Origin of the sequence: Chlorogloeopsis sp. ULAP02 (assembly GCF_038404745.2) — a bacterium.
In the GTDB taxonomy this organism is placed as follows: Bacteria; Cyanobacteriota; Cyanobacteriia; order Cyanobacteriales; family Nostocaceae; genus Chlorogloeopsis.
Genome location: NZ_JAYKTT020000009.1, coordinates 1 through 57,671 on the forward strand (window position 1 = coordinate 1; position 57,671 = coordinate 57,671).

A 57,671-nucleotide genomic window follows, 5' to 3' on the forward strand; every position below is an offset into this window, starting at 1 on the left:
AATCAAGTAATTAGATGGCACCAAAGGTAACACCCTGTTGCTTGAGCCACTTACGGTACGCAAGTGAATAGCGATCGCTTGGTAAATGTACTTCTGCTTGTAAGTCTAGAGGTAAGCGTCGGGGTTGCTGAGACTCGACAATAGCTATATCTTGACTAGCAACTTTATTTTGAACATCTAGATAAACTTCCACTGGAATTTCACGGGCGCTATTGATTGCTAACCAATACTGCGCTACACACTCCTCTTCATCAATTGGCGTGATCGTATAGAAGACATTCAAACGATGTTCTCCAGGCCCTAGTTTAAAATATGCAACTAGCGGACGTAAAATGCGGTAATCGTAAGTATTGAAAATTAATGGTGCTTCAAGAGGATTACCCGAATTAAAATCTAGTTCCCACAAACCACATTTGAAACTAATCCCATCTGAGAAAGACTCTAATTCATAATGCGTCAATTCAGGACGACTGGCATGAGCAAATAATCCTGAATGCATAATTGGGAAGTGTGCCGGATCGATAAAATTTTCTAGCGCCCGTAAAGGGCTAGAGTGGTAGTGATAGGGGCCACAAAAAATCTTACGATAGATCGGATCATCCCACTCAGAAAACAGAGCTATGTCTTTGTGCGGTGTTCCCAGACAAACCCAGAGCAGATCGTAACGTTCTTGAACTTGGTAAGTTTGAACACAAGCTCGTGTAGGTGGTGGTTGATCTGGATTAGCCGGAACTAAAACACATTTACCCTCGCTATTAAAGACTAAACCGTGGTAAGGACAGACTAAAGTATCTTTATTTACCCATCCCAGGGAAAGACGAGCGCCTCGATGAGGACAAAAGTCTTGCCAAGCTAGGACTTGATTACCATTGTGCCACAGCACTAAATCCTTGCCTAATAAGCGTTTACGTAAGACTGTTCCAGGTTGGAAGTCTTGTGATCGCCCTATTACATGCCAATCATTCAGCAATATTTGGTCTTGCATCATGAGTATTGACACCCATCAAGCCAAATACTCATATCATAAGTATTTTGTGGAAAAGCTATCAAGGCACTCTTAAGGTTTGTTAAGAGACTTTCAGCCTGAAGTTCCTGGCAAAGCACAGCGATCGCCTCATACTTCTGGTGAAAGCCCATGCGTAAAATTTGTTAGTAAATCCTTCTCAAGTAGCTAACTAAATAACTCTCAAGAAGGGGGTCAAGGAGCTGATATTTAAGAGAATATTGACCTACAAACAAAAAATCTTGCGTTCTTTCTATATAAAAACTGAAATTTCTAAACAACCATGAAACCTCAACATAACCTAGAGCAGCTAACGCTTTATTTAACTCAAACTTTAAGTGAATATGAGGTAATTCCAGCTAACTGGGGTTGGCATATTCATAAAGGAGATAAGTACTGCGGACATTTAGAATATCAAAAAGCAAAGGGATGGCAAGGTCGTGCTTTTCATTGCCTTCCAAATAAACTTAAACAACAACTCAAAAACTTTGCACAATCAAGTTATTCAATTCGTTCTGCTACAATTTAGTCTGCTTTTAGTTTTAGTAATTAAAGGCAAATTTTGTCAAAGGAGGAACGCTAATTGAACAAACTTCGTACCAAAACTAGTAAAATATATAAAATATATTTAGCAATTTAAATTCGGGGTAATAGCCCTCATCCATTCTATAGGAAGAGGGCTTTATAATTTTGATAATAATAAACTTGAATAATGAAAAAACAAATTTTTTTATTAGCGCTTACTTTCTCAACTTTAATTATGGTTGTACTTGCATCTCATACACAGGGCTTGAATTACTCTGATAAAATTAATGAACTTTATATATTTGGTGATAGTCTCTCTGATATTGGAAATAAATTTAAGAATACTGGACGAGTTTCTCCTCCTAGCCCTCCCTACTTTCAAGGACGCTATTCTAATGGCCCTATTTGGGTAGAATATCTTAGCTCTAATTTAGGACTAAATCATCAGCAAATTAATAACTTTGCCTATGGTGGCGCAACTACACTAAACAGCACTGTTAATGAGATTCCAGGTGTATTAGCGCAAGTTTATAGTTTGACGAACGCTCATCAAAAGGTCAATCCTAATGCTCTTTATATTTTATGGGCAGGTGCAAATGATTACCTTTCAGGTGCTACCGATTCTCATGCTTCAATTTCCAATTTATCAAATGCAATTCAGTCTCTGGTTACAGCAGGAGCTAAAAATATATTGATAGCGAATTTACCAGATTTAGGCAAGCTTCCAGCCACAAGAAATAGCCCCTATTCTAGTAGTCTTAGTTCTGTGACGAGCGTTCATAATCGTGAGTTGGCTAAATCTCTGAATTTTCTGAGCCAAAAGTTAGACAATGATACTCACTTGATTGAACTGGATGTTAGTTTATTGTATCGAGAAGCGATCGCAAATCCAGCCAAATTTGGTTTTACAAATGTGACAAGTCCTTGTGTGAACAATTTTGCTGTTTGTGACAACCCGGACAAATTCCTGTTCTGGGATGATATTCATCCGACTACTGTTGCTCATCGCATATTAGCAGAAGCAGCTCTAAAAGAACTGAAGATTACATATTAACTTTTATACTCAGAACTTCCCCATAATTAAAGAAAAACTTAGATACAGAATTCCTATGCTGTGCAAACACAAAATTTTGAGCCTGCCTCCACGGGCTCTAGCTTGAAGGCTATTGGGATGTGAAAACACACCCTACCTCCCTTAAATTGTGCGATCGCACTATAATTCTGGGAGTATAAGAGTAGTATTGCTACTATGACTTTACCTGTAACGTAATCACACAACCGAGACTCTGTACTGGAATCAAATTTTAGCAGGCTGTAGTTAAAAATGTGATGGTTAATTTGGATGCAGATAGTTACCCTGATGCACCTTTAGGTGTTAGAAGCCAAAATTCATATTATGTATCCAATTAATTTTGAGAGATGTAATTTTATGAAATGCTTGCTCCTAAATTTGTTCGCTATGATTACACTGTTTGGTGTCAACGCAACTGCTTACGCCAACCCAGCGAATATTCCTACTGTTAGAAGTTCAAGCGATCGCGCCGCTTCTTTAGTAACTCAACCTGTCACAATTAACAGTAGCTGGGGTAATGTCATCTATCGAAACAATAATCTACAACAATCCGGACGCTCAATATCGGTAATCCGCCAGCAGGAATGTCAAAATATTATTGAGTTAATTACAGATCCAGCTCGGATCTTAAAGGAATGCGAAAATAAAAAAAATAACCAAACCCCTCAAAACACCCAACAAATTGATTATTTCAAGCCCCCCAAACAACTGGATTCTGGTGTTAACGTGACAGTTACGCAATTTTAATTAGGCTAAAAGTGTACTAGGTACTAGTGATTGGGGACTGGTATCGGGAATTGGGCATTGTCCCTGTGCTCTTCTGCCCTTCTGCCTACCTGCGCTCTTGCGCAAAGCGACTTGGTGCAAGTAGCCACTACGCGTCTACTGCCTTCTACTTAACGGGAAAATTTTTTCAATAGACAGATACTAATTGCTACTATTAGCTCTAATCTAGTACAAGCGAACTAAAAATAAAATTTAATGTCTGACTTAATTCTGTTTTGGCATCGGCGCGATTTACGCATTTCTGACAATACAGGGCTTGCTGCTGCGCAGCGGCGGAGTGCAAAAGTTGTGGGTGTGTTTTGCCTCGATCCGAATATTTTGGAACGAGATGATGTGGCTCCAGTGCGAGTGACTTACATGATAGGTTGCTTGCAGGCACTTCAGGAGCGATATACTCAAGCTGGTAGCCAGTTATTAATACTTCACGCCAACCCTACGCAAGCCATTCCAGCATTGGCTGCGGCATTAGATGCAAAGGCTGTGTTTTGGAATTGGGATGTAGAACCCTATTCTCAAAAACGCGATCGCGCTGTAATAGAGGCGTTGAAAGAAAAAGATATCGAGTTTCTAGAGAAAAACTGGGATCAACTGCTGCATTCACCCGAAGAAATCCGCACTGGTTCCAATCAACCCTACACTGTTTACACTCCCTTTTGGAAAAATTGGAGTAACAAAGCGAAAGCAAATCCAGTCGAAACCTTAGAGAATGTGGAGGGATTAACAGAAACAGAAAAGGAAAAAGCAAAGGTTGCTGGAGTGATTGAATTACCTTCAGCTCAAGAATTAGGATTTATTTGGGATGGGGAATTAGTGATTGCAGCAGGAGAAGCGGCAGCACAAGAACGTTTAGAGGAATTTTGCGCCCACGCGATTGATGAATATCAACAGCAGCGGAACTTTCCAGGAACTGACGGTACATCCAGATTGAGTGCAGCTTTAAAATTTGGTGCGATCGGCATTCGTACTGTTTGGCAAGCTACACAACAAGCCCTAGAAAATAGCCGCAGTGAAGAAACAGAAGCTAGCATCCGCACTTGGCAACAAGAATTAGCATGGCGCGAGTTTTATCAACACGCCATGTATCATTTTCCAGAACTAGCAGAAGGTGCTTATCGCGACACCTTCAAAAACTTTCCTTGGCAAAGCAATGTAGAACACTTTCAAGCTTGGTGCGAAGGTAGAACTGGCTATCCTATTGTTGATGCAGCCATGCGTCAGCTCAATGAACTTGGTTGGATGCATAACCGTTGTCGAATGATTGTCGCTAGCTTTTTAACTAAAGACTTGCTGATTAATCCCCAATTAGGAGAAAAATATTTCATGCAGAAACTAATTGATGGTGATTTATCTGCAAATAATGGTGGTTGGCAGTGGAGTGCTTCTAGTGGCATGGATCCTAAACCTTTACGTATTTTCAATCCTGCCAGTCAAGCACAAAAATTCGATCCAGATGCGGAATATATTCGCCAGTGGCTTCCCGAATTGCGTTCTATAGATACAGAATATTTAGTAACTGGTAATATTACACCTTTAGAACGTCAGGCTGTTGATTATCCTGCCCCCATTGTGGAGCACAAAAAACAACAAAAGCAGTTTAAAGAGTTTTATCAACAGCAAAAAATTCAGCCCTTGGGTTAATTATTTAACAGTAGAAATTTTTAAATTTCTTGTGATGTTTGTTTTCTGCCGTCTGCTCGATAAAAATTGGATGTCTACTTTGAAAAGAGATGTCAACAAAAATTAACAGCAGTCGGCGGAATAAGTGGCACAAATAGAGTATAAAGACGCTTAAAGAAACTGATGATTTAAGTAACAAGCTTTAGGGCTGCTATTTTATGTCTTCTCCACTTGAGCGCTCTATCAAAATTGAAGTCAGGTTACCATCGCACCATCCACAGTTATTACAAGGACTCGATATCTGGCTAAGTTTGGGGTTAATATCCGATGCTCAAGTGAGGCAACTATGCCGAGAGTTTCTTGTTTGTAGCGTCAGATTAGAACCTCGTGTTGAATCTGTAGACGTGCTAGGAGTTTCCCAGAGGATAGCAGAAAAATCAACTGTCATTTCCAACTCTGGACAACCATCTGTTGTTCCTGGAAAACAAAAGCCGTCACCACAGTTGGCTAAACCCAATCTTTTCACAGAAATATTGCAGTCATTGCTATCAGAATTGAGCGTGCGTTGGCTGCTGTTTTTGGGTGTATTTCTAGTAGTGCTGTCTTCTGGAGTACTCGCTGCTAGCCAGTGGGAGAAGTTTCCGGCAGCGGGACAGTATAGCGTTTTGTTCGCTTATACTCTCAGTTTCTGGGGGTTGAGTTTTTGGACAGGTAAACAGAGTAATCTCAGACTAACGACACAGACATTGCTAACAGTCACACTTTTGTTAGTACCAGTGAACTTTTGGGCAATAGATAGCTTTGGGCTGTGGCAAAATCCTGTGAACTGGATTGTAGTAGCGATCGCTTCTTTTTGCCTCACCGCGATTACAGTTTTAATTAGCAAAAGTCGATTTTTTGCTGCTCATTTGCCTCATGAAAATTTCCGTCTGGTAAATATTCTCGGATTAAGTTATCTGCATTGGGGTTGGAAATTATCAGGTTTTCCCTTAATTGCTCTTTATTTGGCGGTAGTGGGAACTAGTCTTATTATCGTTTATCAAACTCGTTTGGCACGTCAAAGAAACAGGCAGAGTGGATTAGGCATGAGCTTACCTGCCTCTATAGTGATTTATGCCTTACTAGTGTTGTTAGTTAGGGGGATTTTTGTTGCCCGCGTAGATATTACGCAATTAGGGTTAGCTATTGGCATTTGCGGTTGGTTGGTGGCTTGGTTGGCAGTATCAAGAACAGAAGGTGTAGAGACGCGCCATGACGCGTCTCTACAAAACGCTTCTTTACGTCTTTCTGTGCCTTGGCAATTACTCGGTGGTATTCTTTTATTCCTTGGTTGGTTGGTTTCGGTAATAACTCATCCTTGGCAAGCGATAGCTGTTAGTGGTTTGAGTTTATGGTTTTTTAGCAGTCGCTTGCAGCGATACAATCTCCAACCTGATTTTGCTGCCATTTTTGTTATTGGCTTAGAGACGATTTGGTTGGGTTGGCGGTTAGTACCTTATGAGTTACAAAAATGGGCGATCGCCATTGCTACTCAACTCACCAATTCTCAAAATCAAGCTTGGGCATTACTAAGTATTGCTTTATTTCCCTACCTCATTTTGATGGTTGCGCTGACAGAATTGCTGCATCATGTTGGTAGAAGGGAAGTAGCTAAGTTTGGCGAACTACTAACTCTATTTTTTGCTTGTGTATTAACTACAATCGCTCTGGTAAATCCTGTACTGCGATCGCTAAACTTACTTTTTTCTACAGTAACTCTGGCAATCGTCACTCAGCGGCGTAGAGAAGAAGACGCGGAGAGCCAAAGACGCAAAGACGCGGGGAGGTTGTCTGTCCCTTCGTCAACAAACCTTCCCACCTTAATATATCTCACTCACATTACGGGAGTACTAACGTTTTGCTCGATAGTTGATTGGTTCTTCCCCAGCTTGCGTAATGAACACTGGGCAATGATTTTGTTAGCCCTAATGGTAGGAGAGTGGCTATTTAGCATTGGCGATCGCTGGTGGCGGCGTAGTGCCTGGCATATTGGTTTAGGGCTAGCTATAATTAGTTTCCTTTTACTTTGGGTAAATGCTGATTTAGCTTGGAGAAATTATGGTGCGACTAATGCTAATTGGGGACTAATTTGGTTAATTACCCCTATAACTCTAACAGGAATTGCAAGTCGCAGTTCTGGAGAAAAACGCACCACTAATAGTATCTTGAGTGTTGTGGCATTAGGGTTTTCCCAATTGCTCACTTTACCGCTACTCCATTTCAGATTAATCAGTTTAGCTGTTGCTGCTGCTTTAATGTTCGTGAACACTAACTATTTACGACATAAAGCATATGCAGTAATTACATTAGGATTTGTTCTCAGTACTATTGGTACCCTGCTGTGGGAGGGTGTACCTGGCTTTCCAAAGCTAGCAATACAGGGGTGGTTTGTAGTAGGAGCGATCGCTATCCTGGGTTTATGGCTAACTCGGAAACTACTGCGACAAACAAGGAACGAATTAGCAAGTATCTATGCAGATGCAACAGATAAGTGGGCGATCGCATTATGCGGCGTAGAGTTATTGAGTTTAACGTTGCATTCTGTGTTGGTTTATATGCAGCTTGCCACCCCAGGATTATTATATTTAGCTGCTGGTGCCATTACATTGGGGGCAATTGTTTATCGCAGTTGGGGAGAGGCAACAAATTTTGCCTTTTATGGCATTGGTTGGTGTTTGGAATTACTAACCGCTGAGGTACTTGGCTTTAGCAAACCTTCAATTATCCAAATAGCGATCGCAAACATTGGTTTAGGTTTAATAACTCAGCTTTTTGGCGAGTGGTGGCAAAGGCGACACCGCTTAGAAAGGTTACCGAGCAGCTTTCACATCCTCCCACTCATGTATGGTGGCTTCAGTTTAGTACTGCGTTTAAACACCTTTACCAAATGGACAGGTTTGGCTTCTTTGGGCGTAGCTTTAATAGCGATCGGAGTCGGGCGGCGTCGCCAGGAATTTAAACCTCTTGTTTACCTGGGGCTTGTTGGCATATCGATTTCTGCCTATGAACTATTGTTCTATCAAATGTTACAAGCCTCAGGCGGAGCATGGGGTGATGGTTTAATTGCCATGTCTGCTTTGGGTACAAGCATGATGTATGCCTATCGCATCCTCTCACCTTGGTTAAGTAACTATTTGCGCTTAAGTACCAAAGAACTAAAAATAGTAGCTCATCTGCACTGGGCTTGGAGTAGCTTTTTATTAATAGCAGCGATCGCAGCACCGATTCAAGTTAACCGCCTTCTAGGTTTAGGAGCAGGTATATTTTTGATTCGTTATGCCATCTTTCAAGGAAGAGACACGGAGACAACCAGACGCGGTGACGCAAAGAGAGAAGACACGGGGACGCGGGGACGCGGGGACGCGGGGAGGGGAGAATTCTTTGCATCAATTTTGACACCCGACGAAATCTGGGTTTATCTTGGCTTGCTCGAAGTAGCTGCAATGAGGATTTATTGGCGCGAGACGGCTGTAGGACAGTTATTTGCGGGTGCGCTTGTACCTTGGAATGCTGCGATCGCCTGTGTAGTTGCCTATTTTCTTTACATTTTACCGTGGGAAAGTTGGGGTTGGTCGAAACGCCCTTGGCAAACAGCCGCATACATCTTACCGTTGGTACTTTTGTGGGAAACCAGACTGCAAATTTACTCAATTACTTTGCTATTAACCGCTGCGTTTTATGTGTTCTTAGCAAAGATGAGCAATCAATTCCGCGTCACATACATGAGTGTGGCATTAATTAATTGGGCAGTTTTTCGCTGGTTTGATGACTTGGGTTTAACAGATGCTTTATGGTACGTGAGTGCGATCAGCTTATCGTTATTATATATTGCCCAATTCGATCCCCAATTGAAACTACCAGACATGAAAGCATACCGTCATTACTGGCGTTTACTTGCTAGTGGTTTGATTTGTGGTTGGGCGATTTTATTCCATCAAGACATAGCCCTGATACCAGGAATTTTTAGTTTGATTGCGATTTTTGCCGGATTAGGTTTGCGAGTACGGGCTTTTCTTTACGTTGGTACAGCCACCTTTTTCATCACAGCCTTTTACCAATTAATCATTTTTAGCTTGCGCTACCCATTCTTCAAATGGCTGGTTGGCTTAGTAGTGGGTATTATCCTCATTTCTATTGCCGCTAACTTTGAAACCCGTCGCGCCCAACTCAGTTCTATACTTCGTAGTACTAGCGATAAGTTTCAAGATTGGCAGTGAAAACATCAACTACCAAGTAAAATCAAAAGCTATGGCACAAACCCCATATCGAGCAATGTGAAAACAGATACGATGAACCGATTGACGAACCACCTGAAACAGCGATCGCTTACCAATTCTCATCGGTTGAAGTCAAACAACTCGCTTTCCGCATTGATGGCGTTTTTCTCCCTAAAAGTAATGTCTCATCCCCATATACTTCGTAGAAGTCCAATTTCAACCAGATAAAAACTTCTATTCTCGCTTATTTACAGAAATATTTCTTTACCTTGACAAAACCGAACTTACCAACAATTGGTTTGGGGTTGTAGTTTATCCAACTCGTAGTATTGATGTGGCAGAAACAGAACGCTACATTGAATTACTAACATCAGGAAGAATCAGACGTATCTACCTGGATGAATTAGATTCATCGGCACAACAGTCTATAGGTGTTAGTACAGTTAAATTAGTTATAGAGCCAGAATCGGGTGCAGCTGAAAAAGCTAGAGAGTTAATTAATTTTGCCAAACAGCAAATCACAGACGCAATTACCCAAACCGTTAAACCTACGTAGACGCAGCCTGTTAATCTTCACATTCAGAACAGGCTTATGAACTTGGTGTGAAAAATTTTTAGTCATAGATGATAGTTCTGGGATAAGAGTGGGTACTTTTATAACAGGAGGATTGCTGATACTTAAGTATTTATCCGCAGCAAACATTCAAATATGGCTGGTTCTGGGGAAGAATACATGATTGCCCGTCGCAAACAGCTAGAGCGGCGAAAAAAGATAGTAACCTGGATATCCTTTGTGTCTTTCTTTGGTTCTACAGGCTTTGCAGCAATTTCTGCACTAGTACAGGCTATTCAGAATCCACCACAAGCTCAAGTTGCGTCTGCTGCGCCATCATTACAGCAGCAAGCACAGGGATTTGAATCGGTGTTACAAAGAGAACCTGAAAACCGAGTAGCTTTGGAGGGGTTAGTAAAAATACGGTTACAGTTGCAGGATGGCAAGGGTGCGATCGCTCCTTTGGAAAAGTTGGTGAAATTGAGTCCTGAAAGGCAGGATTACAAAATGCATTTGGAGCAGTTGAAGAAAGAATTAGGGAAAGGCGATCGCTGATTCAAAATTAGTCAAAAAAATTTAGTTATGAAAAACAGTGAATACACAAGATTTTTAAATCTTTCCTTTGATGATTTTAGAAAAATGGCAAATGATCCTTCGCTTAGTTGCTATGAAAAAATAGGTTTTCCCAATTCTTATCGAGAGGGTAAAGAACAATTTATTTTTGAGGATATTATCGCAAAAACAACTTTATTGAACTCAGAGAATAAAGTTGTTTTAGACATCGGGCCAGGATGTAGTGAATTGCCAATTATACTGGTTGATATTTGCGAAAAAAATAATCACAAATTAATCTGGGTAGACTCCCCAGAAATGCTATCAATTCTACCAGATAAAAACTTTATTCAAAAAATCCCTGGTTATTATCCTTATTGTCAAGAGTTATTCAATGAGTACCGTAAAAGTGTTGATGTAATCATAGCCTACAGTGTATTTCATTACATCTTTGTAGAGTCTAATATCTGGAATTTCCTCGATAAGTCCCTTGAACTAATGACTCACGGTGGAGAAATGTTGATTGGGGATATTCCAAATATATCTAAGAGAAAACGTTTCTTCAGTAGCCCAGCAGGCATAAAATTCCATCAAGAATTTACTAGCACTCAGGAGATTCCAGAAGTAACCTTTAATAAAATTGAGCATCATCAGATTGATGATGCAGTAATTTTATCTTTAATTCACCGAGCAAGAAACCAAGGATTTGATGCTTATATTCTCCCTCAAAGAAATGATTTACCTATGGCGAATAGGCGCGAAGATATCCTAATTAAGAAACCTTAAAATGACTTTACTAAACAGCAAAAAATTGATTATTGTTGGCGATAGTGCTTTCGCTGAAATTGCCTACGAGTACTTTACCTATGATTCCGACTATGAAGTCGTAGCTTTTAGCGTAGAACAAGAATTTCTTAATAGAGATAAATTATTTGGTTTACCCGTTACTCCCTTTGAATCTTTAGAAAAAGTTTACAATCCTAACGAACACCAAATATTTGTAGCAACTGTCTATACGCAGGTTAATAGATTGAGGTCGAGATTATGCTTTGAAGCCAAGCAAAAAGGGTTTGAGCTTGCCAGTTACATCAGTAGCAGAGCTTTTGTTTGGCAAAATGTACAAATTGGGGAGCATTGTTTTATTTTTGAAGGCAATGTAGTTCAGCCGTTTGTTCAGTTAGAAGATAATGTAATTTTGTGGAGCGGAAATCATATAGGTCACCATTCTTTCATTCACAAGAATTGTTTTATTTCTTCTCATGTAGTAATTTCTGGATTTGTAGAGATAGGTGAAAATTGCTTCTTGGGCGTTAATTCTACTATTAGTAATAATGTAAAAATTGGTAAAGATTGCTGGATAGGCCCCGGTATTGTTATCACCAAAGATGTGCCAGAAGGATTGGTATACCGTCCGGCAAAGATTGATCCTACAAAGGTCAGTACTCTAGAGTTCTTCAAAATCAAGGATTAAACAGTGATCTGGCAAAAACTTGGCTTAGTATACGTGGCAAATGGCAAGCAGGATTGGGCTTTTTCTCATGCTTTCATTCCAACTGCCATGATGCTCAATGATGAACTAATCAGAGTATATGTTGCCTTTCTAGATCAAAGCAAAGTTGGAAGAGTTGGATTTGTGGATGTTGCTGCAAGTAATCCGCTTCAGGTATTAAGGGTTTCAGAGAAGCCTGTACTAGATATTGGCGAGCCTGGAACTTTTGATGATAACGGAGTCACACCAATTAGCATTATTAAATACGCTAATAAATTGTACCTTTACTATGTGGGCTGGCAGCTTGGAGTTAAGGTTCGTTATTTTCTGCTGATTGGTCTTGCAGTCAGCGAGGACAATGGAAACAGCTTCAAAAGATATTCCAGAGTTCCTATCTTGGAACGAAGCGATAAAGAACTCTTTGTAAGAACAGCAGCTCATGTCCAACGGGATCATAACAAGTGGAGAATGTGGTATGTAGCTGGTGACAAGTGGCTCCATGTTGACGATAAGCAAGTCCCTACCTATAATTTGCGCTACTTAGAGTCAAACGATGGGATTAACTGGGGAAAGGAGGGAAGAATCTGCTTAGATATTGCTAGTAACGAAGAGTACGGATTCGGCAGACCCTTTGTGATCAAAGAAAGCGGTCTCTACAAAATGTGGTATTCCATCCGCACATTCAGCAAGGGTTATCGACTAGGTTATGCTGAATCGACGGATGGACTGAATTGGATAAGGAAAGACGAGGGGGTAGGAATTGATGTATCCGAGGATGGTTGGGACTCGCAAATGATTTGCTTTGGCTGTCTTCAAAAGACGAGATACGGAACTTATCTGTTTTATAACGGTAACAATTACGGTGAGACTGGCTTTGGGGTTGCAGTACTACAAGATTGATAGTGAAATGATCGCGGAGATAGCTGGACAGTGCGTGGCAGATAAAAAATATCTAAAAGTTTTCCCTTATACTGAAAGTGATGCTGCACTGTGGGACAGGTTTATTGTTGAGATTCCAATGGCTAACTTTCTTCATAGCCGCCGCTACCTGTCTTACCATGCCGAGCGATTCCAGGATATCTCGCTATTGATTAAGGATGAAAAGAACCGATTGGTGGGTTTGTTTCTAGCAGCAGTTGATCAAGTTAATCGGAATTGCGTTGCGAGTCATCCAGGAATAACTTACGGCGGAATGTTGCACGCGGGTAGCCTTTACGGGGAAAAAATGCTTGAGGCATTTGAAGTCACAAAACGTTACTACGCTACTCAAGGATTTGAAAGACTCCGCTATAAGGCAGTTCCGTACATTTACCATCAATCCCCTGCTAGTGATGATATCTATGCCCTTTTTCGATTGGGTGCGGTGCGCTATCGTTGTGACCTCTCTTGTGTCATCGATCTCACTAACCGACCTCAGACAAGCCAACGGCGTAAAAGGGGATTGAAGAAGGCTCTAAAACAAGGTGTAGAAGTCAAAGAAGGAGCTAATTTTGCTAAACACTTCTGGCTCGTACTGGAAGAAAATCTTGCTCGAAAACACGGTACCCGACCAGTTCATTCTGTCGAGGAAATTCTTTATCTTCATTCTTTGTTTCCCCAGAATATTAAATTTACTGTTGGGTTGCTGGACTCTCAAGTTATTGCCGGTGTAGTCCTATTTGTCAGTCCCTTAGTCGTCCACGCTCAGTACATTGCTTCAAGTATGGTCGGCTACAAAGTAGATGCTTTAGATGCAGTTTTTGAGCATTGCATTGAGAAAGCTAGGGCTGAGAAAGCGCGTTATTTCAGTTTTGGCATTAGTACTGAAAGTGAAGGGCAATATCTCAATCAAGGTCTTTATCAATTTAAAACAGAATTTGGAGGTGGTGGAGTAGTACATGATTTTTATGAAGTTCAGTTGAAAGCGTGATTATTACTAGCTCCTCTTTTTTTGATTCTAGAGGTTATAAAGTGAGTATTGAAAAGTGCCGTATTATTCATTTACCAAAGGTAGAAGACCCGCGAGGAAATCTGACATTTATAGAAGGTAATAAGCATGTCCCCTTCGATGTCAAAAGAGTTTATTATCTCTATGATGTTCCTGGAGGAGCGGAAAGAGGTGGACACGCTCATAAAACATTGCAACAACTAATTATTGCCATGTCTGGCAGTTTTGATGTGGTTTTGGATGATGGGCATGGCGAATGGCGTTTTCATTTGAATCGCTCTTACTATGGCCTTTATATTAGCTCTATGGTTTGGCGGGAATTGGACAATTTCTCATCAGGTTCAGTTTGTATGGTTTTAGCGTCCACTTACTATGAGGAATATGACTACTATCGCAATTATGATGAATTTATAAAGGCTGTAAGGAGCATAGACAATGGAAATTCCATTTCTTGATTTAAAAGCTCCTTATTTGGAATTAAAAGAAGAATTCGATGCAGCCTATCAGCGTGTTATGGAGTCTGGCTGGTATATTCTCGGACGGGAAGTAAAAGCTTTTGAAGAAGAGTTTGCAGATTACTGTGAGGTGAAGTATTGTGTTGGCGTCGGTAATGGATTAGAAAGTTTACATCTAATTTTGCGAGCAATGGAAATTGGTACAGGTAATGAGGTAATTGTTCCATCTCACACCTATATAGCAACTTGGTTAGCAGTTTCATACGCGGGAGCAACCCCAGTACCAGTAGAACCAGATATCAATACTTATAATATCGATCCCTCAAACATAGAAGCAGCTATTACCTCCAAAACAAAGGCAATCATAGTAGTGCATCTTTACGGTCAGCCAGCAGATATGCGCTCTATCAATGAAATTGCTAAAAAATATGGAATTAAAGTTATTGAAGATGCAGCTCAAGCTCATGGCGCACGTTATCAAGGGCGGCGAGTTGGTAGTTTAGGAGATGCAGCAGGGTTTAGTTTTTATCCTGGTAAGAATTTAGGGGCTTTTGGCGATGGGGGAGCAGTCACTACCAATGATGCTAACCTAGCTGATAGAATTCACCTGCTGCGTAACTATGGCTCTCGCATTAAATATAAAAACGAAATCCAAGGATTTAATTCACGCTTAGATGAGTTACAAGCTGCTTTTCTGAGAGTGAAGCTGACTAAGCTAGATGAATGGAATGAGCGACGCAGACTGGTTGCTAAATACTATTTGGAAGCATTGCAGGGAATTAAAGATTTGAAGCTACCTTATGTTTCCGAATGGGCTGAACCAGTGTGGCATTTATTTGTCGTTAGTCATCCGAGAAGATATTATCTAGAACAACATTTAACTGCTGCTGGTATTGGTACTTTAATTCATTATCCTATTCCTCCCCACTTATCGAATGCTTATCCAGAAATAAGAGGAAAACCTAGTAAAGTGGGAAGTTTTTCCATTACAGAAAAGATATCAGCAGAAATTTTAAGTATACCTATCGGAAATCAGATATCTGAAGTAGAAGCTAAAAGAGTAGTAGAAATTTTACTGGAGGATAGTTGGCAGTGAAAGAGTATGAACCTTTAATCAGCGTTAACATGATTACTTATAATCATGAAAAATATATAGGTGAAGCAATACAAAGCGTTCTAGAACAAACATTCACAGATTTTGAATTAGTCATTGTCAACGATGGTTCGACTGATAGAACTGATGAAGTTATCAGATCATTTAGTGATTCTCGCATTCGTTATATCTGTCAAGAAAATCAAGGGCCTAGTATTGCAGCTAATAATGCCGCTTTAGTAGCGAGAGGAAAGTATATTGCTCTAATGTCTGGAGATGATGTCTGTTATCCTCATAGACTAGAAAGGCAATATGATTGTCTGTCAAAATCTGACAAAAAAGTTGTTTTTTCTTGGGTAGATTTTATCGATGAAAACAGCCATATTTTTTCGGGTGAACCCTATATTAAAGAGGGCTGGTTTAATCGTTTTAATCAAAGCCGATCAGAAATGCTAAGGCATTTCTTTGAGCAAGGTAATTATTTAAACGGTATCACACCTTTTCTAGAGAAAAAAGTTTTAATAGAGAGTGGTTTATACCACTTAACTTCTATTCAAGCTCAAGATTTTTATATGTGGATAAAGCTGCTTGGTAGAGGATATGAATTATTTGTTTTACCGGAAAAGTTGATAAAGTATAGAGTTACAGGTAAGACCTTAAGTCAATCTGAAAATAATAAAGTACGTGATTTTTTTGAATATCGTCAATTGAGCAAAGATTTTTTCAATGACATTCCAGTAGATTTATTCAAAGAAGCATTCGCCAATAATATTATAAGACCTAATTTCAATAGTAAGATTGAGTATGAATTAGAGAAAGCATTTCTCTATCTTAATTATAATTCAGTTTTATTTCGTAACATTGGTGCAGAAAAACTTTTTGGATTATTACAAAATAGAGATGTATTGGCAGTTTGCAAAGATAAATACAGTTTTGGTTTACCTGAATTATATCAACTAATAACTAATCTTGATAAATCGATAGAGATTAGCTCTCAACCTTTAGTTTCCATAATTATTCCTTGCTATAACCACGCCATTTTCTTGAAAGAAGCTATTGAGAGTGTTGTCAATCAAACATATAAAAATTGGGAATGTATTATTGTAAATGATGGTAGCCCTGACAATACTAGTGAAGTAGCAAGGTCTTTAATAGAACTTTATAAAAATCGCAAAATTTCACTTGTAGAAAAACAAAATGGTGGTCTATCTGATGCTAGAAATGCAGGTATCCGACAATCTTCAGGTCAATATATATTGTGCTTAGATGCTGATGATAAGATTGGTACTAATTTCCTTGAAGATTCTGTAGTAATTTTACAAGCTAACCCTGACGTTGGTTTTGTTTATACAGATGTTCAGTACTTTGGAGCTAAAAACGATCAAATTAGCTACGGAGATTTTAATTCCAATATATTTTTAAGGAATAATCAAGCGACTGCCACCTCTATGTTTCGCAGAGAAATCTTCAATCAGGTTGGTGGATTCAAAACAATCATGGATGGGGGACTGGAGGACTGGGAATTTTGGATTTCAGCCTACGAAAATGGTTGGCAAGGGTATCGTTTAGCAAAAGCCTGCTTTTACTATAGACAACATACCACAGGTTCTATGCTACAAAAACTTGTTAATCAAAAATCAAAGCTGCAAACTCTATTTGCCAGAATTATTAGCCTTCATTCCAAACTGTATACTGAGCAAGAAGTATTGTGGGCAAAGCAGACACTCGACAAAAATAAAAATTTCTCTTCTATCGGTATACCTGTATCTAAAACTCTGCAAAATTCTGAACTTTTATTGACTCAATTATCCAGACAAATTGAAGAATATCAGCAAGGAAAAACTAAACAATCTGAATTAGCTAATGTTTATCAAATTCGACAACAAATTGCCCAATTATGGCTTGGTTTAGAAACAGAGCAATTGGCAACTGAATATTTTGGTGCTTTAGGTACAGTACATCGTAGTCTTCAAAATAGTGGAATTAAAGAAGAACCACTGACCCCAGACGAACAGACTTTTATAGATGAAATTGAAGCATATTTGACTCAAGATTTAGATCTGCCAAAGATTATCCAGTATCTCCTTGCTGCTTGGGTTTATCACCGTGCTGACCAGTTACCATTGCAGCATATCCTTTCTTACATACCCAATTGGTTGCTTCAGGACTATCTGCACTTCCTATTTTCTTCTCCAATCCATTTCCACGAATTGGGAGAAGCAGATAATTACTACAAATATATGCAGGGGTGGCTTGATTATTTATACGCATCCATATTCAGTCATTCCGATTCTTCATTCTGGCGTGAAGTAGTTGATAATTTTGCTCAAATTGCTAATTTTATTCCTGCATATTTTAATGAAGTGAATCTCAAAGATATCTATGTGAAACGTGCGGAAATACTAGAATTATTCCTAAAAATTAATGGGTGTGAAGTCAATTATGAATTTGCAGATCGGGCTGTAAATAGAAAAAAAATCCGGCTTGGTATTCTAGCAGCACATTTCACACCAGGTTCTGAAACATTCGCCTATCTCCCTGTTTATGAATATATCAGTAGAGACTTTGAAGTCATTTTGTATTCTCTTCAAGCAACTAGTCATCCACTAGAGCAATATTGTCGAAGTTGTGCAAACTTTTTCAAGCTGCTACCACAAAATTTATCAGAACAAGTAAATACAATTCGTGCTGATGACCTCGATATATTATTTATTGCAACAAATGTGACGGCAGTAACCAATAAAATTTGCCTTTTAGCAATGCATAGGTTAGCCAGAATACAAGTTACCAGTGGAGGTTCTGTAGTAACAACCGGAATGAGACATATGGATTACTACATCTCCGGTATGCTTACCGATCCATCACCAACAGCACCAGAACAGTATCGAGAAAAGTTGGTGAAACTAAAAGGAAGTGCTCATTGCTTTAGTTATGGTACTGAACAAGGAAAGGAAACTATCAAAGTTGAGCGAGAAAGTCTAGGAATTTCTGAAGATACTGTTGTTTTTATCTCTGGCGCTAATTTCTTCAAAATCATTCCTGAACTGATGGAGACGTGGGCAAAAATCATTGCTGAAGTACCCAATTCGGTTCTGGTGCTTCTGCCATTTGGGCCGAATTGGTCTAATTCTTACCCCAAACAAGCTTTTATTAATCACCTTAACTCAATATTTTCAAGGCATGGACTAGAAGCCGATCACTTGCTGATTTTAGATCCTCAACCAGTACCAGATAGAGAAGATGTTAAGGAATACTTCAAAATTGCTGATGTCTATCTCGATTCTTACCCATTCGCGGGAACAACTTCGCTGGTAGAGCCGCTACAGGTTAATCTGCCAGTAATAGCTAGAAAAGGAAATAGTTTCCGTTCTGCAATGGGAGCAGCAATGGTGCAATCACTAGATATTCCTGATTTAGTTGCAGATAGTGAAGAGTCTTATATACGTTTAGCGATCGCACTCGGTACTAATCCAGAATTACGCCAGCAAAAGAGGGAACAAATTCAGGAGAAAATGCAAGATAACCCCAGTTTTTTGGATAGTCGTTCTTATTCAGCTAAGATAGGCGCTGTCTTTCAAGAGTTATTCAGCAATTATGTTACTGAAACTCTATGCCAAAACTTGCGTTTAAGAGATACTAACCTAATTCTTTTCCCAGATTGGTCGCAGCCCGAAGAGTCTTTAGGTGAAGAATTGCAGCAAGTAATTGCAGCGATCGCAAACCATTTAGATACCGAACACACCACTTTACTCATTGATACTAGTAAAATTACTACTGAAGATGCCGAAATGTTTTTGTCTAGTGTAGCGATGAATATTTTAATGAATGAAGATTTAGATATAACTGAAGGATTAGAAATTTCTTTGGTAGGTAAACTGGCAGATAATCAGTGGAAAGCTTTACTACCTCGCCTGACAGCTAGACTTGTTTTGAAACATGAGAATAAACAAGCATTGACACCAATACTCATACAACAACTTTCTGTTTGGGGATTGGATAACTTAATCACTTCTAGCTTGGTAGTTACAGCTATGTAGTTATAAAAGTCTAATATTGATTCCACCGAAGTGAACTTGAGCTATCAGCCAGAGATTTAAATCTCTGGTATTTTTTTGTTTATGCAAAAGAAAAAAGCCCGCAAACAACCCGCCTACGCGGGTTTTGTCTGTATAGCCGCGACTTCCAGTCGCCAGGGCTAGTTTTTTGTCTTAAAGTCTTATCTTTACCGATTTGTACACCACAATATACTATAGCGTACAATGAGGTGAAGTACACCACAAATTTATATCATTCGCAATTTATGAAAACCATATCTATTCAATTACCGGAAACAGTATTTTCTTCACTTCGCAAAAACCCTCAAGAATTTGTTCAAGAAATGAGGATTGCCGCCGCAGTTAAATGGTATGGAATAGGTAATATATCGCAAAATAAAGCTGCAGAGATTGCTGGGTTAACTCGTGTAGAATTTATCAATGCTTTATCTCGTTATCGAGTTGATTTTATGCAATATACTACAGAAGAATTGGCTGAGGAACTGGCGAATGCCGATTAATCGCATTATCATTAATTCTTCTCCTCTGATTGTTCTATTTAAAAGTCAACAAGCACAATTGCTACCACAATTATTTACAGAAATTGTAGTACCGGAAGGTGTGTTTCAAGAAGTTACCAAAGGAGGAGAAGATGATACTGCGTCAAGACAATTACCAACCGTTTCTTGGATACAACGAGTAGAAATTGATAGCATAGCACCTGAAGTAGCAGCTTGGGATTTAGGAACAGGAGAATCACAAGTATTAAGTTTAGCTTTGAAAAACTTAGATTGTGCCGCTATTGTCGATGATAGAGCGGCACGACGTTGCGCTCTATCATTAAGTATTATTACTATAGGTACAGGAGGTTTACTAATATTAGCAAAAAGACGCGAACTGATTTCTAGTATATCTCCAGGAATTCAGGCTTTACGCAATGCTGGTTTATGGTTATCAGATAATATAGTAAATATACTTAAACATCAAGCTGGTAAGTAACAATCTATTTCAGCATTGCAGGTTGAGGTAGTTTATCCATCAAGATACCTTTGCCACATCTGTTCGTAAGCTTTCTCCATCTCACGAGTAAATTGCTTCCCATTCCACAACGGTGCCGTTTGCCTTGACTGTCGCAGTTTCCAAGTAACTTGCTCTCTTAAAGCTGCATCTTGACCTAAACGCACACCCCACTCTACATACTCTTCATCTGTCCAAGCAATGCCTTCTGTAATACCTGCATTCACCATCATTGTGTAGCTGTTACGTGCTGCAAATTGTTCACCAACTCGTGTTACTAAGGGGATGCCCATCCACAATGTTTCTAGGGTTGTTGTAGCTCCATTGTAGGGAAATGTGTCTAATACAACGTCAGCAATACCCAAGTTGGCACGATGAACAGACTCTAGAGGAACTTGGGGTAAAAACCGTAACCGAGAACAATCCACACCTTCTTCTTCGGCTATTTGATAAAAAAAGCGTTTAATTGCTTCTTCTTCAGCAAGCCCCTTAATTAAAAAGTAGCTATTAGGAACTTGTTTAATAATTTGCATTTGCCATCTCGTTGTTTCTGGATGGCGCTTATATCCTCTTTGAGCGCTGAGATACACAACAGCGTCTCCAGGAATATTCAAGTCCTCTCGACGGAGAGTTGGTACACCCACCTCAAAACCATCTACTGCGATGTAAGTTTGCGGTAGCCTCCAGATTTTCTCTGTGTAATATTCTTGTGCATCATCTGGCAACACATAAGGATCTACAATAAAGTAATCAATTGCAGGTATGCCTGAGGCATCCCAACCAAGCCAAGTAACTTGAATAGGTGCTGGCTTGAGCGCCATCACTTCGCTAGTAATATCTAAAGTAATGCTATCAAGGTCAATTAAAATATCAATTTCATCCTGATATATTTGTTCAGCAATTTCTAAACCGTTCATGCCTAGTTTGTGGGCTTTTCCTGCCTTTTGTACATACCAATCTTGAAGAAAATCATTTATTAACTTATAGTTTACAAAATAGGTATAAATATCAAAATTATCTCGATTATGATGCTGAAATATCCAACGAGCTAACCAACCAACAGAATGATTCCTGAGAGCGTATGATATATAGCCAATTTTTAATTTTTTATTGGAAGTCCTTAAGACTTGTTTATTAGTAATATTCCAACAATAATTTTTTCCTTCTGATTGAGCTAAATCTTTAATATCATTATTAAAAATCTCAGCTATTTTATTATGAATTAATCGAAAATCAGTGGGAGTATCTTTAATGTGAGGTATAGCAAAAGATGGTGTCAGTAACCGCAGGATTCTTCCCTCTTCTAAAGCAATTGGTTGTGCTTGTATAAACTGTTGAAATACAGTTTCTAGCTCTTGGCAAGTTTCACATATCTCTTTCCAATATCCTCCTGCTGACATTAAACCCCTTAATAGTAAATGAAGTGCAAAAATTTTATCGGCTAAACCTTCTGATAGCGAATAACATAACTTAGCTGTTTCTATACCCTGAGAATAATTGCGAGCATCTTGATAAAAAATTGCTAAATGTCGCAAAATTTCGACATTTTCTGGCTCTAAGCGCAAATGTAACTTCAGAAGAGATGATGCTAGTATAGGTTGCTGTAGAGTATGACCAATTTTCAAAGCAGCTGTAAGCAGTATATCGAAGCATTGATAAGTATCAGAAAAATAAGGTAAACAAGCTTCTACTAAACTCAAACTTGTTGGATGTAAAGGAATAGTATTTAAAAGTTCCTCTAAAAATTGTCTTAATAAATTAGCATCAATATTTACACTTTCTTTTTCATTTAAAATTTCAATTAATCTCCAGTCATGCAATTCATTCATTACTTCAAACTTTTCTAGTTTGAGAGAACTTAGAAGAATATGGAGTAAATTATTAATATCACGAGGATTAATTTCCCTCATATGCTGGCGAATTAACCAGGCTACAGAGTATTCCGTCAGATTTTCTCGCCTTTCAGCTTCTGCTTGTAAAAATTGAAATAGTTCATTTGTCCAAATTTGTAAATGCTCTTCATCTGCCTCTGTTATTGGCAGCATCCAAGTCATTTGAGCTTCTGCTTCTTGTCCTTGTAATAGCAATAATAAGCCTAAATGCCAGTAATAGGAGACAGTATTTGGTTCTATTGCTATTGCTTGTTCATATAACTGTGCTGCTTGGAGATAGTTTTCTTGCAGAAAGTATTGTTCAGCCTGAAATTGCCAATTATATATATCAGTAACCATTGTATTTTTCATGAGAAAATTTAGGGATAATATTTGTCAATGACTCACATAATGGAAACAAAGTGGATAGAAAAATCTACCCACTTTAAAAAATATCTAATTTAGTTCAATACAAACTACATGAAAAATTCACTTTGCCATGAAACTGCTTACTTAGACAAACTGTATTCTTCCGTAGTAACTAATTCCTTTACTTATTTCAAAGAGATGAAGTTGGTGGGGCAACTAGGTCCGTTTGCGCCAGCAGTAGCTGCTCCTACATCAGCACCACCGTTAACTCTGGCTTGTACAGCTTCACACAAAACGGCTATGGTAGTAGCTTCACTAGTAGCAGATTGTGTTGCTACACTTACACCACCAACATAACTTTTGAGAGGTGCATTATTAACTACTGTACTTGCTTGGTTAGTTACTAAGCTAGAGTTAGTACCACCACCATCAATTTGGTATACATAATTTGTGGTTTGTGTTGCAATACCAAGACCTAAACTACCAAACTTATTTTGATCTGCAAATTCGTTTTGTTCCAAGTAGTAAGCCTGCTGTGCGCGGTTCATTGAACCTACGTAGGTTTTCGCTTCCGATTGTTTGGCTTTATTTGCTTGGTTAAGGAAAGAAGGCAGTGCAATAGCTGATAGAATACCGATGATAATAATTACTACCAGTAGTTCAATCAGGGTGAAACCTTCGTCTTCTTTCTTTTTATTAAGAATGTGTTGTAAAAACTTAGCTTTCAGTTCGCTTTTCATATCTGTAACTCCTCGTGGTGGTGATTGCTTATCGCGTTCTAAAAATAACTTACCCACCACCGATCAATTTCATATCATTCCCACCAAAAAAAGTTTTCTTTAGTTGTAAGTTAGTGCTGTTAATGAGACTCTTTTCGATGCGAAAAACCTGTCTAATAGGCATTTTCAGACTGAATTTGAAAGAGAAGTCAATACGGTTCAGTAAACGGTAGCTGTCATCCTATAGACGTACAACGGCTTCCCGTGTGGGTAGTGGCGCGATCGCCTTAAAATAATGCATTATGATTTTCTTGTGGGATGGAGAGAAGTTATAAGACGCGGAGTAGCTTCCCGCAGGGTGCGGCGGCTACTTACAGAAGCTACTACTCTATGAGAAGCCGGACTACGTCCGTCTACGTGTCTACCGCTGTTAGCGTAAGCCCTGCGGGCATGGCTACACTTACCGCGCAGCGTGTCGCTTTGCGACTTAGCTCCTCCGTAGGAGAATTAGAACTTCGGAGCTTTTGGTTCTTCCGGTGCGGACAAGATGTCCACACCACAATATTTATTTTGTAGAGTCAGTGCTATGGTGGCAGGTAGGTCAATTGTCCATGTAGATTTAGCAATGGGATATGACTAGCCGATTTATTACTGATAAAAATTCTGAAGCTCATAAGGCTTTACAAGGGTTCTAAAATCATTGTGGAAATTCTCAATTCAAAAGACTTATATCCAACTGGTGGAGTTAGGCAAGTATCGCCTGGAGATATTGAAATTCTTGACCCACAACCTTATGACGATTGAGACATATTGACTTACTCAAATTCAGGTGGCCATAGTTCTGATATTGCCAATTCCCAACCTGGTAGGACATCTGGTAAAGTGAGTGTGTCTCCATTGTGCAATACAACTGGAGCTTGGTTAAGTCGATAAACTGTTACTGTCAATTTGTCAGGGTCTACTAATATCCCAACTGTAGAGCCGAGTTGTAAGAATAATTGAATTTTCTCTTCAAGCGGTTTAATTCTGTCTGATTTGGATTTGACTTCTACCACTAGATCTGGAACTAACTCTACAAAGTCGCGCTTGCTCTTTTTTAGTCTGTCAGCCCGCACAAAAGAAACATCAGGCGCACGCAAATTTCTTTTTTCTGAGTCGCCCTCTTCCATACTCGGCAGAATAAAGCCTGCGCTAGAACCAGTTACTCGCCCTAATTTGCGCGACATTACCCAGTTATTCAAGAAGGTAGTTAACCGAGTAGTGATTTCCTCTGACTCGTAATCTGATGGCCCCATAACTATGATGTTCCCTTCTACCAGTTCCATCCGCCATTCTGGATGTTCGCTTTGTAGTTGCTCTAAATCTGCAATGGTAAGGGACATAATACACTAAATAACGCTTCTACATCTATCATACGCACCTCAACCTACGAAAGCTACCATATATTGTGTGTGGACAAAAACAGCTGTATAGTTTGCCATTAATAAAATTAATGAAAACAGATGTAAGTTTTTATGAACTTATAAAGGAACTACCACAAATATTTTTTGAGCTTATTGAAAAACCTGATACTAATCCCAATATCTACACATTTACTGCACCGGAAGTAAAACAACAATCATTTCGTTTAGACGGATTGTTTTCTACTATCGAGGATTTTGAAAATTAACCCTTATATTTTGTAGAATTCCAAACCTACAAAGATGAATAATTTTACGAACGATTATTTGGAGAAATTTTTGTTTATTTTCGTCAATATCAACCAGCAAATTCAGACTGGTATGTAATTGTTATTTACGACAAACGCATTCATAAAGCTCCGCCTCCACCCTCGTTATCAGGCTTTATTGGAACAACGTCTATGTTGCATTTATCTGAATGAACTTTCTCATAGGACTGAGGATAGCTTGGAAATAGGAATTGCTAAACTTTTTATAGAAACACCTATAAAAGCTACTTTCTTAGCTCAACAGTTAATCAATCAGGTAAGAGAAAATTTACCTGAGGAAAAGATACAAAAGAAAGTGCTAGCATTCATCCAAGCTATTGTATTTTACAATTTTACCAATCTTACTTTAGAGGATATTGACGCTATGCTTAATTTAGATTAATTCAAAAATACTCGGTTGTATGAGAGTATCTTGGAAAAGATAAAATTAGAATTAGTACCAAAACTAATTGAGAAAAATATGAGTATCCAAGAAATCGCAGAATTGCTAGAAGTAGATGTTGAAATTATTAGAAAATATCTGTAACAACAGCCTTAGCCAGCTAATACTCACCTAATTTACACCTTTTTCCTGATGACTGTTGAGATATAGGGATATGGAGAAGCCCATTTTAATATGTTATGCTATATTAAGCGTAGTCGTTATGAGTTTGTGCAACTGTTATGACCAACCCAAGAGTAGAAAATGTGGTAATTATCGGTTCCGGGCCAGCAGGTTACACAGCAGCCATCTACGCGGGACGTGCTAACCTCAAGCCAGTGGTATTTGAGGGCTTCCAAGCTGGAGGATTGCCTGGTGGACAGCTCATGACAACGACGGAAGTAGAGAATTTTCCTGGCTTTCCGCAAGGAATAACAGGCCCCGAATTGATGGATCAGATGAAAGCTCAGGCGGAACGTTGGGGTGCTGAACTATATACAGAAGATGTTATTGAAGTTGACTTAAGCCAGCGTCCGTTTACTGTCCGCTCTGAAGAAAGGGAATTTAAAACCCATAGCTTAATTATTGCCACAGGTGCAACAGCAAAAAGGTTGGGACTGCCTTGTGAAGGGCAGTTTTGGAGCCGGGGTATTTCTGCTTGTGCGATTTGCGACGGTGCTACACCGATTTTTCACGGAGCAGAGTTGGCTGTCGTGGGTGGTGGCGACTCGGCGGCAGAAGAAGCTATTTACCTTACCAAGTACGGTTCTAAGGTGAATTTGCTGGTGCGCTCAGAAAAAATGCGGGCTTCTAAAGCTATGCAAGACCGTGTTTTAAGTAACCCTAAAATCCACGTGCATTGGAACACTGAACCTGTGGATATATTTGGTAACGGCCACATGGAAGGGGTGAAAATCCGTAACAATAAAACTGGTGAAGAAAGCGAACTGCACGTTAAAGGATTATTCTACGCGATTGGTCACACTCCCAATACCTCTTTATTCAAGGGACAAGTCGAACTGGATGAAGTGGGTTACATTGTCACCAAGCCCGGTTCTCCAGAGACAAGTTTAGAGGGTGTTTTTGCTGCTGGTGACGTGCAGGATCATGAGTATCGTCAAGCGATTACTGCTGCGGGTAGTGGCTGTATGGCAGCAATGTTGGCAGAACGCTGGTTGTCGTCGAATGGTTTGATTCAAGAGTTCCATCAGGTGTCGCAAACTCCAGATAATGATTTGCAGCCTCAGCCAACTGACTACAGAACTCCCTCCGACACTGAATTTGATATTAATGGGACACGCTATGAAGGGGGTTATGCCCTCAGGAAGCTTTTCCACGAGAGCGATCGCCTACTCATAGTCAAATACGTCTCTCCTGGATGCGGCCCTTGCCACACTCTCAAGCCAATATTAAATAAGGTAGTGGATGAATTTGACGGTAAAATCCACTTTGTCGAAGTTGACATTGACAAAGACCGAGACATTGCCGAAAATGCCGGCATCACAGGGACACCAACAGTTCAGTTCTTCAAAAATAAGGAGCTCGTGAAGGAACTCAAAGGCGTCAAACCTAAAAGCGAATATCGTCAGTTGGTGGAAAGTAATTTGTCATAGTAATTAAGTGTTGAGTTTTGAGTTTTGGGTTGACAAAATGTTTCTGGAAACTCAAAATTCATTACTCATTACCTCTAACTCATAACTATATGAGCCTGATCAAACCCCAACTGTCAAAAAGATTTTTAATTTTTACTAAAAGTCCTACCCTTTCTCACCAGTTAATGCTTGTAGGGTTAGCCATCACCCTTTTTTTCATATTCCTAGCATTGTTTGCTCCTTTGTTTGTGAGTTGGGGATGGCTGCAAAACCCCGCAGAGTTATTAAGTAACGTTCCTCTTGAGCCACCCTCAGCCAAGCATTGGTTCGGTACTGATAGCTTGGGCTATGATGTATTCTCACGCACAATTTTAGGTGCAAAAGCTGCACTGCAAGTTGTTTTGCTAGCTACCGCACTGAGTATGGTGATCGGTGTGCCTTTGGGTATGGTGAGTGGCTATGTTGGCGGTAGATTAGACAAGATGCTGCTGTTTTTAATGGATAGCATCTACACTCTACCGGGGTTATTGCTTTCGGTAACGCTGGCGTTTGTAGTGGGGCGGGGAATATTAAATGCCGCGATCGCCATTAGCATTGCTTACGTTCCTCAGTATTATCGAGTTGTTCGCAACCACACCGTCAGCGTTAAAACGGAAGTCTACATAGAAGCAGCACAAGCGATCGGCGCTAATACCTGGCAAGTACTTTCTCGCTATTTATTTTTCAACGTCATTCAAAGCGTACCCGTACTATTCACCCTTAACGCTGCCGATGCCATTCTGATTTTGGGTGGATTGGGCTTTTTAGGTTTAGGATTACCAGAAGAAGTGCCAGAATGGGGACACGATTTAAAACAGGCTTTGCCTGCACTATCTACAGGCATTTGGTGGACTACACTTTTTCCGGGGCTAGCGATGACATCAATGGTGGTGGGGTTATCGCTACTGGGTGAAGGGTTAAATGAATTTATTAATCCCCGTTTGCGGCGAGAAAATGGTATTCGGAAATAGTTAATGGTTTAGGGAGCCGATTACGCTCAAAATGACAGCGATCGCGTAGTGTGTTTGGTGCAATGTCCAGGCATACTACTCTTCCACATAGTCTACTAACTACCAACATTTGATAATTTGATTTGCTAGTCTATTATTTGTTGTAATTCACCTGAGAGAATTGTGTGAAAGATAATCTTTCTTTAGTTGCAGCGGCTGCTGGTGGCTTTATGCTCTCTGTTGCCCTTGCTGGCATTTTGCGGGGTACGCCCCTCCCATCTTGGCAGGCGCAAGCCAATTTTCATTCGTCTTCAATGACTTATATCAGTCAAGCTACAGTTGGTACGAGCGAAATTAACCATAAAAAAACTAACCACAGATAATAAGGCAGTCCCGATGAAAAAATTTCATCACTAAGCATGAAAAAGGAATCTTCCCCTAAACCCCACACCCCTATACCCTTACACCCCTGTTTCAATTCAGAAGGCAGAAAGGGTATTGTGGTGACACCAGAAGTAATTGGTATTGACTTGGGGGGAACAGCAATTAAGCTAGGGCGCTTCACAGTTGATGGCACTTGCCACAAGTCTTTAACTGTAGCGACTCCCCAACCTGCAACTCCAGAGACAGTAATAGCGACAATGGTGGATGCGATCGCCCTACTCGATCCGCAAAATCAGACTATAGCCATTGGTGTTGGTACTCCTGGGCCTCCAGATGCAGCTGGAAGAATTGCTAAACTTGCTATTAACCTGCCAGGATGGTGCGATGTTCCTCTTGCTGACGCTCTAGAAGCAAAAACTGGCAAACCAACTGTTGTGGCTAACGATGCTAATTGTGCGGGTTTGGGAGAGGCTTGGTTAGGAGCTGGGCGCTACTTTCAAAATCTGATTTTACTAACTTTGGGAACTGGTGTTGGTGGGGCAATTATTCTAAATGGCAAATTGTTTGTAGGGCATTATGGAGCAGCTGGAGAGTTGGGTTTAATTACCTTCAACCCTGATGGCCCGGCGTGTAATAGTGGTAACCAAGGTTCTCTAGAACAGTACGTCTCAATTACGGCAATTCGTCGCTGCACTGGTAAAGATCCAGCAGAATTGGGCGCTCTAGCAAAAGCGGGAGATCCTCAAGCTTTGGCTTTTTGGCAGGGGTACGGTAGAGACTTAGGTATCGGGTTAACTAGTTTAATTTACGTACTGACACCGGAAGCGATCGTCATTGGTGGTGGTGTCAGCGCTAGTGCTGAGTTTTTCTTACCAGCAGCCAAAAGAGAAATTGAAAAGCGAGTGTTGAGAACATCTCGCGTGGGTATACAACTTTTAGCAGCGGAATTAGGCAATTCTGCCGGGATGTTAGGTGCAGCAAAGTTGGCATGGCAAAAAGTTAGTTTATAGCCCACAGTTAGAAATGGGTAAAAATTTTTACATTTATGATGTTTAACTTCAAAAAATTAAGCAAAGTTCAGCTTTCTGCCTTGTCATTGATAGGTATATCCTTATTGTCTGCTTGTTCTTCTCCTACCACCGAAAAATCTACTCCAGGCAGTAGCAATAGCGATACTTTGCGACTTCTCTATTGGCAAGCACCAACTATCCTCAATCCCCATTTATCCCAAGGTAACAAAGATTTTGAGGGCAGTCGAGTCACTTACGAACCCCTTGCCACTTACAATAAAGACGGTAAATTAATCCTTTTTCTAGCTGCGGAAATTCCTACCGTTGAGAATGGCGGCATAGCGAAAGATGGCACTTCAGTAACTTGGAAACTCAAGCAGGGGGTTAAGTGGTCTGATGGTCAACCTTTTACAGCACAAGATGTGGTTTTCACTTACCAATTTCTCTCCAACCCGGCTGTAGGTGCCACTAGTACTGCCTATTATGAAGCTGTCAAAAGTGTTGAAGCTGTTGACGATTATACCGTCAAAATCAATTTTAAGAATATCAATCCAGCTTGGTCGTTACCTTTCGTTGGCGAAAATGGGATGATTCTGCCTCGCCATATTTTTGAGAAATATAACGGCTCTAATGCTAGGGAGGCTCCAGGTAATTTACTTCCTGTCGGCACTGGCCCTTACCGAGTAGTGCAATTCAAGCCCGGTGATATTATCATCTATGAGCCTAATCCTGTGTTTCGCGAAGCCAGTCAGTCTTTGTTTAAACGAGTAGAACTCAAGGGTGGGGGCGATGCAACTTCGGCTGCTAGAGCAGTACTTCAGACACAAAACGCAGATTTTGCTTGGAATCTCCAGGTAGAAGCTTCCATCCTCAAGCAACTGGAAACATCTGGTAAAGGTAAATTACAAGCTGGCTTTGGCGCTGAAGTAGAGCGAATTTTGATTAATCAGACAGATCCCAACCAGGCAACGCAGGAGGGTGAACGCTCAAGTCTCAAATTTCCCCATCCTTTTTTTAGCGACCAGAAAGTTCGTCAGGCTTTTAGCTATGCTGTTGATCGCGACACTATTGCCAAACAATTATATGGTGCGATCGGTCGTCCGGCTGTGAACCTTTTAGTTGCACCTGATATTTATAATTCACCTAATACTAAATACGAATTTAACTTGCAAAAAGCTGCTGCCTTACTGGATGAGGCTGGATGGAAAGATACAAATAGCAACGGCATCCGAGATAAAAATGGCAAGGAGATGAGCGTTCTTTTCCAAACTTCAGTTAACCCGCTGCGTCAGAAAACTCAAGAAATTGTTAAACAAGCATTAACATCTATTGGTGTCAGGGTAGAACTTAAAAGTATCGATCCGAGTATTTTCTTCTCAGCCGATCCTGCTAATCCAGATACCACTCTTCACTTCTACGCTGATATGCAAATGTTTACTACAGGTAATACCAGCCCAGATCCAGGTGCCTACATGAAGAGTTGGACTTGTGATGAAATTCCTCAGAAAAAGAATAATTGGTCGCGACAGAATACTTCACGCTACTGCAATCCTCAATACGATGCCCTTTGGAAACAGTCTGCAACTGAGTTAAATCCCCAAAAGCGTCAGCAGCTATTTATTCAGATGAACGATTTGTTAATTAAAGATGGGGCGGTTATTCCCTTAATTGTTAGAGCTAACGTTGTTGGAGTCAACAATAAACTGGTTGGTGTAGACACAACTCCGTGGGATGCAGATACTTGGAATATTAAGGATTGGAGGCGAAAGTAGGTAGTGGGAATTTGAAGTATGAGAATCACACCACAACGCAGTAGACAGATATTTGGTAATCCCGCACCACCCCAGACGGTATGGGAAAAACAATTTGATTATTTTGACTCGGAATTAAAGAAGGTAGCTCAAAAAGACTGGCGTAAAATTACTGGAGAGGATCTTTGGTACTACTTTCACGACTTGGCCTATGTTGAACTACAACTAGATTTATTTAAGTACCTATTTCCAATATGTCTCAATTACTGGTACGAGACGCTGATGAAGAATCAGTCAGCCGCTTGTGGTGATGCCGAGTTCCACTATTCTTTATACCGTGGCAAAATACTAGAGAAAATGATGACTCCAAGGGTTAGAGAAGCTATTTACAACTTCTTCCACGATGGACTGATTGCTCGGATTGAGGCGGAGCGAGGATTTATTTACACCAAAGCTTCGACACCAGCCTATGCATGGATACAAAGATTCAACAGTATTGGGTATGTAGCCCCAATTATCAATAGAATTTGGACAACTTGGTGGAAACTTGACCACTCTGGCAAAGCGGTTTCGGCGATAATGTACGCTTCCGGACTAATATATTTAGAAGGGGAGAACCCAATTTTTGGTATGTGGACACCAGAAGACGGAGGCGGAGGCCCCTACTTGAATGAGAGTGATGCCAGTATCTATGATGTGGGCTGGCTGAATGAGAATTTAGAATTTTTGAGGAATACGCTGTCTGTTCAATACATACAAAAAAAGCTTAAGCAAGCGGCAGATACATTGCAGTTAGAACCTGAAAAAAATATGGCTTATCAAGTGGCAGAAGATGCACAAACAAGAGGTGAAGTCATAGAACTTTGTATTGAAGATTTACTAACAAAACTCTCAAAACCGTTATTAGGAAAATAACAAAACCTGTCTGCTAGAGTAGTCTAGGATCGAAAGCATCTCTTAAACCATCACCTATATAGTTAATACTTAGGACTGTGAGAAATATTGCCATCCCCGGAAAAATCACCATATAGGGAGCAAATTCCAAAAAGTTTTGTGCTTCATAAAGCATTCTTCCCCAGGTTGGTACATCTGGCGGAAAACCCAAACCAAAAAAGCTGAGGGTAGATTCGGTAATAATTGCCGTACTAACTGCCAGCGTAGCAGCAACTAATACTGGACTGATGACATTAGGCAGGATGTGCATCCAAATCAGCCGCAAAGGGCTAGCGCCAAGAGCACGAGCAGCTGTGACAAATTCCATTTCCCGCACCGTCAAAAAACCAGCTCGGACTAATCTCGCTACAGACATCCAATTGAGTCCACCAATAACCAGGACTACCAAGACAAATATACCTAACTCCGGCCCTGCGATCGCTCTAATTGCATCACGAAACAGAAATATCACTAATAGTAAAAGTGGTAGTCGCGGTAAAGCCAAGCACAAATCGGTGCAGCGCATTAAAATCATATCTAGCCAACCGCCAAAAAAACCAGAGATTGCACCCATAAGCGTACCCAATAATATTGCAACAACCATCGAAAAAATACCGACGGCAAGTGATATTCGTCCCCCATACAATACTCTAGCTAATATATCTTGACCAAGGTCATTTGTACCAAAGGGATGTTCCCAACTGGGGGGAAGGGTAGATTGAGCAAAGTCTACTTTATTAATGGGAGTGGTGTATACTAAAGGGCCAAATACGACACTTAACACGATTATTAGCAGTACGACGGTAGCTAGCATAGCGGGACGATTGCGGCGAAATTTGCGCCATGCATCTTGTCCGGGTGTCCCTTGTACAGCAGTAACACCGATTGTGACAGGAGAAATTCCAACTTCTGGGATTGGATCGGGCGATCGCTTAAACATAAATTTTTCCAACTACTTCGTATACTTAACGCGAGGATCTAGTAAACCATAGAGAATGTCTGCTATTAGATTAAAAACAACAATCAAAATTGCATATATAAAAGTAATTGCCATCACAACTGGTGTATCGTTGCGATAAATAGAGTCGATTAATAATGCACCAATACCAGGGACACGAAAAACTTGTTCTGTGACTAAAGCACCTGTAAAAATATTAGGAATATCTAACGCCACTAGTGTGACTACAGGAATGAGAGCATTCCGCAAAACGTGACGATAAATAACCGCAAATGTAGGTAAACCCTTAGCATAAGCTGTACGTACGTAATCTTGATGAAGGTTTTCTAATACCTCAGAACGGACAAAGCGCATTAGCATTGCTGCTTGCCATAGTGCCAACACACATACAGGCATAATCGACTGTTGAATTTGAGCTACAAAACTCTGCCAATCTGTCACTTGTAAAGTGCTGTTATAAATAAAAGGCAACCATTTTAATTGGACACTGAAAATAATAATAAACAGTAAGCCTGTAAAAAATGTCGGTAGAGAAAACCCAAAAAAAACTAGAGTTGTTAAAATCATGTCAAAAATGGAATGGCGTTTGAGAGCCGAGACTACTCCCAAAGGAACAGCCAATATTACACCTAAAACGTAGGCAGAACCAACCACCCACAATGTTGTCGGCAAACGTTGAAGAATCAGCGCACCAACTGGACTACGGCTAGTGAAAGAATAACCCATATCTCCAGTCAAAAAAGCTACAAACCATTTGACATAACGGATATGGATCGGCTGATCTAAACCTAAGGATCTTCTGACATTTTCCCGAACTTCGGCTGTAAGAGAGGGATTGAGTGCAAATTCTCCCATCGGATCGCCTGGAGCCAATGCTAAGATAGCGAAAATTATGATACTGATGGCAAATAGCGTTGGGATGGAAATTAGTAGACGATTGATTAAATATTTGGTCATTGCCTAAAGAAATTGCTTTATTCGGTAAAGCAGCAATAATTAACCTAATCTATCTTACTTTATTCTTATTTCAATCTTATTTTTGAGTCTAAACTTAGGCTAAAGCAGTGGTGAATGTCTTTGTATAAAAGGTATTAATCATCATTGATTCTTTTAACTTATCTGGTAATCACTTTTTTGAATACTGTTTGCGCTTTAAGGTAATAGAAGAAGCAAATACTTTTTTGGTGGTAACAAAATCAGCTGTAAAAACGAGGGCGGCAACAATTACATTTGTTAACACCTTGATTGGAAGTTTCATAATTTATTCTCTGGAAGGATTTATACCTATTTTGGATTCAAACCATTGATTCATAGGTTATTCCAGAATTTTGAAACATGACTGCTTATCCCAATTTGGGATGATTGCAGAAATACATAGTTACAAATAGGACAGTATGGCAGATTGTAATTGCGATAAAAAACAAGCATTTCTCTAAATATGAACTATGCCATTGCCTTCAGGTTAACATTGAGAAATCACTCATCCAGTAATTTTTTTTAAATCTTGCAGCACTTCACCAGCTGTTTGATAGCGATCGCTAAAGTGATAGCGCACCATCTTATCTAAAATCGCTGCTAATGTTTCGTTAGTTTGTGCTTGGTGACGCCATTCTACAGTACCAGTTTCGGGATGGGGTTGAAGTTCATGTGGTGGCACACCTGTAATCGCTTGAATGGCAATCATCCCCAAAGCGTAAATATCACTACACAAGCGAGGATGTCCAGCAAATTGTTCTGGTGGAGCATAACCTCGTGTACCGATAGCGACTGTCGCTAATTCGGTTTGATCAATAGTTAGAGGTTGCATCATTTTGACTGCACCAAAATCAATTAATACTAGCCGATTATCTGTATCAGATCTGATAATATTACTCGGTTTGATATCTCGATGAATAACACGATGTTCGTGAACAAATGTTAGAACTTCTAAAATTCCTCTTAGCATTTCAATTACATATGATTCATTTTTCACATCTTGAGTTGGTGATAATTCTTCACTAAGAGGATGTCCAGAAATATATTCTTGTACTAAATAAAATTCTTTATTTTCTTCAAAATATGCTAATAATTCGGGAATTTGCGGATGTCTACCTAAAATTTCTAGAATTTCCGCTTCTGCATCAAATAATCTTCTGGCGACTTGCATAAATTTTGTATCTCGACGAGCTGGCATTAGTTGTTTCACGACACAACTAGGGCTGCCCGGACGTTGGCTATCTTTTGCTATATAAGTGCAACCAAATCCACCAGAACCAAGTACTTTTGCAATTTGGTAGCGTCCGCCCAAAATAAAGTCACCAGTTGCTTTTTCTGCTTGATCTAGTGTGTCTGAAGAATGAATGTGCTTATCTTGAATGCCTGTGCTAGTTTCTCTTAACAGTGTATTTAATTGTTCAATTGCTTCTTTTTGCTTTTCAACTTGCAGGATAATTACCTTAGTTTGTTGCTGAGTTTGGTAAGTAGTGTAAGCCATAACACTAACACCACTTAAAAGCAAAGTTAAGGCAGGTGGTACGATTGGTAACCACCCTCCTTGCAGAAATAACAAATAGCACACTCCCACCAAACCACCCAAAGAAATTCCGCCAGCCAAACCCAAACGCAAGGGGTATCGCAATCGCCAAGCCAAAAAGCCACCTATTATTGCCCAGCCCCATATCCACACGGCTTCCATCCAGTTAGATAAATACCAAATGAGAGGACGCCCATCTAGCACTGTACTAATCATCTCACTTGCTACCTGTGCATGAATCAAGACAGCAGGCATTCTTGGTGGATGCTGCGGTGAAGCGCTGTAGGGTGTATAAAAGCCTGGATGAACGCTACGGGCAGTAGTACCGATAATTACGAGACGGTTTTTTACCAAATTAGAATTTACCTGATCTCGTAAAACTTGAGTCAGAGTTACTTGCTGGGCAAAGTTAGAGGGATTACGATAATTGAGTAGGATTTGATAGCCCTTTGCATCTATATTTTCATAACCACCTGAATTCTCTAACAAAGGTGGGAATGTGGTTTTACCTATATAAAAATGGTCTGCGTTGTTGAAATTATATTCAACACCTTGTTTTTCTAAATATTTAATTGCGAGTAGAGCTGCAAAGGAGTATTGAGTTGTACATTTGCGATCGCTAGAACCAGCAAATAATAAACTGCGACGAATAATACCATCGTTATCTGCAATCACATCACTAAAACCTACCCTATCTACAGGGAAATTTAGTGGTGGTGGAATCTCTGGACTACCCATACTGCTGAATGTGCAGTAAGTGATAATATTATCCAGATTTTTAAGACCAGATCCTAAATTTTTCTGCTTGGAACGGTCGATACTTAAACCAATTATCCGTGGTTGATAAGATTGTAGTTTTGCTAAGAGTTTATTGATGGTATTGTCTGGCACAGAAAAATCTTCTGACCCCAGATCCTCTTCTGTGACAGTAACCAGCAAAATACGGGGATCTGGTGCTTCCTGGGGACGTAACCGCAACATTTGATCGTAAGCACTTAATTCCCAAGGCTGCAACCATTTTAAATGACGGACTCCGAGTACTAAGATTGTGGCTCCTACACTAGTAAGAAATATGGCTTGCAGCCAATTTTTGAGAGCAGCATCCTGAGGAAGTTTATCTTTCACCAATGAGAGACGGAGTTGTTGTAGAAGTCGCTTAATCACGGCGTTGTGGCTGTAGCCAGGATTTGGTAGACGTTGCTGAGTAGGGAAGTTAAATTTATCCCAAGTATTCTCAATGTACCAATTTAGTTGCTAAGGTTTAGCTTTGGGTTTATTGTGACTTGGCTTTGTATGACTCCACGCTCATTGTAAGTTATTCCGTAAAGCTGACAAATTCTGAAGTAGGGGGAGTGTCCATAGGAGACGCAAGGACGCGGGGACAAGAAGACAAGGGGATATGGAACGGAGATAAGAAGAGAGAAACAACCACTGTAGGGGCGGGTTTAAAAGATAAATTGTCGATGTCAGTGAAAAATTATAAATAAAACCCGCCCCTACCAATGACCAATGACTATTTACTTTTTGGAATCACATATCTTATTCCGCCTCTAGAACCAACAGTATCACCTTTGTAACGCGGAATAATATGAATACTGGCGTGCATCATATTTTGCCCTGCATCTCTATTGATGTTCATGCCCACATTGAAACCGTTTGGTTCAAATTCTTGACTGAGAATGGCTTGCACTTTATTAACCATAAGCCAACAAGCGGATTGCTCTTTCAACGGTAGCTCAAAATAATTACTGACGTGGCGCTTTGGAATAACCAAAACGTGACCTTTACTAACAGGATAACCATCAAAAATAGCATAGGCTGTTGCTGATTCAGTTAGTATTGTTAGGTTTTGATGAGGGTTGCAAAATAGGCAGTTATTGGAAGAATTTCTTTGTCGGTTATAGTGTCTGTATTCGTAAATTTCGTAATAATCATCTAGGTATATTGATTGAAAAGGCAGTTTTACAATACATTGATATGTAGGTTTTTGATGAATATAATGTTCTCTAAATCCTTCTTTTTTTATATCTCTTCTTACTGCATAATAAGCTTTCCCACCCGGTTTCAATAAATGCGATACTCCCATGAGAACATTTGCTTGCTCTTGAGAGAATAAAACATTTAAAACGTATAAGCAAATAATAGTATCAAATTTTTCGTTAGGGTACTGGGGAAAATAATACGGATCGTAACCTATAATATTAAATCCTTTTTGTTGTAATAATTTAACATCATTGCCAAAGCCACAACCAAAGTCTAATATTTTACCTTGAAGTAGATTTTTTGCTAATAAAAACTGTGCAGGTACTGATAAGTGAATTCTTTCTATGGCTGTGAGGTGGCTATATTTATTTTTTTGATTTTTCATCTGCTAGGGGAGATGGAGAAAATAGTTAAGCTTAAAAAAGCGCGATCGCTACAATCCACGCTTTTTTCTCGGCGATTTTAGAAACACTAGTATTATTTACTACATTCTATCTAACTTCAGAAAAATCACCAGTATTTCAACTAAAAACTATTCTGATGGGAGTAACCTTTACATGCAGCAAAAACAGCCGCAATTAGATAAATCTAGTAATTTTACTGAAAAATATCTAAAACTATACACCGAAATGTAGCTATTTGCGTTTATGGCTTTGTCTATTTCCACAAAAGTACGATTGACTCTTTTTTGGTAAATTGCATTTGTGAATCTAAAGATGTCTAGTTAAGTTTTGGTATGGAGCGCAAGAGTTTTCTTTCGGCACGAGTGTATTGACTACATTTATAACAGAGTAGATTGAGATATGAAGCGATGTTCTCTGACAAAAAATGTAGATTTAAGTCCCGATCAAGATATGACTTTGCACTCTCACTTTTTAACTGATGGTAAACTTTTAGTTCTGATTAATTGTTCTCAACTACAACTAGTTTTGCTGGAATATGCTCGTCGCTTTTCAATTGAAACTTTGTTTGGTTGCTTTGCTTTAAATCTCGTGGTTTTCGTCTAGAAATTAGGCATATTTCTCTCAAAGGCGATCGCATCAGCAAACTATACTTGAGCGAAGGTAGGCTTATTATGTATAGCTCCAGGCTTGAGCCTGTGAGCTAATAATTAAGCATACTAATTTATATGCTAATGACTAAGCAGTTACCTTAGTTTTAGACCAAATACCGTTTTCATCTTCATCAAATTTTTGATGAACGGCTTCCCAAGCTGCCTGTTCTGCCTGAGCTTGGTCGTTCGTTTGGTCTAGTATACTGTTATAGCGTTCAATAAATGTAGTTTGAGCATCTGGTGAAAGATGAGAGCGTACCTCTGGAGATAAATCTTCTGGGCTACCACAACGACCGGAACAAGGATGAGGAAGCGCCTGCTCCATTATGTGGATTTCTTCACCACCAGCGCCTTGCATCAACTTTTGAAACTCTTCAGCCCGGTTACTTGGAACTTCCGCCATTACCAAAAACTCTCCAGCTTGTAGACGAGTTTGATAAACAGCAGCTTTCTCTTCTGGCATTCCTATAGCTACTAATGCAGATACTAACCCTGCACCTGCACTACCGGCGATCGCTCCACTAGCAGCTCCTAGCAGTACTGCACCGATTGGGCCTGCTGCTACAATTGGCCCAACAAAGGGAATGAATAATACGCCTACACCTGTAAGCAAACCCAGCAAAGAGCCGAAGAAAGAACCAAAAAGTGCTCCTTGTCTCAAACCTCCCAAAATCACATCTCTCTTGGTAATGAAACCAGCAATTCGAGTTTGTGATTGGAAATTTCTGCCCATGACTGAAATATGGTCTCTAGGCACACCCTGGTCTAACAACTGCCGAAGAACATTATCTACTTGGTTCTGTTCTTTAAAAACAGCCGATATGGTACGCTCCGCTTTATATTCTTCAGCCATTTAATACTCCTTATTATTTTGTTTTTTGGACATACCAGATTGAGGAATGAGTAGGTAGATGCAAATATGCACTCAAACCTCAATCTATCAAACCTAAACTCTTACTAATGATGTAAAACCCTATCTGCTCTTGCCTAAACACCTACAGGAGTTTTCTTTTCAGTCGCTGGTTGAGAACCATCTGCTTCTAAGGCTTGTCCTTCAATAAAAGAGCGCAGCATCCAAGCCATCTCTTCATGTCCTTCCATTAGTCCAGTTAAGAAATCAGCAGTTCCTTCATCATGGAAATCTTCAGAACACTGATCTATATGCTCACGAAGATTGCGAATTACTTGCTCATGATCATCTACCAATCTAGCCACCATACCGGTTGCTGTGGGGACATCACCACCATGCTCTTTAATGGTGCCATTCTTCAAAAATCCTTCCATTGTGCCAATGGGATAACCACCTAAAGCACGAACCCGTTCAGCTATGGCATCGATGTTTTCTGTCAATTGTTGGTACTGTTCTTCCCAAATCTCATGCAGACTGCGGAACTGAGGGCCAACTACATCCCAGTGGTACTTTTTCGTTTTGACTACTAGCAGATAGGCATCTGACAAGTCTTTGTTCAACAGATTAATTACACCATTACGTTGTTCTTCACTTAAACCAATATTGAGTGGACGCATTGCTTTTCATCCCTAAGCTGTTTTCTTTCTTCTCTAACTTCACAAATTCAACATAGAAATTACATCAACCTCTAGAATGATTGTGTTACTAAAATTAATCTATGTATCGTCAGATGTATTATTTAGTTTAATTTCTTCAAGAACTCTTTTTAATTCTCTCTTAACTTACTATAATCAATCAGTCAGCACTAAAATTGATTTAATTTTTAGTTTTTTATTTGCAGTTTTTGTGTGCAGATCAAAACTAAATTTCTATCAAAAAATCAACATTTAAGCATTAAATATAAACATTTGGAAAGCAATAAACTTCCCAAATGTTTAGTACTAATACTCAAGGTATATGAAACAATAATTCAAAAATTAACCCCAGCTTTTAATTCAATTTACTGGGGTCGATGTTTCTGAAGAGATTTATTGATTACCTGTTACTTTTTTCAAGAAGTTGCTAACTTCTTCTTCAACGGAGGTTGCTTGTTGAGAGTTTTCTGGACGATTCATTTTTTCAACGTCAGCAGCACCTTGAACCTCGTTCAGTCCACCGCCACTTGTCCGTTTCTGAGTTTCTTCCAGTCCCAGAGGTGGCTTGCTTGCTGATTCATCAGTTCTACGCTGAGTTTCTAGCAATTGATCAGTAGCTTCTTGAGGATTACTTTTGTAGCTGTCGATTGCAGCAGCAGGCAAAGCATTAGACAATAAGAGTAAAGCACATGTGAATGCTAAAACTACAAAACGCATGGGACGTAAAAATGAAGCAACAATTTTTTGCATTTAACTTACTCCAAGAATGAAATTTTTGATTAACTCAATCAGAAAGTTTAGAAATAAAAGATGCTGAAAGCAATACTAAAATTAATGCTAAACCAATTATGTTTATGGTAATATTGGCATTAACACATAACTAGTTGCTCTCCGATTTACTTTCTTGTTTTCGTCTAGTGATTTTGACTTTAGAAAGTCAATCTAGGCTTATTATTTTTTTAATTTGAAAAGGTGAATGCGTGAATCGACCTGCGGGCTGAAATTTTGTCTATTAATTCTAGAAAAATAATCTCTCTATAGATAGATATTGCCTTTAGGGTTTTGTTAGATGAACTACCTATTTGTGGAATCTTAGCGATCGCAAAACCTGAATGAGAACGAAGCATCTCTATCTGAATTTGAAGGCAGAAGGCAGTTCCGATGAAAAAAATTCACAGCTATGCATGAAAAATCCTTCCCCTGACTCTCTCCTTCACAAGAAGAGGAGTGGCGTAGCTGGGGTGAGTGAGGTAACTTTCAACTCAGAAGGGATCAAGATTTTTATCCGTTGTTGTGTAATTTAATCACATGAGTGTCTGATTTGCCATCAGGCAATGCCACATAATAAAAGGCACAATTGATAGAAGGAGTGGAGGTAGGTTTGTGCAGCACAAAGATTTGAACAACCAACAAACCAAAAACAAGAGTAAGTCACTGCCTTCTGGGTTGATCGTTCGTTCGGGAAAACTCGTGTGGACAACTCTCTGGCAAGTCATGATGTCAAGGCTTGCCCCCCGTAGCAAGTCAGGAGAATACATCCGCCCCGCAAGTCAGTTTCGGAATTTTATCAGTACAGAAGTCGGCAATTTATACCAACCACAAGCAGGACGCTATCGCCTTTATGTTGGTTTAGGGTGTCCTTGGGCGCACAGAACTTTAGTTGTGCGATCGCTCAAAGGGCTAGAAGAGGCGATTCCAGTCAGCATTGTGTCTCCTTCTCCCAACGAGGGCATCTGGATTCTTAATAAAGAGGAAGAAGGTTGCCGCACTCTTCCCGAATTTTACAATTTGGCAGTACCTGGTTACAAAGGACGCGCTACCGTTCCCGTACTCTGGGATATGCAAAACAAGGTGATCGTGAATAACGAAAGCTCAGAAATCATTGTGATGTTAAACTCCCAGTTCAACGAATTTGCAACTAATCCCACACTCGATCTCTATCCAGAGGAACTGCGGGAACAAATTGACAGTTGGAACGAAAAAATTTATCACACGGTAAATAACGGCGTGTATCGCTGTGGCTTTGCCCAAACTCAAGCAGCATACGATCAAGCATGCAAGGAGTTATTCAGCACTTTAGACGAAATTGACGCAGTATTAAAAACAAGTCGATATCTGTGTGGAGATAGGGTAACGTTAGCGGATGTACGTCTGTTTACCACTCTATTTCGTTTCGATATCGTCTATTACGGACTATTTAAGTGCAATCGTCACAGAATTCAAGACTATCAGAATTTAGGGGCTTACTTGCGTGATTTATACCAGTTACCAGGAGTTGCTAGCACCTGCGATCCAGAAAGTGTGAAGCGAGACTATTACGGCAACCTTTTCCCACTTAATCCGGGTGGAATTATTCCTTATGGCCCTGATATTACTAGCCTGATGGAACCACATCACCGTGAAAGCATCGGCAAGGAAATGGGAAATAGGTGACAGAGGAAAGGGGACAGGTGACAGGCAACAGAGAAGGAATACAGTAATTTCGCTCGTGTTGAAAGATGGCTAGATATTTATGTGTAGACACTTAGATGACAGGAAATAGAGAAGAGAAATCTCAAACTATTTTAAATTTTTATTTGCTAATTAGGAAATACTAATCAGTGTATTCTTTTTCTTGCTTGATAATCAAATAAAGCTCCCGAACTAACTACAGTTCTTTGATCTCCTGTGGAGATGGGAATTTATCTATTTTGTAAAGCCATGTAGAGAATACTTTACTCTACACTGGAAAATTTTGTCGCTTGCATAACGCACAAGCTTCGCTTCATCATGCCCACTTTTTGCTTGTTAAACGATATTGCATAGCGAAATGTAAAAAACTAGTTAAGAAATCTGAAGTTGCTTATAAAAACGTAACAAAATCAACATACAAACAAAATTCACCTACACCGCTTGATTGCGGTGTTAAAGGAGGATTAAACAACTAGTTTGGCAGCAACCTAATTAGATCTAAATCTAATTAGATTATCACAGTTTATGAAGACGGAACAATTTCAGATCTTGCTACGTTTTTTGAAAGCTTTAGCGGATGAAAGCCGATTAAAAATTTTGAGTATTCTCGCTAATCAAGAGTGCAGTGTCGAAGAATTGGCAGTATTACTACAATTAAAAGAGCCGACAGTATCCCATCATTTAGCAAGACTAAAAGAAGTACATTTAGTAACTATGCGTCCTGAAGGTAATACTCGTTTGTACCTACTAGATAGTGAGACTTTGCAAAGCGTCAGTAAGGACATTTTAACGCCAGAAAATATAGCTTCTTGGGTTGAAGATGTAGATACAGAAGCATGGAAAAGCAAAATACTCCAAACTTATATAGAAGCAGAGCATCTTAAAGAAATTCCTACTAGCCGCAAAAAACGTCTGGTGATTCTAAATTGGTTAGCGAATAAATTTGAAGTGGGGGTTAGGTATCCAGAACGTATGGTTGATAATATTATCAAACGTCATCATCCTGATTTTGCCAACATTAAGCGGGAGTTAATTGATAACCATTTTCTGCAACGAGAAAACGAGGTTTACTGGCGTTCTCCATCAGAAAACAAGGTTAGTCGATAGTCAACAGTCACTCATCATTGGTCATTGGTAGGGGCGGGTTTGATTTATAATTTTTCACTGACATCGAGAATTGATCTTTTAAACCCGCCCGTACAGTGGTTAGTGGTTAGTAGTTAGTAGGGGCAGGTTTTGCTGATAATCTTGCCGTTCAAACGAATAATTTATCTTCTAAACCCGCCCGTACAGTAAGTGGTTTATGACTCCCCTTGTCTTTGCGTCCTAATTTCCTACCTGCGCTCTTGCGCAAAGCGACTTGGTGTAGTAGCCACTTTTCGTCTACTGCCTCTGGGCAGTGGCTACAACGGGGGGAAACCTCCGAAGTTCTGAGCCTCCTTGTGGAGGAGCTTGCGCTAACAGAGGAAACTTCCGCACCCTTAAGGGAAGCCGTACCTACAGAAGCCGCTCCGCGTCTACCGCGTCTACAGACTTCTCTGCAAATGTGCTGCTCTCTGCCCCCCTCCTGCCTTCTGTACTCATTTCCCCAAATAAGCCTCTAAAACTTGGGGATTACACTGAATTTCCTGTGGTATACCATTAGCTAAATTTTGACCTTCGGCAAGTACCCAAACGCGATCGCACAGCGACATAATCACATCCATATTGTGTTCAATAATCAAAAAAGTCATGCCTGTCTTATTCCAATTGACAATGCGATCGCAGATCTCATCAATTAATCTAGGATTGACACCAGCAGCAGGTTCATCCAACAAAATCAACTTAGGGTTAGTCATCAGCGCCCTGCCGATTTCCAAGAGCTTGCGTTGTCCTCCAGACAAACCACCAGCGTAATCATAGGCTTTGTGTGCCAAACCTACCGATTCTAAAATTAACATCGCCCGTTCTCGGTGTTGTTTTTCTTCTTTAGCAACCACATGGGGTTGGAATTGCACTTGCCAAAAGTTTTCGCCAGTCTGTTTTTGCGCTGCCAACATCAGATTTTCTAGTACCGACAACCGCGAGAGAGCACGGGCAACTTGAAATGTACGTACTAAACCTTGCTGGGCGATTTGATGAGGCTGCAAGTGCTGAATTGGCTCGCCGTCAAAAATTACCCGTCCTTTATCGGGACGGATAAAACTAGACAATAAATTAAATAAAGTCGTTTTCCCAGCACCATTGGGGCCGATCAAACCAGTTATACTGCTAGCTGGTACTTGAATTTCGGCATTTTGCACCGCCTTAATGCCGCCAAAGCTTTTGCAAAGTCCACTTGCAGCTAATAAAGGAAGTTGGGATGAGTCGTTATTTACCAAGGGTAAGCTCCTCCTTTTTGCCTAAAATACCTTGAGGACGCCAAATCATTAGTACCATCAAGATCAGTCCTATTACCATAATGCGAAATGCACCTAACTGATCGGAGGAAAGGTTGGTAAAAATTCTAGGTAAGAATTCACGAGTCAGCGTGTCGTAAGCAAAGTAAATAACTGCGCCCAGAATAGTGCCGATATTATTACCAGAACCTCCCAAGATCACCATAATCCAAGCATCAAATGTTAGCTGGGGTTGAAAATTATCAGGGTAAATAGCGCTGAGTTGCCAGGCAAACAAAGCACCAGCGATCCCAGCGATCGCACCACCCAACATAAAGGACTGCAATTTGTACCAAAAGACATTTTTACCCAGCGCTTTAGGAACCTCTTCATCTTCGCGGATAGCTTTGAGGACTCGTCCCCAAGGCGATCGCACCAAAACTTCCAGTCGCCAGAACACAAATGCCAATACCAACAGCGACAACAGCATCAAACCTGCTTTCGGATCGTAATTATACAGGGCAATCACTCCTGAAATATAAATTACTGCTGACAGCAGCCCCAGTAAAATTCCTATTACCAAACGCAAAATAAATTCTGGCTTTTTACCTACTCGTTTGGGTGAATCAACTACCAATGATGCACCTGTGGGGCGAATCCAACGCCACAGCCAATAAAAAGTTATGCCTGCGCAAAGTGTCAACAGCCCGATCATTATTAATTTGACAAACAAATTTGGTTGTAAAGTAGCTAGTGGGATTGGATAACTTTGTATACCGAACGCCCCAGATATCCAAGTGTCACCCACGGGTAAATCCTGATTATTAACTATCAAACGAATTAACTCTCCAACACCGATAGTGACAATCGCCAGGTAATCTTCCCGCAAGCGTAAAGTTGCAAAACCAATTAACAAGCCCAATAAAGCTGCGACAACTGCACCGATCGCTGCTGCTACCAGTAAGGGAACGCCTTTTAAACTTAACAATACTGTTGTGTATGCTCCTAAAGTTAGGAATACCACATGACCAAAGTTAATTAAGCCTGTAAAACCCCATTGTAAATTCAGTCCTAAAGCAAACAAAGCAAAAATAGATGTAGAAATTGCTAAAAAAACAAGATATTGAATCATAGGAAGTTAGTTAATAGTCATTGGTATTGGTAGGGGCGGGTTTTATTTATAATTTTTCACTGACATCGAGAATTTATCTTTTAAACCCGCCCGTACAGTAGTTAGTGGTTAGTAGGGGAGCCAGTGCGTTGCGGTGAGTCCAGCACTCTTGGGAGGATAACACGAGCGCAGTGGCTGTGCTTCCCGTAAGGGTATGCGAACCCCCGTACTCCTACTCTACGAGAAGGGCTACGCCCAACAGAGAACCCGCAGGGTATCCGAAGGGCTTCTCGCAGAGTACCGGAGGGTTAGTGGGTAGTGGTTTTGTTGATGATATGAACGGTTAAAACCGACAATTTATCTTCTAAACCAGCCCGTACAGTGGTTGTTTCCCTCTCTTCTTGTCTCCTTGTCCCCCTGTCCCCGCGTCCCCGCGTCCCCGCGTCTCCTTGTCTCCCTGTCCCCTGTCACCTATCCCCCGTTAATCACAGCTTATTTTATGGGAAAACTAAGTATTGATTGTGTTTAGCGGATAATATTTATGAATTTGCTGCGACTTAGAATCCATCACTTAATTGAGCAGTTAGCTGATGAAGAACTAAACTTGGTTTGGAATACTATCTACAATTTACATTGTGATTTTTACATACTAGAAGCTATACAAGAAGTCAAGCGATCGCAACAACCTTGGGATACTCTCACCCATGAAGAGGCTACCCAATTGTTAATTGCTAATAGCTAATGGCTAATAGTTACAATGAGCGATTAACCATTAACTATTGACTATACACATGGAAGTGCGTTACGCACGGTCTTTTTTAATAGACCTCAAGAATTTAGAGTCGGCTGCCTATCAGCGGATTTATAACTTTGTTTTTTTTGAATTTATAGACAAGGGGCTACTGCATTACCTACCAGAAATGCGGCAGATAGATAGCAATGGTATTTTTTACCGCTTGACTATGGATAATTACTTAATCGGTATAGAACAGAGAGGGGAAATTGTGAAATTTCTACGAGTCATACCAATGCCAGATGTTTAGGGCGAGCAGTGAATTAACACTAAAAACTGTATAAGAGGGAAAGGTATGGCTCAAACGTTGGCTTAAACTTGTTTGTGAGAAGCACTTTACTTGAAATTTCCCTATGGACGCGACGGCACTTTGGCAACGATACCAGAAATGGCTATATTTCCATGAAGGATTAGGATTTTATCTGGACGTAAGCCGGATGCGGTTTGACGATGCCTTCGTGAAAGACTTGCAGCCAAAGTTTGAGAAGGCTTTTGCGGATATGGCGGAACTTGAGAAGGGGGCGATCGCCAACCCCGACGAAAACCGCATGGTTGGACACTACTGGCTGAGAAATCCCGATCTGGCTCCTACTCCCGAACTGACGCAAGAAATTGTCAGCACAATCGAGCAAATTGAAGTATTTGCGGAAAAAATCCACACAGGTGCAATTCATCCGCCGAAAGCACCCCGTTTCACCGATATTATTTCGATTGGGATTGGTGGTTCTGCCCTCGGCCCCGAATTTGTTGCAGAAGCCCTCAGCCCAGACTTTCCACCACTGGTTATCCACTTTATCGATAATACCGATCCCGCAGGTATTGATCGCATTTTGACTCATGTACGTAATCGACTAGCTAGCACTTTGGTATTGGTAATCTCCAAATCAGGAGGCACGCCAGAACCACGCAACGGTATGATTGAAGTCAAAAAAGCCTATGCTGGACAAAACTTAGATTTTGCTAATTATGCGATCGCCGTTACCATGCCCGGCAGTCATCTAGACGATGTCGCCAAATCAGAAAACTGGTTGGCAAGGTTTCCAATGTACGATTGGGTAGGTGGGCGCACCTCAGAAATGTCAGCCGTGGGGTTTGTACCAGCGGCATTACAAGGCATTAATATCCGCGAGATGCTTGAGGGTGCTAAAGAAATGGATGACGCTACCCGTGTCCCTGATCTGAAAAATAACCCAGCAGCATTATTAGCTTTGTCTTGGTATTACGCTGGCAATGGACGGGGCGAAAAAGACATGGTTGTCCTACCTTATAAAGACAGCCTACTCCTATTTAGCCGCTACTTGCAACAGCTGGTGATGGAATCTTTGGGTAAAGAAAAAGACTTAGACGGTAACGTTGTCCATCAAGGCATCGCCGTGTATGGCAATAAAGGCTCAACTGACCAACACGCTTACGTCCAGCAGTTACGTGAGGGTGTAGCAAATTTCTTCGTTACCTTCATTGAAGTTTTAGAAGACCGTAAGAGTCCATCTCCAGAAATCGAACCAGGAATCACCTCAGGTGATTATCTTTCAGGTTTTCTGCAAGGAACCCGACAAGCATTGTATGAAAATCACCGTGATTCGATTACAGTTACAATTCCTCAAGTTAATTCCCGTACTGTCGGAGCATTAATTGCTTTATATGATCGCGCTGTTGGTTTGTATGCCAGCTTAGTCAACATCAATGCCTATCATCAACCAGGAGTAGAAGCTGGCAAAAAAGCTGCCGCTGCCATTCTCGAATTGCAAAAACGAGTACTGGAAGTCCTGCAATCATCAAAAACGCCTCTTTCGTTGGCAGAAATTGCTCAAAAAGCTGGTTCTGCCGACCAAATTGAATCAATTTACATCATTCTGCGTCATCTCCACGCCAATGGGCGCGGTATAGTTTTGCAAGGCAATCTTGGTCAACCCGACACTCTCAAAGTTGCGATCAGTTGACATATTCAGCACCTCACCGTCTATCACATTTTGTAGCAATATTGTCACAGTCGTAACAATATTTTATACATGAGCATCTTAAATTGAAGGTCAAGCTTCAATATTTAAGATGCTCTTTTTAGGATGTTGTTATGAGTCTGAGGGGAATTGAAATCCGTCAGTTGAAATCAATTAAAGGGGGAATGGTTGAGTTTTTCACTCCTCAAGCCAGTCATGAAACCATGCTGGTGCAAATTCCCCCAGGTGCGATCGACGAATTATTTGTACATAAATCGCAAACCGACCAATTATTGGTAGTCAGAGGTCAGTTCGTACTTGTTACTCTAGTTAATAAAAAATACCAGTATATTGCCTTAAGCGAAGATAATCCGGCTGTAGTAAAAATCCCGCCAGGAGTTATGCACGGAGCGATTAATTTCAGTTCTCAACCGTGTTTTGTCATCAATGCTGTGCTGCGTCACAGAGCAACTCAACAACAAGATTATATTCCTCGTCGCCGACCATTTGCTTATGATTTGGCAGCAGCAGAGTCAGCTTTGAGGAAGCTAGAAGTGACAAACCGGATAGAGATTTTCTACTAAGCATTGTCATATCTGTTACTCTGGTTTAACCTGCTGCACAGACTCCCGCATCTCCTTCAAAATTTCCTCTTGTTCAGTCTAAGCAATTCGCGCTTGTTCAGCAGCTTGCCGATCTATCTCCTGTGACACCCTTTCGTGTTCAGCAGATTGCCGTTATTCTTCTTCTGCCCCAATAGCGTTTGGCTTCTTTTGCTTTAGCGAGTCTTGAGCATCAGACATATGTTTGTCTATTTTCCTAGCTCTCCTCAAATTTTACCACTCTCAACTAAGTAGCCACCATGAACTGCCTGTACCAGAACGCATGAAATAAACTTTCTTTTCTACCTGCACTCTTGCGTGTAGCGACTTTTATACACCTTGGGCAAGCCCTTCCCGCAGGGTAGGGTAAGTAGCCGCTTTGCGTCTACTGCCTCCTGCCTTCGACTTGAAAACAAGATTGCCAGTTTGTAGAGTAAAATTGCACAATTATCATAGAGATTTTCTTTAAATTTTGCATTGAGCCAACTGGCAGCCCGTTCAAGCAAACTTTCAGTTGTAAAGATAAGCTTGACGGTTTGGCATCTTCTGCAAAAGTTACACATATTTTAATATTTTTGAAGAGATAGAGTTCAGCAATTCCTAAAGTATGGCGGGACATAGTAAGTGGGCAAATATTAAACGCCAAAAGGCTGTAGTGGATGCAAAAAAGGGCAAGACATTCACTCAACTGGCGCGTGCGATTATTGTTGCTGCCAGAAGCGGCATCCCAGATCCAGCAGGGAATTTTCAACTACGCACGGCGATAGATAAGGCAAAAGCAGCTGGCATACCCAATGACAATATAGAAAGAGCGATCGCCAAAGGAGCAGGTACTTTTGAAGGCGATGGTTCTCAACTAGAAGCGATTCGCTACGAAGGTTACGGCCCTGGAGGAGTTGCTATTTTAATAGAAGCTCTGACAGATAACCGCAATCGTACCGCCGCTGACTTACGTGCTGCCTTTAGTAAAAATGGCGGAAATCTCGGTGAAACCGGATGTGTAAGCTGGATGTTCAATCAAAAAGGCGTTTGTACTGTTGAGGGAGTAGAAGACGAAGAACAGCTTTTAGAAGCAGCCTTAGAGGGTGGTGCTGAGTCTTATGAAATGACAGAAGATAAAACAGCAGAAGTGTTCGCTGAGGTGAAAAATTTAGAAAACCTCAATCAAAGCTTGAGAGAAAAAGGTTTTCAGGTGACTGATGCTGAATTGCGTTGGATTCCTAGTAATAACGTAGAAGTTTCTGATCCAGATCAGGCGCGATCGCTTCTCAAATTAATTGATACTCTAGACAGTTTGGATGATGTGCAAAATGTCACGGCTAATTTTGAAATGTCAGAACAGCTAATGAGTGTGAGTATGAGTTGATACTGTTTTTAGAATAAATATAACTTTTAACAGAGCGATCGCACTTCTTCAACGCTTGCTAAGGCAAAGTCCAGTTTTCTAATTGAAGTCCAGAAATACGGCTATAGTACTGAGTATCATTTGTCACTAAAATATAATTTTCTGCTACCGCAACACTAGCAATTAGTAAATCAAAATCAGCTATAGGTTGCCCTGTTCTGCGGAGTTCTGCCTTTAATTGGCCAAATAATTTGAGAGAGTTATTGTCTAAAGGAATATATAGATATGTTTTTGATAAATTCTTCTACACGAGCTAAATTTTCTTCGACTCGATTGGAATTATATGCACCATAATATAATTCAGCAAATGTGATGACGCAAATAACAATGTGATTCCAGCTTACTTTCCTAACTTTGTCTCTGACAGAAAATCTATCTGTCAACCAATAGATGCAGGTATCTGTATCAAGTAAGTAGGTCACAGGCTATAATCGGAGTTAGAAATAGTACGGCTATCATAAATATCTTGAATAATTGCTTCTGGAGTGCGTTCATCTTCCCAAGCACCAAATGTTTCTATAAACTTATCTAGCGGATGAGTGGTTGGTGCTGCTTTAGGCGGTGTTATGATTTCGCTAGCTATCAATTGTTCTACTTCAGAAATACCTAAACTTTGAGTTTGTTCTTTAGCTATCACCATGATTTGCATTAATGCTATAGCTTGACGTAGAACATCACTTTTACTTCCGCCTAGCTTTTTTGCCAATTCTTCTAATATCTGGTTGAGTTCAGGCGACAAATCTAAGTTTAAGTGAACCATCCTCTGAGTATTAGTCATGGTTCTCTCCTTGTATAAATCATAAGTATATCTTACCTTTGTCTCCCCACGCTTTCACGCTTACAATTACTCTGCTACAAATTTAGCCAACACCCTAGAAGGGTGCCGCTACACGAACAAAACCTACCTGCGTGGGCTTCAAAACCAAGCTATGCGAAGTTAAACTTTGCTTGTCTACCTTTGGCTAGAAAAATTAAGTTATTTGGGCATGAACTTTGGGAAATATATAATTAAGCAAATTTAAATATTTCTAAAATCAAGGAAAATGCAAAGAAATTTTACGCAATTATATTTGCATTGTGTTTGGGGAACTTGGGATAGATTACCGTTAGTCACACCAGATATTCAAAATATTATTTATAATGCTATTGCTCATCAATGCCAAGAATTAGGATGCACATTAATAGCAATTGGTGGTATTGAGAATCACGTACATCTTTTAACCAATTTTCTACCGACTTTAACTATATCTGAATTGATAGGAAAAGCTAAAGGCAGTTCTTCCCACCTAATTACTCATGAAATTAAACCTGATAGCTTTTTTAAATGGCAAGGTGGTTATGGTGCATTCACCGTTAGTCATCAAAATATCAACCAAGTAGCAAATTATATTAGAAATCAAGCCCAACATCATAGCCAAAAAACTCTAATATCCGATTGGGAAACGTAACACAAAAAGCCCGTGCAGACGGGCTTTGTTCGTATAGCCTCACCCTTGTAGGGTGTAGGCGCTCTAATTTGATTGATATATGGAAAAATGCATTAATTCATCTAATGCACCAACTCGCTCGCTCGCTTAGTTAAAGCCTCCGCAGTCAATCCATTAAACGCCATCAACTCACCAGCGCTCGCAGTAGTCTCCCCACGTCTCCACGCAAAGGTATCACGCTTACAAGTACTCCGCAACATAACTGGTTCCAGCATCCCTGCCGCACCACCAGTCACACCAATTATTGCATTGCCATCAAACAATTCAGCGAATTTTTCATCATCTATAAAACCATCATCGGGTTCAGCACAGGTATCCCAAGCTGTATCATCAGGGCGATATAAACGCCGGGGGTTAATAACAGAAACTATCTTCACCCCAATACCTTCAGTTTCCAAAAAAGCAGCGGCTTCAAATACAGGCATTAATGTCATGTCACCAATTACGGCAAACACAACTTTTTTATCACCGGGAACTTCTTGCAAAACTACTGCACCATCGCGCAACCCTTGGCGAGTCATATTAAAAGTAGTGCGAATTGGTAGCGGCGATTTACTTGCAGTAATGACAATTCCTTTATTCTTAGTTGTCAGCGCCCAGTCGTAACAGACTTGAATGCTATTTGCATCAGGTGGAAACAATGGAAATACATTGCCATTGCGCATCATAGCAGCAAAATAAGCTTCAATTTCCGGACGTTGGTGTGTCCAACCGTTGCGCCCTTGCTCTAGCGCACCTGCGGTGAATAAAGTAATTGTTGAAGGAGTAGGGCGGCGCAATTCTGCCATTGCTTGGGTAACTGTTTGCCAAATTGGTAAACCGTTAATGGCAAAAGATTCGTAAGAACACCACAAACTTCTTGCACCCATTAACGCCAAACCAACCGCTAACCCCGCACAAGCATCTTCGCTCAGAGGTTCATAAACTTGTCCGCCTGGTTCTTGGTTGTATAAGTCGTCGCTGGTAGGGTGGATAATTTTGAGTGCTTGGTTAATGTTGGCAATCCCTGATGCCTCGTTACCGTCGGCGTTAGTGACGAGGAAGTTTCTATCTGTTTGTCCAACTTTTGCCACCAAATATCCCATTGCTGTAGTGGCAACTTTTGGCTCGCCACCAACGTGATATTCTTCTAAGGGCAATTCGCCTAATTCTGGCAAGGGTAATTCAAATTCTGTGACAACTGTCTTCGCTGCCGAGCCGCCCCCTGCACGTTCACAGTTTGTTCTTACCAATTGCCAAGCTTCATGGGGCAAAGCGCGTTCTTTTAGCGCATTTACAATGTGGGGTGCATCTAAAGTATCTTTGGGATAAAGGTTATGAGATTTTGCTCCTCTAGCGTGAACGCCTGCACCTTTAAGTTGTTTAATGATGAATACGGTCAACTTACCACTTAAAGCCGATCGCGCTGCTTCATCCACACCCATTAACACTGCTTTGGTAAAAGCTAGCCGTTGCTCAAAGGAAAATGCAGTGCTATCAACGTAATTGCCTGGCTGGTTTTTGTCGTCAAAGTCTTTTGCATCTACTAGCACGACTTCTTCAAAGCCATTACCGTGCCAGTATGCCATCATTTCTTCATTGGTTTTGATCGAAACCATGCTGTGGTGTTCTTGGCTGTAACCGTTCCACACCAACACTGGCAAGAAGTTGGTAACACCAGGATAGGCGGTGTGGAAGTGCGCCATTGAACTCATGATGTAGGGTTCACCCAATCCACCATCACCAAGGGTAAAAGGAAATAGCTTGTCTTTGTGCAATAGTGCAGCTGCCATAGCAAAGTGCTGTCCTTGTCCCAAAGGCCCTGCTGGTGCGAGAATACCGGGAATATAACCGGAGAGGTGTCCTAATAGCCCGTGTTTTTCCCGAAAGCGATCGCGCAATTGTTGCACTGTGTATATGTCCATGTCCTCTAACGAACGATCCAAGAACATGGCACTATAAAATCCGGGAGCGTGGTGTCCCACTTCGGTGATGATATTTTTATAACCGAGCATAACTAGTGCTGCATAAGCTTCTGCTTGGCTGGCAAAACCGCCAGGGTGTCCAGAAGCTTTACTACCAGTAATTTGCAGTGTCAAATAACGTAAAGCATCCGCAGCCAGCAAAGTTTGATACACTGCCCCTGGATCTTTTGGATCGGCGATCGCTACTTTACCTAATTCGATGGCAGGTGTTGCACCATAAATTTCAAACTCCGGTAACGCTTCACCAAAATATTGAATTCCTTCCCAAAAGTTGGGAAGCGCTGAAGTTGCCTTTGGGGAAATAGCTGTCATGCTGAATACCTTACCTATGAGGAGACACTAGAAAAGCTCATCCAATTTAAGGAAAATTTTACAACTTTCAGGTTGTAACAATTAATTGCTATTTCACAAGGTAAGGATAATTAGCTTAAATAGCAACTTAATTAAAATTAATAATTTAAATTGCTTATCAATTGCAAAACATTAAGATATTTCTCAAAATTAGGGCTGACTAGCTCAGTCCTCATCAAAAATTTACGCTGTGCCAAGCTCTAGTCATCATAGTTTGTGACAGCCTGTTTAAGAATTCAAAACAAGAGTACTGAGAAGTCAGCCATTAAACCAAGCCAATCAGCGAAAAACAAGTAAATTACTAAATGAGTTAATCTATCTAGTAGTACGAGTGTCTTCTACAAGCATTAGACTGGCTTTATGAAACTCAACCTATGAAGATGTAAATATCTCTTTGATACTACTGCCCTTGTAAACCATACTTGACGATGAGCAGACAATTTCTGTCATCTGCACTACGCTCGTAAACAACTTGATCGGCCAAGCGACGGAGAAGAAACCATCCATATCCTCCTACTTGTAGAGTTCCTGGCTCAGGTTCAGCGATCGCATCGGGATTAAAAGGTTTTCCATGATCCCAGATTCTGATTTCGAGCCTGTCTATCCACAAAGAAACATCTATCTCAATGGTAGTGTCTGGTGGTAAAGATTGATGCGCGTGCCGAACAGCGTTGGTAAAACCTTCTGCTAATGCTAAATTGAGACGATATAGTTGATTTTCTGACCACCCACGCTTAGACAAATGTTGTAAGCAAAATTGCTCAAACCATTGTTGTACCTGGTTTAGAAGCTTAAGTTCGCTTTTCACCGTCAGATGGTCTTGCTGCATGATGCTAAGCATTGACCTTGACTTGAATAGATGAAAAATATTTTCCGGTATTTTCTACGATCTAGAGTCTTGATACTTTGAAATGGCATTTCAATCCAAAATTTCAAATCATTCACAATTCAACCTGGATTATTAAAATAGACGCCTGTAGATTTTTCTCAAAAGCACTTTTGCACTTACTGAGAAACTCACAGGCGTCAAAGTCATATTATGATGACTTATTTAGAAAAGACCCAATGTGAGGGACTTATCTAATGGGAAGGTAGCGCCAATACCCAGCCAGATTGTGACTAGAGTACCAAACAAAAAGATTGCTGTCGCTACTGGACGGCGGAAAGGGTTTTGAAACTTATTGACGTTTTCGATGAAGGGAACAAGAATCAGCCCCAAGGGTACAGACGCCATCAATAATACCCCTAAAAGTTTGTTAGGAACTGAGCGCAAAATTTGAAATACGGGATATAAATACCACTCTGGTAAAATTTCCAGGGGTGTGGCGAAAGGATTTGCTGGTTCTCCGACCATAGCCGGATCTAGCACTGATAGAGCCACAATGCAAGCGAAGCTTCCCATGATTACAACAGGGAATACATACAGCAAGTCATTAGGCCAAGCTGGTTCGCCATAGTAGTTATGACCCATGCCTTTTGCCAGTTTAGCCCTTAATTTAGGATCGCTGAGGTCTGGTTTCTTTAGTGTTGCCATTTCTAAATGTGCTCTCCTGCTTATGTCTAGTTAAAGCATCTGTGAAAGCCATCAGCTATCAGGCATTAGCTTTCAGCTTAAGATACAATAGTTCGTTTTTTTTGTCTCTTATGTGTCAATAACAATTGTTATTTTTCCTTCAGTTTAAAACAAACAACTGGATCTTGGAACTGAAAGCCTTTGCCTGTTGCCTAAAGCCTAGAATTATAACGGACCAGAGATACCTTGCTTGCGGATCATCAAGAAGTGTAGCAGCATGAAGACGGCAATTAGCCAAGGTAGCACAAAGGTATGAGCGCTGTAGTAACGAGTTAATGTCGCTTGCCCAACGCTGGAACCACCGCGCAATAGATCAGAAATCAAAACACCCACTACAGGAATAGCTTCTGGTACACCGCTCACGATTTTTACAGCCCAGTAGCCAACTTGATCCCAAGGCAAAGAGTAGCCAGTCACGCCAAAAGAAACAGTGATCACAGCTAGGATGACACCACTAACCCAAGTCAATTCACGGGGCTTTTTGAAACCGCCAGTGAGGTAAACCCGGAATACGTGCAAAATCATCATTAGCACCATCATACTGGCAGACCAGCGATGGATGGAGCGAATCAGCCAACCGAAGTTCACGTCATTCATGATGTACTGTACAGAGGCATAAGCTTCTGTAACGGTTGGCTTGTAGTAAAATGTCATAGCAAATCCAGTCGCAAACTGGATTAAAAAGCAAGTCAGAGTAATTCCACCCAAGCAGTAAAAGATGTTGACGTGGGGAGGGACGTACTTGCTGGTTACATCGTCAGCGAGCGCTTGAATCTCTAAGCGCTCCTCAAACCAGTCGTAAACGTTGGCCATACAATCTCAATTTCCTAGAAATCGATTCGCGGTTAATAAATCTCCCAATTTAACCAGGGATTTAGAGATTGGGGATCGGGGATTGGGGATTGATGATTGGCGATCAGGGATTGGGTACTGGGTATTAAGATTTCTTTATTCTTAATCCCTAGTCTCCAGTCCCTAGTCCCTAGTCCCTAGTCCCTAGCCCCTAGTCCCTAAAGTTTTGGGATTTTAGTAAAGCTGGGATATCAGAGTGATAATAGTTTTAATAAACTTAACACTCTGCAAAAATGATATATTATTGCATTCCTCTTGCACCCAAACACAAAAATGTTGGACACAATGAAGATTCTAGCGTTTTCTGAGTGGAATGCGCTGAAATCACTGGTTTGATCCACTTGATTTCAAAATGAACCACTTCTATAAAAAAAGTAACATAGTCGAGAGACAGATTTCATATAAATCAAGGCGACTGCATCGAGATAGGTAATTTGGGTTAAAAGTGGAAGTAAAAATGGGGTTAATGCACAAACGGGTTTTTCGGATTAGCTTGTCAGTTGTTTTAGCGTTTTGGCTTGGATTTTGCAGCTTTTGTCAACCAGCAACGGCTTTGAGTGAGGAACAAAAGCTGGTAACGGAAGTGTGG

At 40.4% G+C, this 57,671-nt stretch carries 53 protein-coding genes and 1 pseudogene (1 of these 54 running past the window's edge); 35 read left to right on the forward strand and 19 right to left on the reverse strand.

Features of this window, described 5'->3' with window-relative positions:
• Positions 1–10 precede the first annotated feature (10 nt).
• A complete protein-coding gene (locus U2718_RS05990; RefSeq protein ID WP_341997769.1) occupies positions 11–988 on the reverse strand; it encodes an aromatic ring-hydroxylating dioxygenase subunit alpha in 978 nt (325 codons plus the stop codon).
• A 298-nt stretch (positions 989–1,286) separates the two neighbouring features.
• Between U2718_RS05990 and U2718_RS05995 the strand changes: the two genes are divergently transcribed.
• The 17 genes from U2718_RS05995 to U2718_RS06075 all read left to right on the forward strand — a co-directional run bounded on the left by U2718_RS05995 (position 1,287) and on the right by U2718_RS06075 (position 20,361).
• A complete protein-coding gene (locus U2718_RS05995) occupies positions 1,287–1,532 on the forward strand; it encodes a hypothetical protein (RefSeq protein WP_341997771.1) in 246 nt (81 codons plus the stop codon).
• A gap of 183 nt (positions 1,533–1,715) precedes the next feature.
• Positions 1,716–2,582 carry an SGNH/GDSL hydrolase family protein gene (locus U2718_RS06000; RefSeq protein WP_341997773.1) on the forward strand — a complete coding sequence of 289 codons (867 nt, stop codon included), beginning with the start codon at positions 1,716–1,718 and terminating at the stop codon, positions 2,580–2,582.
• Positions 2,583–2,987: 405 nt separating this feature from the next.
• Positions 2,988–3,347, forward strand: coding sequence for a hypothetical protein (locus U2718_RS06005; RefSeq protein ID WP_341997775.1), 360 nt, complete (start codon positions 2,988–2,990; stop codon positions 3,345–3,347).
• 234 nt (positions 3,348–3,581) lie between these two features.
• The gene (locus tag U2718_RS06010) at positions 3,582–5,024 is read left to right on the forward strand and encodes a deoxyribodipyrimidine photo-lyase, 8-HDF type (protein WP_341997777.1); all 1,443 of its coding nucleotides are present in this window, start codon (positions 3,582–3,584) and stop codon (positions 5,022–5,024) included.
• Between the two features lie 197 nt (positions 5,025–5,221).
• Positions 5,222–9,259, forward strand: coding sequence for a DUF2157 domain-containing protein (locus U2718_RS06015; RefSeq protein ID WP_341997779.1), 4,038 nt, complete (start codon positions 5,222–5,224; stop codon positions 9,257–9,259).
• A 104-nt stretch (positions 9,260–9,363) separates the two neighbouring features.
• Positions 9,364–9,465, forward strand: coding sequence for a DUF2887 domain-containing protein (locus tag U2718_RS06020; RefSeq protein ID WP_341998095.1), 102 nt, complete (start codon positions 9,364–9,366; stop codon positions 9,463–9,465).
• Entirely contained in the window at positions 9,453–9,815 is a 363-nt protein-coding gene (locus U2718_RS06025) for a DUF2887 domain-containing protein (RefSeq protein WP_341998097.1), read from the forward strand. The genes U2718_RS06020 and U2718_RS06025 overlap by 13 nt, the downstream gene beginning before the upstream one ends.
• A gap of 153 nt (positions 9,816–9,968) precedes the next feature.
• Complete coding sequence (locus U2718_RS06030) at positions 9,969–10,367, forward strand: tetratricopeptide repeat protein (RefSeq protein WP_341997781.1); 399 nt, start codon at positions 9,969–9,971, stop codon at positions 10,365–10,367.
• 27 nt (positions 10,368–10,394) lie between these two features.
• Positions 10,395–11,150 (forward strand): hypothetical protein, encoded by a 756-nt coding sequence (locus tag U2718_RS06035; protein ID WP_341997783.1) that lies wholly within the window; start codon positions 10,395–10,397, stop codon positions 11,148–11,150.
• 1 nt (position 11,151) lies between these two features.
• Positions 11,152–11,835 (forward strand): acetyltransferase, encoded by a 684-nt coding sequence (locus U2718_RS06040; protein WP_341997785.1) that lies wholly within the window; start codon positions 11,152–11,154, stop codon positions 11,833–11,835.
• 3 nt (positions 11,836–11,838) lie between these two features.
• Positions 11,839–12,753, forward strand: a complete 915-nt coding sequence (locus U2718_RS06045; RefSeq protein ID WP_341997786.1) for a hypothetical protein — start codon at positions 11,839–11,841, stop codon at positions 12,751–12,753.
• Entirely contained in the window at positions 12,716–13,762 is a 1,047-nt protein-coding gene (locus tag U2718_RS06050; RefSeq protein ID WP_341997787.1) for a GNAT family N-acetyltransferase, read from the forward strand. Before U2718_RS06045 ends, U2718_RS06050 begins: the two co-directional genes overlap by 38 nt.
• Positions 13,759–14,235, forward strand: coding sequence for an FdtA/QdtA family cupin domain-containing protein (locus U2718_RS06055; protein ID WP_341997788.1), 477 nt, complete (start codon positions 13,759–13,761; stop codon positions 14,233–14,235). Before U2718_RS06050 ends, U2718_RS06055 begins: the two co-directional genes overlap by 4 nt.
• Positions 14,216–15,331 carry a DegT/DnrJ/EryC1/StrS family aminotransferase gene (locus U2718_RS06060; RefSeq protein ID WP_341997790.1) on the forward strand — a complete coding sequence of 372 codons (1,116 nt, stop codon included), beginning with the start codon at positions 14,216–14,218 and terminating at the stop codon, positions 15,329–15,331. Before U2718_RS06055 ends, U2718_RS06060 begins: the two co-directional genes overlap by 20 nt.
• On the forward strand, positions 15,328–19,365 hold the full coding sequence (locus tag U2718_RS06065; protein ID WP_341997792.1) for a glycosyltransferase: 4,038 nt from the start codon (positions 15,328–15,330) through the stop codon (positions 19,363–19,365). The genes U2718_RS06060 and U2718_RS06065 overlap by 4 nt, the downstream gene beginning before the upstream one ends.
• A 263-nt stretch (positions 19,366–19,628) precedes the next feature.
• Positions 19,629–19,883 (forward strand): UPF0175 family protein, encoded by a 255-nt coding sequence (locus U2718_RS06070; protein WP_341997794.1) that lies wholly within the window; start codon positions 19,629–19,631, stop codon positions 19,881–19,883.
• Positions 19,873–20,361, forward strand: coding sequence for a DUF3368 domain-containing protein (locus U2718_RS06075; RefSeq protein WP_341997796.1), 489 nt, complete (start codon positions 19,873–19,875; stop codon positions 20,359–20,361). The genes U2718_RS06070 and U2718_RS06075 overlap by 11 nt, the downstream gene beginning before the upstream one ends.
• A gap of 32 nt (positions 20,362–20,393) precedes the next feature.
• Here U2718_RS06075 and U2718_RS06080 read toward each other — a convergent pair whose 3' ends face one another.
• The 3 genes from U2718_RS06080 to U2718_RS06090 all read right to left on the reverse strand — a co-directional run bounded on the left by U2718_RS06080 (position 20,394) and on the right by U2718_RS06090 (position 24,720).
• Positions 20,394–22,610, reverse strand: coding sequence for a tetratricopeptide repeat protein (locus U2718_RS06080; RefSeq protein WP_341998099.1), 2,217 nt, complete (start codon positions 22,608–22,610; stop codon positions 20,394–20,396).
• Between the two features lie 194 nt (positions 22,611–22,804).
• A complete protein-coding gene (locus tag U2718_RS06085; RefSeq protein WP_341997798.1) occupies positions 22,805–23,359 on the reverse strand; it encodes a type IV pilin-like G/H family protein in 555 nt (184 codons plus the stop codon).
• Positions 23,360–24,153: 794 nt separating this feature from the next.
• Complete coding sequence (locus U2718_RS06090; RefSeq protein WP_341997800.1) at positions 24,154–24,720, reverse strand: Uma2 family endonuclease; 567 nt, start codon at positions 24,718–24,720, stop codon at positions 24,154–24,156.
• A 110-nt stretch (positions 24,721–24,830) separates the two neighbouring features.
• Between U2718_RS06090 and U2718_RS06095 the strand changes: the two are divergent.
• The 8 genes and pseudogenes from U2718_RS06095 to U2718_RS06130 all read left to right on the forward strand — a co-directional run bounded on the left by U2718_RS06095 (position 24,831) and on the right by U2718_RS06130 (position 32,129).
• Positions 24,831–25,220, forward strand: a pseudogene (locus tag U2718_RS06095) (DUF2887 domain-containing protein).
• Positions 25,186–25,449, forward strand: coding sequence for a DUF2887 domain-containing protein (locus tag U2718_RS06100; RefSeq protein ID WP_341997802.1), 264 nt, complete (start codon positions 25,186–25,188; stop codon positions 25,447–25,449). The pseudogene U2718_RS06095 and the gene U2718_RS06100 overlap by 35 nt, the downstream one beginning before the upstream one ends.
• 281 nt (positions 25,450–25,730) lie before the next feature.
• A complete protein-coding gene (gene trxB / locus U2718_RS06105; RefSeq protein ID WP_341997805.1) occupies positions 25,731–27,101 on the forward strand; it encodes a thioredoxin-disulfide reductase in 1,371 nt (456 codons plus the stop codon).
• Between the two features lie 89 nt (positions 27,102–27,190).
• Entirely contained in the window at positions 27,191–28,090 is a 900-nt protein-coding gene (locus U2718_RS06110) for an ABC transporter permease (protein ID WP_341997807.1), read from the forward strand.
• 164 nt (positions 28,091–28,254) lie between these two features.
• Complete coding sequence (locus U2718_RS06115; protein WP_341997809.1) at positions 28,255–28,452, forward strand: hypothetical protein; 198 nt, start codon at positions 28,255–28,257, stop codon at positions 28,450–28,452.
• Between the two features lie 117 nt (positions 28,453–28,569).
• Entirely contained in the window at positions 28,570–29,463 is an 894-nt protein-coding gene (locus U2718_RS06120; protein WP_341998101.1) for an ROK family protein, read from the forward strand.
• A 35-nt stretch (positions 29,464–29,498) separates the two neighbouring features.
• A complete protein-coding gene (locus tag U2718_RS06125; protein ID WP_341997811.1) occupies positions 29,499–31,235 on the forward strand; it encodes a peptide ABC transporter substrate-binding protein in 1,737 nt (578 codons plus the stop codon).
• An 18-nt stretch (positions 31,236–31,253) separates the two neighbouring features.
• Positions 31,254–32,129: a hypothetical protein gene (locus U2718_RS06130; RefSeq protein ID WP_341997813.1), complete on the forward strand. Its 876-nt coding sequence runs from the start codon at positions 31,254–31,256 to the stop codon at positions 32,127–32,129.
• A gap of 13 nt (positions 32,130–32,142) precedes the next feature.
• On the opposite strand, the gene U2718_RS06135 is transcribed toward U2718_RS06130, so the two are convergent.
• The 5 genes from U2718_RS06135 to U2718_RS06155 form a co-directional block, all read right to left on the reverse strand.
• On the reverse strand, positions 32,143–33,087 hold the full coding sequence (locus U2718_RS06135) for an ABC transporter permease (protein ID WP_341997815.1): 945 nt from the start codon (positions 33,085–33,087) through the stop codon (positions 32,143–32,145).
• 12 nt (positions 33,088–33,099) lie between these two features.
• Positions 33,100–34,062: an ABC transporter permease gene (locus tag U2718_RS06140; protein WP_341997817.1), complete on the reverse strand. Its 963-nt coding sequence runs from the start codon at positions 34,060–34,062 to the stop codon at positions 33,100–33,102.
• Positions 34,063–34,231: 169 nt separating this feature from the next.
• Positions 34,232–34,363: a hypothetical protein gene (locus U2718_RS06145; RefSeq protein ID WP_341997819.1), complete on the reverse strand. Its 132-nt coding sequence runs from the start codon at positions 34,361–34,363 to the stop codon at positions 34,232–34,234.
• 222 nt (positions 34,364–34,585) lie between these two features.
• Positions 34,586–36,781 (reverse strand): CHASE2 domain-containing serine/threonine-protein kinase, encoded by a 2,196-nt coding sequence (locus U2718_RS06150; RefSeq protein WP_341997821.1) that lies wholly within the window; start codon positions 36,779–36,781, stop codon positions 34,586–34,588.
• A gap of 349 nt (positions 36,782–37,130) precedes the next feature.
• Positions 37,131–37,985 (reverse strand): bifunctional class I SAM-dependent methyltransferase/HIT family protein, encoded by an 855-nt coding sequence (locus tag U2718_RS06155; RefSeq protein ID WP_341997822.1) that lies wholly within the window; start codon positions 37,983–37,985, stop codon positions 37,131–37,133.
• Positions 37,986–38,403: 418 nt separating this feature from the next.
• On the opposite strand from U2718_RS06155, the gene U2718_RS06160 reads away from it, so the two are divergent.
• Positions 38,404–38,607 (forward strand): hypothetical protein, encoded by a 204-nt coding sequence (locus tag U2718_RS06160; RefSeq protein ID WP_341997824.1) that lies wholly within the window; start codon positions 38,404–38,406, stop codon positions 38,605–38,607.
• 132 nt (positions 38,608–38,739) lie between these two features.
• Here U2718_RS06160 and U2718_RS06165 read toward each other — a convergent pair whose 3' ends face one another.
• The 3 genes from U2718_RS06165 to U2718_RS06175 form a co-directional block, all read right to left on the reverse strand.
• Positions 38,740–39,507 (reverse strand): ChaB family protein, encoded by a 768-nt coding sequence (locus U2718_RS06165; RefSeq protein WP_341997826.1) that lies wholly within the window; start codon positions 39,505–39,507, stop codon positions 38,740–38,742.
• A gap of 134 nt (positions 39,508–39,641) precedes the next feature.
• Positions 39,642–40,181: a Dps family protein gene (locus U2718_RS06170; protein ID WP_341997828.1), complete on the reverse strand. Its 540-nt coding sequence runs from the start codon at positions 40,179–40,181 to the stop codon at positions 39,642–39,644.
• Between the two features lie 411 nt (positions 40,182–40,592).
• Complete coding sequence (locus tag U2718_RS06175; protein ID WP_341997830.1) at positions 40,593–40,949, reverse strand: hypothetical protein; 357 nt, start codon at positions 40,947–40,949, stop codon at positions 40,593–40,595.
• A 633-nt stretch (positions 40,950–41,582) separates the two neighbouring features.
• Here U2718_RS06175 and U2718_RS06180 point away from each other — a divergent pair.
• Positions 41,583–42,632, forward strand: a complete 1,050-nt coding sequence (locus U2718_RS06180; protein WP_341997831.1) for a glutathione S-transferase family protein — start codon at positions 41,583–41,585, stop codon at positions 42,630–42,632.
• 543 nt (positions 42,633–43,175) lie between these two features.
• On the forward strand, positions 43,176–43,757 hold the full coding sequence (locus tag U2718_RS06185; protein ID WP_341997832.1) for a metalloregulator ArsR/SmtB family transcription factor: 582 nt from the start codon (positions 43,176–43,178) through the stop codon (positions 43,755–43,757).
• A 473-nt stretch (positions 43,758–44,230) separates the two neighbouring features.
• Here U2718_RS06185 and U2718_RS06190 read toward each other — a convergent pair whose 3' ends face one another.
• Together U2718_RS06190 and U2718_RS06195 are read right to left on the reverse strand one after the other, a co-directional pair.
• Positions 44,231–45,010: an ABC transporter ATP-binding protein gene (locus U2718_RS06190; RefSeq protein ID WP_341997833.1), complete on the reverse strand. Its 780-nt coding sequence runs from the start codon at positions 45,008–45,010 to the stop codon at positions 44,231–44,233.
• Entirely contained in the window at positions 45,000–46,139 is a 1,140-nt protein-coding gene (locus U2718_RS06195; RefSeq protein ID WP_341997835.1) for a branched-chain amino acid ABC transporter permease, read from the reverse strand. The genes U2718_RS06190 and U2718_RS06195 overlap by 11 nt, the downstream gene beginning before the upstream one ends.
• A gap of 520 nt (positions 46,140–46,659) precedes the next feature.
• On the opposite strand from U2718_RS06195, the gene U2718_RS06200 reads away from it, so the two are divergent.
• The 5 genes from U2718_RS06200 to U2718_RS06220 all read left to right on the forward strand — a co-directional run bounded on the left by U2718_RS06200 (position 46,660) and on the right by U2718_RS06220 (position 50,816).
• Complete coding sequence (locus U2718_RS06200) at positions 46,660–46,860, forward strand: hypothetical protein (protein ID WP_289788251.1); 201 nt, start codon at positions 46,660–46,662, stop codon at positions 46,858–46,860.
• Between the two features lie 49 nt (positions 46,861–46,909).
• Entirely contained in the window at positions 46,910–47,161 is a 252-nt protein-coding gene (locus U2718_RS06205) for a cytotoxic translational repressor of toxin-antitoxin stability system (RefSeq protein WP_341997838.1), read from the forward strand.
• 103 nt (positions 47,162–47,264) lie between these two features.
• On the forward strand, positions 47,265–48,851 hold the full coding sequence (locus tag U2718_RS06210) for a glucose-6-phosphate isomerase (protein WP_341997839.1): 1,587 nt from the start codon (positions 47,265–47,267) through the stop codon (positions 48,849–48,851).
• 131 nt (positions 48,852–48,982) lie between these two features.
• Positions 48,983–49,432 (forward strand): cupin, encoded by a 450-nt coding sequence (locus U2718_RS06215; protein WP_341997841.1) that lies wholly within the window; start codon positions 48,983–48,985, stop codon positions 49,430–49,432.
• Between the two features lie 625 nt (positions 49,433–50,057).
• Positions 50,058–50,816: a YebC/PmpR family DNA-binding transcriptional regulator gene (locus U2718_RS06220; RefSeq protein WP_341997843.1), complete on the forward strand. Its 759-nt coding sequence runs from the start codon at positions 50,058–50,060 to the stop codon at positions 50,814–50,816.
• Between the two features lie 457 nt (positions 50,817–51,273).
• On the opposite strand, the gene U2718_RS06225 is transcribed toward U2718_RS06220, so the two are convergent.
• Complete coding sequence (locus U2718_RS06225; RefSeq protein ID WP_341997845.1) at positions 51,274–51,633, reverse strand: ribbon-helix-helix protein, CopG family; 360 nt, start codon at positions 51,631–51,633, stop codon at positions 51,274–51,276.
• A gap of 265 nt (positions 51,634–51,898) precedes the next feature.
• Between U2718_RS06225 and tnpA the strand changes: the two genes are divergently transcribed.
• Positions 51,899–52,303: an IS200/IS605 family transposase gene (gene tnpA / locus U2718_RS06230; protein WP_341997847.1), complete on the forward strand. Its 405-nt coding sequence runs from the start codon at positions 51,899–51,901 to the stop codon at positions 52,301–52,303.
• Between the two features lie 101 nt (positions 52,304–52,404).
• Here the strand turns inward: tnpA and U2718_RS06235 are convergent, their stop codons facing one another.
• The 4 genes from U2718_RS06235 to petB all read right to left on the reverse strand — a co-directional run bounded on the left by U2718_RS06235 (position 52,405) and on the right by petB (position 57,043).
• Positions 52,405–54,618, reverse strand: coding sequence for a phosphoketolase (locus U2718_RS06235; protein WP_341997849.1), 2,214 nt, complete (start codon positions 54,616–54,618; stop codon positions 52,405–52,407).
• 439 nt (positions 54,619–55,057) lie between these two features.
• Complete coding sequence (locus tag U2718_RS06240; RefSeq protein WP_341997850.1) at positions 55,058–55,498, reverse strand: anti-sigma regulatory factor; 441 nt, start codon at positions 55,496–55,498, stop codon at positions 55,058–55,060.
• Positions 55,499–55,708: 210 nt separating this feature from the next.
• Positions 55,709–56,191 carry a cytochrome b6-f complex subunit IV gene (gene petD / locus U2718_RS06245; RefSeq protein WP_016876625.1) on the reverse strand — a complete coding sequence of 161 codons (483 nt, stop codon included), beginning with the start codon at positions 56,189–56,191 and terminating at the stop codon, positions 55,709–55,711.
• Between the two features lie 204 nt (positions 56,192–56,395).
• On the reverse strand, positions 56,396–57,043 hold the full coding sequence (gene petB, locus U2718_RS06250) for a cytochrome b6 (protein ID WP_016876626.1): 648 nt from the start codon (positions 57,041–57,043) through the stop codon (positions 56,396–56,398).
• Positions 57,044–57,539: 496 nt separating this feature from the next.
• On the opposite strand from petB, the gene ctpA reads away from it, so the two are divergent.
• A protein-coding gene (ctpA, locus tag U2718_RS06255; RefSeq protein ID WP_341997854.1) for a carboxyl-terminal processing protease CtpA crosses the window boundary here: on the forward strand, positions 57,540–57,671 show its beginning. Its footprint extends 1,116 nt past the window's final position; only the first 132 of its 1,248 coding nucleotides appear in the window; its start codon is at positions 57,540–57,542; its stop codon lies off the right edge, out of view.

What these genes read in the sequence shown, in the direction of transcription:
- U2718_RS05990 (WP_341997769.1), bottom strand. Translation starts at nt 988, where the DNA reads ATGATGCAAGACCAAATATTGCTGAATGATTGGCATGTAATAGGGCGA.
- U2718_RS05995 (WP_341997771.1), top strand. Translation starts at nt 1,287, where the DNA reads ATGAAACCTCAACATAACCTAGAGCAGCTAACGCTTTATTTAACTCAA.
- U2718_RS06000 (WP_341997773.1), top strand. Translation starts at nt 1,716, where the DNA reads ATGAAAAAACAAATTTTTTTATTAGCGCTTACTTTCTCAACTTTAATT.
- U2718_RS06005 (WP_341997775.1), top strand. Translation starts at nt 2,988, where the DNA reads ATGATTACACTGTTTGGTGTCAACGCAACTGCTTACGCCAACCCAGCG.
- U2718_RS06010 (WP_341997777.1), top strand. Translation starts at nt 3,582, where the DNA reads ATGTCTGACTTAATTCTGTTTTGGCATCGGCGCGATTTACGCATTTCT.
- U2718_RS06015 (WP_341997779.1), top strand. Translation starts at nt 5,222, where the DNA reads ATGTCTTCTCCACTTGAGCGCTCTATCAAAATTGAAGTCAGGTTACCA.
- U2718_RS06030 (WP_341997781.1), top strand. Translation starts at nt 9,969, where the DNA reads ATGGCTGGTTCTGGGGAAGAATACATGATTGCCCGTCGCAAACAGCTA.
- U2718_RS06035 (WP_341997783.1), top strand. Translation starts at nt 10,395, where the DNA reads ATGAAAAACAGTGAATACACAAGATTTTTAAATCTTTCCTTTGATGAT.
- U2718_RS06040 (WP_341997785.1), top strand. Translation starts at nt 11,152, where the DNA reads ATGACTTTACTAAACAGCAAAAAATTGATTATTGTTGGCGATAGTGCT.
- U2718_RS06060 (WP_341997790.1), top strand. Translation starts at nt 14,216, where the DNA reads ATGGAAATTCCATTTCTTGATTTAAAAGCTCCTTATTTGGAATTAAAA.
- U2718_RS06070 (WP_341997794.1), top strand. Translation starts at nt 19,629, where the DNA reads ATGAAAACCATATCTATTCAATTACCGGAAACAGTATTTTCTTCACTT.
- U2718_RS06075 (WP_341997796.1), top strand. Translation starts at nt 19,873, where the DNA reads ATGCCGATTAATCGCATTATCATTAATTCTTCTCCTCTGATTGTTCTA.
- U2718_RS06080 (WP_341998099.1), bottom strand. Translation starts at nt 22,610, where the DNA reads ATGGTTACTGATATATATAATTGGCAATTTCAGGCTGAACAATACTTT.
- U2718_RS06085 (WP_341997798.1), bottom strand. Translation starts at nt 23,359, where the DNA reads ATGAAAAGCGAACTGAAAGCTAAGTTTTTACAACACATTCTTAATAAA.
- U2718_RS06090 (WP_341997800.1), bottom strand. Translation starts at nt 24,720, where the DNA reads ATGTCCCTTACCATTGCAGATTTAGAGCAACTACAAAGCGAACATCCA.
- trxB (WP_341997805.1), top strand. Translation starts at nt 25,731, where the DNA reads ATGACCAACCCAAGAGTAGAAAATGTGGTAATTATCGGTTCCGGGCCA.
- U2718_RS06110 (WP_341997807.1), top strand. Translation starts at nt 27,191, where the DNA reads ATGAGCCTGATCAAACCCCAACTGTCAAAAAGATTTTTAATTTTTACT.
- U2718_RS06125 (WP_341997811.1), top strand. Translation starts at nt 29,499, where the DNA reads ATGATGTTTAACTTCAAAAAATTAAGCAAAGTTCAGCTTTCTGCCTTG.
- U2718_RS06130 (WP_341997813.1), top strand. Translation starts at nt 31,254, where the DNA reads ATGAGAATCACACCACAACGCAGTAGACAGATATTTGGTAATCCCGCA.
- U2718_RS06135 (WP_341997815.1), bottom strand. Translation starts at nt 33,087, where the DNA reads ATGTTTAAGCGATCGCCCGATCCAATCCCAGAAGTTGGAATTTCTCCT.
- U2718_RS06140 (WP_341997817.1), bottom strand. Translation starts at nt 34,062, where the DNA reads ATGACCAAATATTTAATCAATCGTCTACTAATTTCCATCCCAACGCTA.
- U2718_RS06145 (WP_341997819.1), bottom strand. Translation starts at nt 34,363, where the DNA reads ATGAAACTTCCAATCAAGGTGTTAACAAATGTAATTGTTGCCGCCCTC.
- U2718_RS06155 (WP_341997822.1), bottom strand. Translation starts at nt 37,985, where the DNA reads ATGAAAAATCAAAAAAATAAATATAGCCACCTCACAGCCATAGAAAGA.
- U2718_RS06160 (WP_341997824.1), top strand. Translation starts at nt 38,404, where the DNA reads ATGAAGCGATGTTCTCTGACAAAAAATGTAGATTTAAGTCCCGATCAA.
- U2718_RS06165 (WP_341997826.1), bottom strand. Translation starts at nt 39,507, where the DNA reads ATGGCTGAAGAATATAAAGCGGAGCGTACCATATCGGCTGTTTTTAAA.
- U2718_RS06170 (WP_341997828.1), bottom strand. Translation starts at nt 40,181, where the DNA reads ATGCGTCCACTCAATATTGGTTTAAGTGAAGAACAACGTAATGGTGTA.
- U2718_RS06175 (WP_341997830.1), bottom strand. Translation starts at nt 40,949, where the DNA reads ATGCAAAAAATTGTTGCTTCATTTTTACGTCCCATGCGTTTTGTAGTT.
- U2718_RS06185 (WP_341997832.1), top strand. Translation starts at nt 43,176, where the DNA reads ATGAAGACGGAACAATTTCAGATCTTGCTACGTTTTTTGAAAGCTTTA.
- U2718_RS06195 (WP_341997835.1), bottom strand. Translation starts at nt 46,139, where the DNA reads ATGATTCAATATCTTGTTTTTTTAGCAATTTCTACATCTATTTTTGCT.
- U2718_RS06200 (WP_289788251.1), top strand. Translation starts at nt 46,660, where the DNA reads ATGAATTTGCTGCGACTTAGAATCCATCACTTAATTGAGCAGTTAGCT.
- U2718_RS06205 (WP_341997838.1), top strand. Translation starts at nt 46,910, where the DNA reads ATGGAAGTGCGTTACGCACGGTCTTTTTTAATAGACCTCAAGAATTTA.
- U2718_RS06210 (WP_341997839.1), top strand. Translation starts at nt 47,265, where the DNA reads ATGGACGCGACGGCACTTTGGCAACGATACCAGAAATGGCTATATTTC.
- U2718_RS06215 (WP_341997841.1), top strand. Translation starts at nt 48,983, where the DNA reads ATGAGTCTGAGGGGAATTGAAATCCGTCAGTTGAAATCAATTAAAGGG.
- U2718_RS06220 (WP_341997843.1), top strand. Translation starts at nt 50,058, where the DNA reads ATGGCGGGACATAGTAAGTGGGCAAATATTAAACGCCAAAAGGCTGTA.
- U2718_RS06225 (WP_341997845.1), bottom strand. Translation starts at nt 51,633, where the DNA reads ATGACTAATACTCAGAGGATGGTTCACTTAAACTTAGATTTGTCGCCT.
- tnpA (WP_341997847.1), top strand. Translation starts at nt 51,899, where the DNA reads ATGCAAAGAAATTTTACGCAATTATATTTGCATTGTGTTTGGGGAACT.
- U2718_RS06235 (WP_341997849.1), bottom strand. Translation starts at nt 54,618, where the DNA reads ATGACAGCTATTTCCCCAAAGGCAACTTCAGCGCTTCCCAACTTTTGG.
- U2718_RS06240 (WP_341997850.1), bottom strand. Translation starts at nt 55,498, where the DNA reads ATGCTTAGCATCATGCAGCAAGACCATCTGACGGTGAAAAGCGAACTT.
- petD (WP_016876625.1), bottom strand. Translation starts at nt 56,191, where the DNA reads ATGGCAACACTAAAGAAACCAGACCTCAGCGATCCTAAATTAAGGGCT.
- petB (WP_016876626.1), bottom strand. Translation starts at nt 57,043, where the DNA reads ATGGCCAACGTTTACGACTGGTTTGAGGAGCGCTTAGAGATTCAAGCG.